This is a genomic window from Paenibacillus nicotianae, from assembly GCF_042681745.1.
Lineage (GTDB): Bacteria > Bacillota > Bacilli > Paenibacillales > Paenibacillaceae > Saccharibacillus > Saccharibacillus nicotianae.
Genome location: NZ_JBHUGF010000011.1, coordinates 1 through 57,671 on the forward strand (window position 1 = coordinate 1; position 57,671 = coordinate 57,671).

Sequence of the window (57,671 nt, forward strand, 5' to 3'; positions counted from 1 at the left end):
AAGTTCTCTATTTTGTAAAGGTCGGCTAAGACCTTTGTTTTACTCACTCGTTGTTCAGTTTTCAAAGATCAAACATTTCGTTTGTTGTTGTCTGTGTTTCTCGGTGACAACTTTTATATCATATCATGTTATCAACCACTTGGCAAGCACTTTTTTTGAAGTGTTTTTTCAAGTTGTTTTCGTATGATGTTTTGCTTGTGTTGTCGTTCGTTCGTGACAACTTTTATAATATATCATGTATCGTATTAGATAGTCAACACTTTTTTTGAGAATATAATAATATTATTTATAAGCTTGTAATATTGGCTTTTTGCTTATGATTTTACTGTGTTTGTTGTCTTTCTTTTATATAGATAAAAGGGTAGTTCATTTGCTTTCTGATTACAGCAAACGAACTACCCTCTTTTTAAAGATATCTTCTATTAAGAAGATATCTTTTATCTATATATGGTATAGATGTTATTTAACTTTTTTGAAGTACTTCTTTTCTTTTAATAATTTCTTGTATAAAGAGTTGGCGCTTTTCTATTAAGTTGTAGATGCTGCCATCTACAGATACAAGCGGACGTGTAGGATGTGAACGATCAGAGAAAATAATTTCTCCTATTAGACCATTACTTAGACGAACCATTGTTCCATTATGGAACTGGGTTACTTTGCTGATAAATGTAGTTACAATTTTGGGATCTAATTTGCCAAATGCTTCAGAATCGATCTGTTCTAGAACAAGATATGGCGATTGAGCTTGACTGTACGTTTTGGAAAGAGTCATCGCATGAAATATATCAGCGACTCCGACAATTTTGGCATAGATATGAATCTGATCAGCCTGTAGACGAAGTGGATACCCTGATCCATCTACTTTCTCGTGATGTTGTAGTGCTGCTAGACGTACTCCTTCACTGATACCTTTAACGTTTTTGAGGAGTTCGTAGCCGTACATCGTGTGTCGACGTATTTCTTCGACTTCTGTAGATGTTAATGTAGAGGGCTTTTGTAAAATATCCAAATCGATTTTGGCATTACCGATATCATGGAAAAGCCCTGCAAAAGCAACTTGCATTCCTTCATTAGCGGGAAGCCCTAACCATTTAGCAATTTTGTACGAAGTGAGTCCTGTTAATACGGCATTGTGGTACCAGTAATCTTGCTTATTCATACCTTTTGGATAAAAGGTCAATACATTATATTCTCTACTATATTGTAATAACTTTTCTAGTTGAACGCGTAATTCTAAAATAGGAATCTCTATAGCTGTGATATTACGAAATACATTTTTGAGTAAATTAATCATCTTTTCATAGTCTTTTTCAAAAGATAATACTTTTTGTAATGCTTTTACTTTTGCTCCTATTTCATTGGATGCATTCGATTCAGCAGCAGAAGCGATCGTGTCTTCTTTTGACGTTTTGCCGTTATTAATTTCTTCTATTAAAAAAGCACGTAAAATTTCTATGTCTTTGGGCATAACAGTTTTGCCTTTAGGAAAAAGCAAATTGCCCTGAGTTGTGAATACATCGTGTGTAATACGTACGCCTGGTGTTACATCATCAATTAATATCGCTGGCATTGGATTAACCTCGCTCTATTCAAGATACTAAAAACTTTTAGATCTTATTTTGCATTTTTCGCTAGTTCTAAAAATTTATGTACAAAATAGGGACTAAAGACTTGATTACTTAGACTTATTATATGCGTTATATGTTATTTCTTCAATCTAATTTAGTAAACTTCTTAACTATTTTTTTTGATCTATACTATAAAAAAGAGAACTTCCTTTTCAGAAAGTTCTCTTTGTATTTCGTAGTACTTACAATATCTTATTCTGCTTCGTCTGTATCGTCGACAGCGAGTTCTTGCTCGGTGCTCGGTTGCACAGCATCTTGCTCTTGTGTACTACCTATAGCATCTTCAGCAAATACTTCATCGTCTGGTGACTCGTCTTCTTCGTTTTTGTCTGTACGACAGATCGTAGCTACAGAGTCTTCATCACGAATATGAATCAGTTTGACACCCTGTGTGTTACGTCCCATTGTAGAGATTCCTTCAATATCCATCCGAATCAATGTTCCGCTTGTTGTGATAATCATTAGGTCTTCCTCGTCTTTAACTACTTTCAGACCTGCTAAGTTACCATTTTTGTCGGTTACATTCATCGTTTTGATTCCTTTACCACCGCGTGTCTGAATACGGTAGTCAGAACCCGGTGTACGTTTACCGTAACCTTTAGATGTAACAATCAATACTTTCTGATCATCATCGACGATATCCATACCAATAACAGCATCGCCTTCATCTAGCGTAATCCCTTTTACCCCTGTTGCACTACGGCCCATCGGACGAACATTGGCTTCAGAGAAACGAATAGACATACCATAAGAAGTCCCCATAATAATTTCTTGTTGTCCATCTGTTAATTTAACTTCAATCAACTCGTCATCTTCACGCATATTGATCGCAATCAGACCGCCTTTACGGATATTGGTGTAATCATCCAGACGCGTTTTTTTCACGACCCCTTGCTTGGTTGCAAAGAATAGATGTTGATCTCCTTCAAATTGCTCTACCGAAATGACTGCGTTCACCGATTCTCCTTGTTCAATCTGAATCAAGTTGATTACCGGTGTTCCGCGAGCTGTACGACCCAACTCAGGAATCTCATAGGCTTTGATGCGGTATACTTTACCTTTATCAGTAAAGAATAGCAGATGATTATGAGAGTTGGTTACAAATAGATGCTGTACAAAGTCAGTATCTTTCATATCCATCCCAATGACACCGCGTCCACCACGTTTTTGGCTACGGAATGTAGTAACTGGTGAGCGTTTGATATAGCCTGTATGAGTTATTGTTACAATAACTTCTTCTTTCGGTATCAAATCTTCATCCAGAATACTTTCTTCGCCAACTGTGATTTCTGTACGGCGCTCATCACCAAAACGTTCTTTGATTTCATTGAGCTCTGTACTGATAATTTCGAGCACCAATTCTTCATTAGCCAAAATTTCGCGATATTCAGCAATTTTAACTAATAATTCATTGTATTCATTCTCGATTTTCTCACGTTCTAGTCCTGTTAAACGTTGTAGACGCATATCCATAATCGCTTGTGCTTGTTCTAGGCTAAGAGAAAAACGCTCTATTAGACTTTCACGAGCTACATCGCTTGTATTGGATGCACGAATCATACGGATAACTTCATCTAGATTATCTAGAGCTACACGCAAACCATCTAAAATATGAGCGCGTGCTTCTGCTTTTTTGAGATCGTATTGTGTACGGCGACGAATCACTTCGATCTGATGTTGAATATAGTGATGTAGCACTTCACGTAAAGTTAGCAATTTAGGTTCATTGTTAACGATAGCTAGCATATTCACACCAAATGTAGATTGCATCGCTGTGTGTTTGTACAAGTTATTCAACACTACGCTTGGATTAACATCACGACGTAGTTCGATAACGACACGCATACCGTTACGGTCAGATTCATCACGTAGATCGGTAATGCCTTCGATTCTTTTTTCACGTACCAGTTCAGCAATTTTCTCTACCAAACGAGCTTTGTTGACCTGGTAAGGCAATTCATTAACAACAATACGTGCTTTGTTGTTATTTTCTTCGATTGTTGCTTTGGCACGCATCGTTACCGATCCACGACCTGTTTGATATGCTTGACGAATACCGGAACGTCCTAAAATATAACCAGAGGTTGGGAAATCAGGCCCCTGAATATAATCCATCAGTTCCATCGAAGTAATCTCTGGATTCTGGATCATCGCTTGTACACCATCTATTACTTCGCCTAAATTATGCGGAGGAATATTGGTAGCCATACCAACAGCGATACCGGATACACCATTGACCAATAAGTTAGGATAACGAGCTGGTAAAACGATAGGCTCTTTTTCTTCACCATCATAGTTAGGTGCAAAGTCGATTGTTTCTTTGTTGATATCACGTAACATTTCCATCGCAATTTTGGATAAACGAGCTTCGGTATAACGCATTGCTGCTGCCATATCGCCATCGATCGATCCAAAGTTACCATGACCATCCACTAACATATAACGCATAGAGAAATCTTGCGCCATCCGTACCATTGTTTCGTATACTGCAGAATCACCATGAGGGTGATACTTACCAATAACTTCACCAACGATTCTTGCTGATTTCTTATACGGTTTATCTGGAGCCATCCCAAGCTCTGACATGGCAAATAATATACGCCGATGCACAGGTTTCAAACCGTCACGTACATCAGGCAAAGCCCGGCTTACAATGATGCTCATTGCATAATCCATAAAGGAGTCACGCATTTCTACACCAATGTCCCGATCTTTAATTTGCGAAATCTTTTCTTCCGCCATGTTAAGCTTAACCTCCCTTATTGCAGCCTTCGTTTTGCTTGCACAAATGCTTGCTTATACAATGTATAAAATAAGTTTCTTGTCGCCAGAATATGGTTAAAAGTTTCTACTCTGTACTGTGTTGTCCGCTCTAGCTATGCTTACGACTACATCACTTTATTATACCATTTTTATTGGATAATGTCCTGTATTTCATCATGATTTTCAAAGCTTTTATAAATATAGTGACTACAAAAATAAAAGAGCATCTGTATATAACAAGATGCTCTTTATCTACTGCATATTTATATCTTTATATCGATAAATAATAAGGATTATACATCAAGGTTGGTCACGTATTTAGCGTGTTCTTGTATAAAGTCACGACGCGGTTCTACGTTATCACCCATCAGCGTATCAAAAATAGTATCTGCCAAAATCGCATCAGGAATACTTACTTGTAACATGATACGACTTTCAGGGTCCATCGTTGTTTCCCAAAGTTGGGTTGCATTCATCTCACCCAAACCTTTGTAACGTTGAACATTGAATTTCGCATTTTCGCCAAAGCCAGCAATAATCGCATCGCGCTCTTTTTCAGAGTTAGCATACACGGCTGTTTTGTTGCGTTCTACTTTGAATAAAGGTGGTTGGGCGATATAAATAAAGCCTGCTTCCAGTAGTTGACGCATATAGCGATAAAAGAAAGTCAATAACAGTGTACGAATATGAGCACCATCGACATCAGCATCTGTCATAATGATTACTTTGTGATAACGTGCTTTGGAAAGATCAAATTCTTCACCGATACCTGTACCTAGTGCAGTAATGATGGCTCTGATCTCAGCATTACCTAGAATACGATCCAAACGTGCTTTTTCAACGTTTAGAATTTTACCACGTAAAGGCAAAATCGCTTGGAAGTGACGATCACGTCCTTGCTTCGCTGATCCACCAGCAGAGTCACCTTCGACAATGTACAATTCGCTGATCGAAGCGTCTTTAGAAGAGCAATCTGCTAGTTTACCTGGCAATGCGCTTACTTCTAGAACACTTTTACGACGAGTTAACTCACGCGCTTTACGAGCAGCTTCACGCGCTCTAGATGCTTGTAAAGACTTTTCAAGCACACGACGAGCAACAGCAGGATTTTCGTTCATAAATTCTTGTAGTTTCTCTGAGAAAAGAGATTCTACAATCCCACGAACTTCACTGTTTCCTAGCTTCGTCTTTGTCTGTCCTTCAAATTGAGGTTCAGGAATTTTGACAGAAATAATCGCTGTTAATCCTTCACGAACATCTTCACCAGTTAGATTACCGTTGTTGTCTTTAAGCAATCCGTTACGACGAGCATAATCATTAATAATACGTGTTAAGGCACTCTTGAATCCAGATTCGTGCGTACCACCTTCATGCGTATTAATATTATTAGCAAAAGAATAAATATTCTCAGCATAGCTCTCGTTATATTGCAAAGCCACTTCAACTTGAATCATATCGCGTGAACCTTCAACATAAATCGGTTGTTCATTCAGCACTTCACGATTTTTGTTCAAATATTGAACATACTCGATAATACCGCCTTCGTATTTAAAGGTGTTAGTTACACCTGTGCGTTCGTCTGTAATCGTCATCGCTATTCCTTTGTTCAGAAAAGCTAATTCACGAATTCTACCCAGCAATGTGTCGTAATCAAATATTGTTGTTTCTGTAAAGATTTCAGAGTCAGGTTTGAATGTAACCGTTGTGCCTGTATCTTCATCTTCTCCCATTTGTCCGATCACTTTGATATCGTACTGAGGAGCTCCACGCATATACTCTTGTTGATGAATTTTGCCTTCTGTTTTGACAACGACTTTTACATGTTCAGACAAGGCGTTAACAACAGAGATACCTACACCATGCAGACCACCTGATACTTTGTATCCTCCGCCACCGAATTTACCACCGGCATGAAGAACAGTCATAACGACTTCTAAAGCAGAACGTTGTGTTTTGGCTTCTATTCCTACAGGAATCCCACGTCCATTATCGACAACAGTTACACTATTGTTCTCGTGAATAGTCACTTCAATATGATCACAATGACCTGCAAGTGCTTCATCGATACTGTTATCTACGACTTCCCAAACCAAGTGATGAAGACCCTTAGAGCTTGTGGATCCAATGTACATACCCGGACGCTTGCGAACCGCTTCTAGTCCTTCAAGTACCTGTATCTGGCTCGCATCATAAGCCGGTTGATTCATAGACATGCGATTTTCACCTACTTCTATAATTTCAGGCAGCTATATCTACAACTGCGTTCATGCATTAACAAAAAAACTATTTGCTCGTTTTTTGAGCGTCGAGGAAGAAATAGGAGAGTAGTACACTTTGTTTTTCGTGACTACGATCGACTTGGGTTCTTCTTCACCAATCGACTCTACTTTTTTATTTTCAAGAGCATTATTTACAAATTGCTTAGAAATTTTGGAAGACTTTTCGATCGATATATCAAAAATCGCGACAAGCTCCGAGGAACGGATAATCTTCTCGCCGCCCAAGTGAATATACATAGTCTGTAGTCCTCCCTACTTCTCAACGTGTCCTTGATGGACATGGAAAATCTGAGCTTCTTTAAGACGCTCTGTATTTAAACTTTCGATTCCGGTTGCTGTAATAAATGTCTGTACTTTACCTTGAAAAGTCTCGATCAGTTGTGTCTGACGATAAGGATCCAGTTCAGATAAAACATCGTCTAGCAAAAGAATAGGGTATTCTCCAATTTCTTCACGTATCAATTCGATCTCTGCTAACTTCAATGACAGGGCGGTTGTACGCTGTTGTCCCTGAGAACCAAAAACAGCTGCTTCATTGCCATTGATATGAAAAGTTAGATCATCACGATGTGGACCTGCAAGTGTTACTCCACGACGATATTCCTGTTCTTTCACTTGTGATAATTTTACCATAAATTGCTCAAATAAGACAGCTTCATCTTCCTCATCAGCCGTGCCAAACGAAGGGACATACGAAAGAATCAAATTCTCTTTGCCACCAGTTATCCCCATGTGGATAGTTTCTGCCCAGCCTTGAAGCTTGTGGATAAACTGTTTTCGTTTTTTGATAATTTTGACGCCATGTTCAACTAACTGCTCATTCCAAATATCCAGCATAGTAGAATCTTTAGATCCGGCGCTCCAAGCTTGTTTTAAATAATTGTTACGCTGGATTAAAATTTTCTGGTATTGCTGCAAATGGAAAAGATAGCTTGGTTGAACTTGACCAATCTCCATATCTAAAAAACGGCGACGTACTCCAGGAGATCCTTTCACAATTTCTAAATCTTCTGGTGCAAACATCACCGCATTGATCGTTCCCACAAATTCACTTAATTTGCGTTGTTCCAGACCGTTGATTTTAGCACGTTTGCCTTTATTCGTAAAGTTTAACTCTAATTTGACTTTACCGTATTTTTTTTCAGCTTCACATGTAATTCGAGCTTGTTCTGCATGAAAAGCAATCAGTTCTTTATCTTTATTGGTTCGATGAGATTTGGAAAGTGCCAGAACGAAAAGAGCTTCGATCAAATTTGTTTTGCCTTGAGCATTTTGCCCGATAAACAAATTGACAGCCGCGAAGGAATCCAGGTGGAGATGATCATAATTGCGATAGTTTTGCAGACTGACTTCGTTAATAAACATGGATGAGCTCCTCCAGATTATTGTTCACTTTGTACTTTGTATGAGCCCTCTCCCTGCACCTGGACTTCATCCCCAGGATACAATTTACGTCCGCGACGTTCTTCTAATTCTCCGTTAACCTGTACCATTTGTTCTTGTAAAAGAGCTTTGGCACTGCCGCCTGTGGATATACAACCTGCTAATTTCAAAAATTGATCAAGCTTAATATATTCTGTGGATATAGTGATATGTTCCATGTGAAAAGTATCGTCCTTTCGTATAGCAAACTAGGTTGTGGATATGAATAGCCAGGTATTTATCAACGGTTCTCATGATTGTAAATGATCAGGAACTTGTTGCAAAATACCTGGCTATTTTATTTGATCCTTTGTTTTAGATGATTGGATTAGTTGGTGGTACGGTATGGCAGGATAATATACAAACTACGGCTATCATCTTGCGGTTTGATAATAATCGGGCTCATTACCCCTGTGAATTGAATCGCTAATTGTTCACTTTCGATTACTTTTAGCACATCCAACATATATTTGGAGTTGAAAGAGATACGCAATGGTTCACCTTCAAAACGAGAGACTTCAAGTTGTTCGGTTACTTTACCAAGCTCGGAAGAACTAGAGGAAATTTCAACTGCTCCATTGTCCAATGTTTGCATACGCACAATATTGGTTTTTTCTTCGCGAGATAACAAGTAAGCACGATCGATTGAATCAGCTAATTTTTTGGTATCGATCACGATTTCTGTTTTGAAGTTGGTCGGGATAATTTTGGATGTATCCGGGTATGTTCCGTCCAGTATACGAGAATAGAAAAGAACACGATCAATTTTAAATAATACCTGATTATCCGCAACAACGATATCTAATAATGTGTTTTGGTCAGGAATAATTTTGCTTAATTCATTTAACGTTTTACCAGCGATAACCACATTGCTAAAACGTACTCCTGTATCTTCGCTCATATGAACAGTACGACTTGCTAACCGATGGCGGTCAGTAGCAACGAACTTGAGTTCACTTTCGTTTAGATTCCAAAGTACCCCTGTCAAAATAGGCGTTGTTTCTTGTGTAGAAATAGAAAAAGCAGTCTGCTTGATCATATTTTTGAGTAGATCGCCTGGAATAGAGATTTGTTGATTTTCTTCGATGCTCGGAAGAACAGGGAATTCTTCAGGATCTAGTCCTACAAGCTGGATATCGGTAGCACCAGAACGAATAAACGTTTGGAAACCATCGCGAACTTCCATTTCGATTTCGGAAGAAGGAAGTTTTTTGATAATTTCTACGAAAAATTTAGCAGGTAAAACAACGCTGCCTGCACGATCGATTTGCACGATAGTTTTGTCATTGTCTTCCGCAGGGATAAACGATTGGATCGAAATATCAGTATCACTTGCAGTTAATGTGACACCTGTATACGAAACATCAAATTTGATACCTGTCAAAATAGGGATTGTTGTACGGCTAGAAATAGCTTTGGAAACATGTTGTATCGATTCATTCAAATAACTTTTGGAAATTTGGATCTTCATGGTTTCACTCCTAATCAGCAAGGTTCATCTTTATCACAAATGTTTGAAGTCATTTGATAAATTTCAGAACGTGTTTTTATAAGAAGAATATATATAAATCTTTATAGTAATCGTAGTAGGGGCAGTGGATATGTGGATAACCCCTTCAAACCCACGTGTAAGTAAGCCTATCCACATGTGTATAGATTGTGTATAGGCTTGTGACTTATTCAGGATGGATTTTTAATCTTTTCCGTTAAGTTATTCACAACTTTGAACAACTCCTGATCAATCTTAAGCGTTCTAGAAATTTTCTCATGCGCATGGATAACGGTAGTGTGATCTCGTCCCCCGAAAGCTTCACCGATCTTAGGCAGAGAATAATCTGTTAATTCTCGCGATAAATACATCGCAATTTGACGTGGATATGCCACTGCTTTGGTTCTTTTACGCGCTTTAAAATCTTCCATTTTCAAATTATAAAATTCGCCAACTTTTTGTTGAATATCCTGAATGGTAATCATTCGTGGACGGCTGGACGGAATAATATCTTTGAGTGCTTCAGCAGCGAGATGAGAAGTAACATCTTGATTGGTTAGTGACGAATAAGCGACAACACGAATCAAAGCACCTTCTAGTTCGCGAATATTCGTATCTATTTGATTAGCAATATAGACCATCGCTTCATTCGGAATATCTAAATTCTCCGCTTTCGCTTTTTTCCGCAAAATAGCGATACGCGTCTCTAGATCTGGAGGTTGAATATCTGTAATCAATCCCCATTCAAACCGAGAACGAAGTCTTTCTTCAAGTGTTGGAATCTCTTTTGGCGGGCGATCACTAGAAATAATGATCTGTTTACGTTCTTCATGCAGTGCATTAAACGTATGGAAAAATTCTTCTTGCGTCTGTTCTTTGCCCGCTAAAAATTGAATATCATCGATCAGCAAAATATCAATATTGCGGTATTTGTTGCGGAAACTTTCCCCGCGGTTGTCACGAATAGCGTTAATAAATTCGTTAGTAAATTTCTCGGAAGAAATGTATACCACTTTGCTGTTTGGATTATGTTCCAAAATATAATGTCCGATTGCGTGCATTAGATGAGTTTTGCCCAGTCCTACGCCACCGTACAAAAATAATGGGTTATATGCTTTGGCAGGTGCTTCGGCTACTGCTAATGAAGCAGCATGCGCAAAGCGATTACCGGCACCAATAACAAACGTATCAAACGTATATTTGGTGTTCAGCATATTAGCAAGTGGTTCTTCTCGCATCGATATAGCAGGTTGCGATTGAGTCTGTGCCGGTAAAAGCGACTCTTCAGGAAGTGCTTCTTCGATCACAAACTTCACATCTACTTGTCTTCCCAAAAATTCAAAAACAGTTGAACTTACCAATTTGGTATACCGGCTTTCCAGCCATTCTACAGCAAAAGTGGTTGGTGCTGAAATTACAATCGAGTTCTCGGTAAAAGTCAGCGCTTTGGTTGCTTTGAACCAGGTGTCAAAGCTAGGCTTACTCAGCTTTGTTTGAATAATGGATAATATTTGCTGCCATAATTCGGAAGTATGGCTGTCCACAGACTGTCACTCCTTTTAAACTTCCAATGTGTGGCTGAAGCCATGCGCGGATATCGGAAATATTGAAAATGATAATTATAATGAATGGCGTAGAATTATCCCCAGAATACCAGAAGGTGGATAAACTAAAAAAAGGATAAGAAGAAATTGTTCACAACTTTATCCACAGGCTGTTGATAATTTTTAGGTTAGAATAATCTATTCACAGTCAAAAACAATATAATAATACCAAAAAGAACCCTTTATTTCAACGAAAACCGATAATTTATCCACAAATTCAATCTGTTGTGTATAAAACTTATGCACACCACTAGATATTGTTTATAAATTGTTTGGAACAAACTTTTTGGTTGTGGAAAAATTTTTGAATTATACACAGGCAGATTTTTAGAAAGTGTATAACTGTGGAAAAAAGAGCAGGAAAAGAACCCTGTGGATAAACCCAAAAACGAGGTGTTTTTTTGTTTGAAAGTAAACGTTGTGAATTAAAAGAATCTTTGTTGTATATTCCCTCTTTCTACATATAGAGAAAAATGTACAAATGTAATAAATGAAATTTCATTGACTTATATAGACATTTCGTGTTTAAATGTATAAGGGAATTTTTATGTGAATAGAACCAATTAAATATGGAATATAGATTTCCTGCAAGGAGGTGCACAATATGAGACCAACATTCAGACCTAACGTAAGAAAACGTAGTAAAGTACACGGATTCCGTAAAAGAATGAGTACTAAAAATGGCCGTAAAGTGCTGGCGGCTCGTCGCCTTAAAGGCAGAAAAGTCCTAAGCGCGTAAATTACTTTAAGACCACTGCGGTGGTCTTTTTTTCTTTACACTCAAAATAATGATAAAAAAATTTTAATTTACTATATATAAAGAAGTCTACTATTCTCGTTTTGAAATTAAGGGGACATTACGGTGCAAAAAAAACTGCGTTTACGGAACCGAGCAGATTTCAGCCGTGTATACCGTCATGGTCGTTCTTTTGCAAACCATCAATTTGTGGTGTATTGGTTTCATAAAAAAGATATTGAACAATTTCGGATGGGTGTGTCTGTCAGTAAAAAGGTAGGGAATGCAGTTGTCCGTAATCGGATGCGTCGTATAGTGAAGGAAATTGTACGTCATCATGCTGCTGAGATTGTACCGCAGATCGATATGGTATTTATCGTACGCAAAGGTGCACTTTCTCTACAATATAAGGAGCTTGAAAAAAGTATCCTCCACGTCCTACGCAAATCTTCTTTAATTAAGCGTTCACAACGGTAGTGCTTTCAGTTTATTTGTGTTGCTAAATATGGTATGATTTGCAGGGAAATGGAATGGCTAAGAGAGGGGTTTTGAAGTGTCGTTATTGAAGATTCGCAGAGGAAGATGGATGCTCCTCATAGCTGCCGGATTGATGATGGCTATTTTAGCAGGTTGTACACCGACTAATATGGCAACGCATTCGACAGAGGATTTACAGAACGGAGGTTGGTGGCAACGTTACGTCGTGTACTGGTTTGCCTACGCTTTAGACACTTTCGCTGATTGGTTTGGCGGAGAATATGGTCTGGCGGTTTTGGTTCTGGTGCTTATCGTACGTACATTAATTTTGCCATTGACGTTAAAACAAGTCAAAAGTTCTAAAGCAATGCAAGCAATTCAACCGCAATTACAGAAATTGCGCGAAGAATACAAAGACGATCCACAAAGACAACAAGCTGAAACAATGAAGTTATTCCAGGAAAATCAGGTTAACCCGGCTGCCGGCTGTTTACCATTGATTATTCAAATGCCTGTTTTTATCGCTTTGTATAATGCGATTATTTATAACACAGGGCTTCGTGAGCATACGTTTTTATGGTTACAATTAGGTGAACCGGATAAATGGTTTATTTTGCCGGTTATCGCTGCAATCACCACATTCCTTCAAACTAAAATGATGATGAGTATGAACCCGGCGCAAATGCAGGGGCCTATGAAAATTATGATGTATATGTATCCAATCATCATTTTCGTCATGTCTTATCAATTCCCATCAGCACTTCCGCTGTACTGGGTATACAGTAATATTTACACAATCGTACAGAATTATTTCTTGTATCGTAACAAAAATACAGTGGTTACTGATCTTGGTGCAGTTACAGATACAACAAGTGCTGCTCGCAAAATTGCTAACAACAAAGCTCGTAACAAGAAAAAGTCGAAAAAGAAACGTCGTTAAAAAATTCTATTGGAGCGCTGTTCCCCGGGGCAGCGTTCTACCTATAGATATAACGTATTATAGATCTATCGTTTTTACATTCTGAGCACCACAAGGGAGGGCCCAATTTCGAAATGACCACAGTCATTACGTCTGGAAAAACCATTGATGATGCTATAGCAGAAGGGCTTACCCGTCTAAACGCGAGTAAGGAACAAGTGCAAGTGCAAATATTGCAACAGCCGTCAAAAGGATTCCTGGGTCTATTTGGAGCGAAACCTGCCAAAGTAGAATTGACACTGTTGTCATCTAAGCCGACTGTGCAGATTCCTTCTAGCCCTGCTGTCCCTGTCTCCCTGGAAGATCGTTCTACTGCCTCTCCATCAACTACAGAGATAGCAGACAAGGAAGGCAGTGCATCTACTCTTTCTCATGATGAAGCGATACAGTTCGTCAAAGAAGTCGGTCAAAGTATAGGTCTTGAATTGGAAGTTGATATTAAGCGCAATCGAGATGGATATACGATGAATATCTCGGGTAGTGATCTGGGGCTATTAATAGGTCGCCGTGGTCAAACTTTAGATGCTCTTCAATATCTAGTAAATATTGTAGCAAATCGCTATTCAGACAAATATGTACGCATTTTGTTAGATGCTGAAAATTTCCGCGAACGTCGCCGGAAAACATTAGAAGATTTAGCAGATCGTTTGGCAGGTAGAGTAATTCGTAGTGGAAAAGAAGTGGTACTGGAACCTATGTCTTCGCAAGAACGCAAAGTGATTCATGCCAAACTTCAAAACCATGCTCGTGTGAAAACGATCAGTAAAGGCGAAGAACCTAATCGCCGTGTAGTGATTACACTTCGATAATGAGTAAACGTCATGCAATGATTTTTTGCCTTTTCGGCAGAAGATCATTGCTTTTTATTTAGTTGGAAGTATATTGATTTTAATTTTGGAGAAAGAAAGGTGAGTAATTATTATGATAAGTGATACTATTGCTGCTATATCTACTGCTGTCGGAGAAGCCGGGATAGCAGTTATTCGTGTCAGTGGACCGCAGTCGATTGGAGAAGTCGATCAACTTTTTCGAGGCAAACAAAAATTAGTGGATGCCGATAGTCATACAGTACATTACGGTTATATTATTGACCCTGATTCCGGCGAAAAAATGGAAGAAGTACTGGTAACGATTATGCGTGCTCCTCGTTCATTTACGACTGAAGATGTTGTTGAAATCAGTTCTCATGGTGGAGTGGTATCTGTACGTCGCCTGATGGAGCTTCTACTGCAACAACAGATTCGTATCGCAGAACCAGGAGAATTTACCAAACGTGCTTTTTTAAATGGGCGGATCGATTTGTCGCAAGCTGAAGGTGTAATCGATTTGATTCGTTCCAAATCAGACAAAGCTTTTTCGGTGGCATTGCGTCAGGTAGAAGGGAAGCTATCACGGCAGATCAAACCATTACAACAAATATTAATCGAAATGGTTGCTCATATCGAAGTGAATATCGATTATCCTGAACATGATGTAGAATCGGTGACTTCTGATTTTATCAAACAAAAATCAATGGAAGTAATCGGTGGTATTGATGAATTGTTACGTACCGCTAATGAAGGTAAGATTCTGCGTGAAGGGATCACTACAGCGATTGTAGGGCGACCGAATGTAGGTAAATCTTCACTGTTAAATACGTTAGCGCAAGATAACCGCGCTATTGTCACTGATATTCCAGGTACGACTCGTGACGTGATCGAAGAATTTGTTACGATCAACAATATTCCTTTGAAATTGCTGGATACCGCAGGGATTCGGGAAACGATTGATGTTGTTGAAAAAATTGGGGTTGAACGTTCCCGCACTGCTGTAAGCGAAGCCGATCTGATCTTACTGGTACTGAATCACAATGAAGCGCTACACGAAGATGAAATTCAGTTATTAGAACAATTGAAAGATCGTCAGGTTATTATTATTGTGAATAAAATGGATCTGTATCGTCAGTTGGATCTGGTGAAGTTGGAAGAGTATTTCCCGAAAGAAAGTATTGTAACGATGTCTGTTAAAGAGCAAAAAGGTATTGATAAGTTAGAAGAAGCGATCTCCACGTTATTTTTTGGAGGTAAATTAGAATCGGCTGATCTGACGTATGTAAGTAATGTGCGACATATTGCGTTGCTCAAACAAGCGAAACGTTCGTTACAAGATGCATATCAAGCGTCTGATGAAATGATTCCGATCGATTTGATTCAAATTGATGTTCGTCTAGCGTGGGAACAATTAGGGGAAATTATCGGGGATTCGGCTCCAGATTCGTTGATTGATCAAATTTTCTCTCAATTTTGTCTTGGAAAATAAGTAGGTATACAGGGTTTTGTGACATAAACATTTAAAAATTGCGTTAAATTTACGATTTTATCACATGAGTGCGGTTGTTTTACGATATACTTGAGTGTAGGCTTGAACATGAACAATAATGACTTGAGCTATAAATAATATAATGTTTAGTTGTGCAGGAAGACTGTACGACTTGAAATATAGAGGAGGTACACTCCATGACATATATGGGTGGAGAATATGATGTTATTGTAATCGGTGCAGGGCATGCAGGTTGTGAATCAGCACTGGCGGCAGCACGTATGGGATGCAGTACATTGATGATTACGATTAATCTGGATATGGTGGCATTTATGCCATGTAATCCTTCAATAGGTGGCCCGGCTAAAGGGCATGTAGTACGTGAAATCGATGCTCTTGGCGGCGAAATGGGACGCAATATCGATAAAACGTTTATCCAAATGCGGATGTTAAATACAGCAAAAGGACCTGCTGTACATGCACTACGTGCACAAGCAGACAAATTTTCTTATCAGCATACGATGAAAGAAACGATGGAAGAAGAACCTAATTTGACACTTCGTCAAGGTATGGTAGAGCGTCTGATCGTAGAAGATGGACATTGTACAGGAGTGATCACTAAGACTGGAACAACGTACAAAGGGAAATCGATCGTATTGACAACAGGCACGTATTTACGTGGTAAAGTGATTATGGGTGAACTGGCTTATGAAAGTGGGCCCAACAATCAACAACCTTCGATCAAATTGTCAGAACATTTGAAAGAGTTAGGTTTTGAATTGGTACGTTTTAAAACAGGTACGCCACCACGTATACATCGTGATAGTATTGATTTTTCCAAAACAGAGATTCAACCAGGTGATGATAAAGTTAAATTTTTCTCTTATGAAACGGAATCGTCAAGCAATGAGCAAATGCCTTGCTGGTTAACATATACTTCTTTAGAAACGCATCAGATTATTAGCGACAATCTTCATCGTGCGCCGATGTTCTCGGGGATGATCGAAGGAACAGGCCCTCGTTATTGTCCGTCTATTGAAGATAAAATTGTTCGCTTTAGCGATAAACCGAAACACCAGATTTTCTTAGAACCTGAAGGTAAAAATACGTCGGAATATTATGTACAAGGTCTGTCTACCAGTCTACCTGAAGAAGTGCAGTTGCAAGTATTGCGCTCGATTCCTGGACTGGAAAAAGTAGAAATGATGCGTAACGGATATGCAATCGAATATGATGCTATGGTGCCTACCCAATTGTGGCCTACACTTGAAACCAAACAAATGCCTGGATTGTTTACAGCCGGACAAATTAACGGTACATCCGGTTATGAAGAAGCAGCAGGTCAAGGGATTATGGCTGGAATTAATGCTGCGCGCAAAGCACAAGGTAAAGAAGGCGTTGTATTAGATCGTTCACAAGGATATATCGGTGTATTGATCGATGATCTAGTGACCAAAGGAACTAACGAACCTTATCGTCTACTTACTTCTCGTGCAGAATATCGCTTATTGCTTCGTCATGATAATGCCGATATGCGTTTGACCGAAATCGGACATGATATTGGTCTAGTAAAAGAAGATCGCTATCAGAAGTTTTTGGATAAAAAAGCGAAAGTAGAACAAGAGATTCAACGTCTAAGCAAAACAAAAGTAAAACCTGTAGAGATCAATGAATTGTTAGCAACAATCGATTCTTCGGCACTACAAAACGGTGTAGATTTATTAACAGTGCTTCGTCGTCCAGAAGTATCATATAGTATTATCGAAGCAGTCTCACCTTCGCCTGAACCATTAACAGAAGATATGAAAGAGCAAGTTGAAATTCAGATCAAATATGCAGGTTATATTGAAAAACAACAATCTCATGTCGAACGTCTGAAAAAAATGGAACAAAAGAAATTGCCTGAAACGATTGTCTATGAAGAAGTTAAAGGATTAGCAACAGAAGCCCAACAAAAAATGGCTAAAATCCGTCCTTTATCGATCGGACAAGCTTCGCGTATTTCAGGAGTAACACCAGCAGATATTTCAGTTCTACTTGTGTATCTGGAACACTATAATCGGGTAACCGCAGCACGGGGGTAAGGAATGGATTCAATTCAACAGCATTTTACCGAAACATTAGCAGCACAAAATATTACAATCAATGAGCAACAATTAGAACAATTTGAAGGTTATTATCAAGAGTTGATTACGTGGAATGAAAAAATGAATTTGACCGGTATTACGGAACGAGATCAAGTGTATAACAAGCATTTTTATGATTCGATTTCCCTTGCTTTTTATATGGATCTGAATGAAATACAGACACTTGCTGATATCGGATCAGGTGCTGGATTTCCAGGTATTCCGCTTAAAATTATGTTTCCACATATCAAGCTTCGAATTATCGATTCGCTCAACAAACGGATTCAATTTTTGCAAAGTGTAGTGAATCGTCTGGGGCTACAAGATGTCGAATTGATTCATGGACGCGCAGAAGAGTGGGGACAAAAGGAAGGGTATCGTGATCATCATGATCTAGTAACAGCTAGAGCGGTTGCTAAGCTTTCTGTGCTGAATGAATTTTGCTTACCATTCGTCAAAACAGGCGGTACATTTGCAGCGATGAAAGGGATTGATCCTGCTGAAGAAATTCAGCATGCTTTTCGCAGTCTAGGATTGTTAAAAGGAAAAGTTCGTGAAGTTCATCATTTCCAATTGCCAGTAGAACAATCAGATCGTCATATTATTTTAATTACTAAAGAAGCGGCTACACCAGCTAAGTATCCACGTAAAGCAGGTACACCGATGAAAGAACCATTAGGTTAAGATATTGATATGAATGATCATCACTAAAATAGTCTGTAGACAAAAGTTGTATAGCATTGTTTCACGTGGAACATGCTGTACAACTTTTTGTTATGTTTGAATATAGATTGCCATAATTTTAGTCACAATTTTTGTTGTTCTATCATAGGATTATGGGTTGAAAAGTGCTAAAATAATATAGATGGAAGTACAAGGAAATAAGTTGTATGTCTTATTAGTATTACCAAGTACACCTGTCATTCAGGTGTTGCTATCACGAGATTAGGTGGTCTTATACCGAATGAAAGAACAATTTTCCAAATTGTTTGGCTTGACTGAACGCGCAAATGGGGAAGAAGTCAAACAGATACCAGTTGCGAATATCACAACTAGCCCGTATCAACCCCGTACTATTTTTGATGATGCTAAAATCGAAGAATTGTGCCAGACGATCAAAACTCATGGTGTAATTCAGCCTATTGTTGTACGTATGCGTAATAATAAATACGAAATTATTGCTGGTGAACGGCGCTATCGGGCGGTTACCAAATTGGGATTGCCAACGATTCCGGCTATTGTTCGTGAGTTCAATGATTCACAAGCGGCTTCAATTGCTTTGATCGAGAATTTGCAACGTGAAGGGTTAACAGCGATAGAAGAAGCAATGGCTTATCAAAAATTAATTGATCTGCATAATCTCACTCAAGAAAGTTTGGCTCAACGGTTAGGCAAAAGCCAGTCTACGATTGCTAACAAAATTCGGCTTTTGAATTTACCTGATGTGATTAAGCAAGCATTAATGGCTCGTCAAGTTACTGAACGACATGCTCGCGCTTTATTATCACTGGCAAATGAAGAGTTACAACTTCGTATATTGAACGAAATTATTGAAAAAGAATTGAATGTAAAACAAACAGAAGCTCGGGTGGCTTTTTATAAAGAAAAAACAAAAATCGTTAAAAAATCTAAACGAATCTCGTATACCAAAGATGTGCGATTAGCACTGAATACGATTCGCCAATCGATTGATCTCGTATCTGGATCAGGGCTCGCGATTAATACCTCTGAACAAGATCATGAAGATCATTATGAAATTGTGATAAAGATACCAAAGCGCTAACAGCGAAGTGCTTATTTTGCATTTAGGCTGTTAGTATAGAACGGAATAAACATTGTTATCATCAAGCGAATTTCATACTATTGGGGTGAATTAGTTGTCGAAAATTATAGCTATAGCGAATCAAAAAGGTGGCGTTGGTAAAACAACCACATCTGTCAATCTGGGAGCTTGTCTGGCAACTTTGGGTAAACGGGTTCTATTAATCGATATTGATCCACAGGGAAATACAACCAGTGGAGTAGGTATTAATAAAGCGGATGTTGAAAATTGTATTTACGATATTATTATCAATGATGTTGCTCCCAAAGATACGATTAAAACGACTGTAATCGAAGGATTGCATATTATTCCGGCTACGATCCAACTTGCAGGAGCAGAAGTTGAATTAGTACCTGCAATATCACGAGAATTGCGTTTGAAAAATGCAATCAGTCAGGTCAAACAAGATTATGATTACATCTTAATTGACTGCCCACCGTCGCTTGGTATTTTGACTATTAATTCATTAACAGCAGCAGATTCTGTATTGATTCCGATTCAGTGTGAATATTATGCGCTTGAAGGTCTAAGCCAGCTATTAAATACAGTGCGCTTGGTACAAAAACATTTGAATACTGATCTTCAGATTGAAGGCGTATTATTAACAATGCTAGATGCACGTACCAATCTTGGTATTCAGGTGATCGAAGAAGTTAAAAAATATTTCCAAGATAAAGTATACCGGACTATTATTCCGCGTAATGTTCGCTTGAGTGAAGCACCTTCACATGGTAAAGCGATTATTACTTATGATCCTCGTTCTAAAGGAGCAGAAGTTTACTTAGAGCTGGCAAAGGAAGTGGTTTCTTATGAGTAAACGTCTTGGTAAGGGGCTAGATGCACTGATTCCTTCATTATCTGTAAATGATGACGATAAAATTGTAGAAATTAGTTTAAAAGAATTACGTCCTAATCCATATCAACCACGCAAAAATTTCGACCATGAATCGATTCAAGAATTAGCAGAATCTATCAGTCAGCATGGTGTGATTCAACCCATTATTGTACGTAAAGTGCTTAAAGGATACGAAATTATTGCAGGAGAGCGTCGCTACCGTGCTTCAGAAGTAGCTGGCAAAAAAACGATTCCTACAGTGATTCGTAGCTTTACAGATCAACAAGTGATGGAAATAGCATTAATCGAAAATGTACAGCGTGAGAACTTAAATGCACTTGAAGTAGCTACAGCTTATCAAGCTCTGATGGAAGAGTTCAAAATGACTCAAGAAGAATTAGCGACAAAAGTAGGCAAATCTCGCTCTCATATCGCTAACTTTTTACGATTATTATCACTGCCTGATGCTGTAAAAGAACATGTTTCACGTGGAACATTATCGATGGGACATGCGCGTTCATTAGTAAGTGTGAAAAAAGAAGAAGTTATTATTGCTTTAGCTAATAAAGCGATTGAACAAGAATGGAATGTACGTCAATTAGAAGAAGCAGTCCAGAATCTAGACAAAAAGAAAGAAGATTCGACTAAAAGTAAAACAAAAAAAACAGATCCTTATCTAGTAGATGTTGAAGAAACATTACGTGATCGTTTTCAAACGACGGTTAAAATCAAACATAGCAACAAAGACAAAGGAAAAATTGAATTAAATTATTACAGCAAACAAGATCTAGAACGATTGTTAGAAATGTTAAATCAGATGTAAGCAGGAGGATGCTACATTGTCAGCTCAATATCATGAGGGTCAAAATGTAATCTATCTAGATCATGCAGCCACATCTTTTCCTAAGCCGCCCGAAGTGAGTCAAGCATTGTTATATGCGTTAGAACAAGCTTCTGCTAATCCTGGTCGTGGTAGCCATCGTATGGCTGTTCAAGCGAGTCGTGAATTATTTAACTGTCGCAAAACATTATCCAAACTTCTGGATGTACATAACCCTGTAGATATTGCTTTTACAGCTAATACTACAGTAGCTTTGAATATGGCTATTCAAGGGTATCTAGAAGCAGGCGATCATGTAATATCGACGATGACAGAACACAATTCAGTACGTCGACCTTTAGAAGCGCTAAGACGCAGTATCGGAATAGAAATAACATATATTCCTGTAAATGCTCAAGGAGATATTAATTTAGCTGAAGTCGATCAAGCTTTTAGGCCGCGAACGCGGCTTTTGGTATGTAATCATAGCTCTAATCTATTAGGTAGCATATTACCTGTGGCTGAATTGTCTAGTATAGCTCACGATCATGGAGCCAAAATTTTGGTTGATATCGCTCAAAGTGCCGGGCATATACCGGTATCTTTATCAACATGGCAAATCGATATGGCTGCTTTTCCAGGTCATAAAGGATTGTTAGGTCCGCAAGGAACAGGTGGGTTATATATAGCGCCTGATCTGGATCTTCATCCTTGGATCTATGGAGGCACTGGAAGCCAATCAGAAGAGATTCATCAACCAACAGTAAGACCGGATCGTTATGAAGCAGGAACGCCTAATACACCCGGTATAGCAGGTCTACATGCAGGTGCTCGACATGTGTTAGAGCGTTCTGTAACCACTATTGCGGAAGAAGAGCAACACTTGTCGCAAATGATGATAGAACAGTTACTGCATATCCCCGGGGTGTCTGTTTTGGGACCAGAACTTGGCAAAGAACGTACAGGTATTGTATCTTTTATAATGGAGCATAAAGACAGTGCAGAGATCGCTTTTCGTTTAGATCGAGAATTCGATATAGCAGTAAGAGCAGGAATGCATTGTACTCCACTTGCTCATCTATCTGCCGGAACTTTAAATACAGGCGCTGTACGTGCTAGCGTTGGATACCGATCTACTGTAGATGATATAGATCGACTGATCGAAGCTATTGGATATATCCATCGTACGTAAAATCAGAGCGGAATCAATCAATAAATACGATATTCTAACTAAGCTGATTAGAAAATATAAATAGCAATAAAAGAAGGAAAGAGGAGAGCAGACAACGATGGCGGAATTGAATGGACTGATAGCAGAACAGTTGTATTTGTTTGTAGGAGGTATAGCTGTAATCATGATTATTTTATTGATTATTGCTATCGTACAAGCAGTCAAATTAAGCAAAATGCGTAAACGATACAATCAGATGATGGCAGGCAGCGGAGTCGAAAACTTAGAAACTCTATTGCTAGATTTGAAATTACAAATGGATTCGATCGAAGATGATGAACAAAATAAACGCGATCGTTTTCAAGCGATCGAAAATCGTTTACGCCAAGTACCAGCACATATCGGAATGAAACGATACAATGCGTTTTCTGATCATGGTAGTGATCTTAGCTTTTCATTAGCGATTCTAAATGATGAATCAGACGGTGTTATTCTTACAGGGCTTCATAACCGAGATAGCTCTTATATGTATGCTAAGCCAATCGTCAAAAGCGAATCTACCTACAACTTATCTCCTGAAGAAAAAGAAGCCATTCAACTTGCAAAATCGCCAACACTAACCAAATCATAAATAAGGTTTAAATGCCTTATCATCGCCGTCGTAATCGCAAAGATGCTAATACAGCTCTTATGTGTGCGGCGGCGATTTTGTATCTATGCACAGATACGTGTAAGCTTTAAGAAAGAGAAAGTACTATTTGTAGGGACATCAATTGTAAAAGGGGGTAAAGAAAAAGGTGGATGATATACTGATAATTGCGTTTGATTCTACACAACAGGCTTTGCGAGCAGAGATGTTACTCGAATATGCAGATATTGAAAATGATATGTTCCCTACACCGAAAGAGATTACTGCTGGTTGCGCGTTGTGTATACAATTCCCAGCAACAGATTTGCAGGAAGTGGATCATATTATCAAAGCAGAACAAGTGGAAATCCGGGGTATTTTTAAACAAAAACAACAGACATATGAGCAAGTTGTGTTATAGGAGGGTGAATAAATGAAAGGCTTTTTAAATCAAGAAATAGGTGGACAAGATATTCAGCAATTAACAGAAACAGCGACAGATCAAGTGAGTGGATTTACAAGCAGTTTGTGGAAATGGGCAAGCGATACCGATATGTGGTGGCAATTTTTATTTTCTAGTATTCGGATCATACTGATTTTTATACTGACTCAAATCGCTATTAAGGTGATAAGCAAAGTAATTGAGCGTTCTTTGCAAGGGAAAGACAAAAGCAGACTCAGAACGAATCCAAGACGATTTATTACGATAGGCGAACTATTAAAAAATGTCGTTTCGAGTGTATTTAATTTTATTATGATTATGTTAGTTTTGAATGAATTTGGATTTAATTTGACGCCATTATTAACAGGAGCCGGAGTAGCAGGTCTAGCGATCAGTTTTGGTGCACAAAGTATAGTGAAGGATATTATTACAGGATTCTTTATTATTTTTGAAGACCAATTTGCTGTAGGTGATGTGATTCAGGTCGGAACGTATAAAGGAACTGTACAGATGGTAGGATTACGTACAACCCGTCTGGTAAGCTGGAATGGTGAAGTGAATATTATTCCGAACGGTTCGATTATCAGTGTAACCAACTTCTCGCTTTCTAATTCGTTAGCTGTAGTCGATGTTCCATTGAAATTAGAACGAAGTATGGATGATGCGCTGAAATTAGTCAAACAAGCGGTAGAAGAATTGAAAGACGACCATCCAGAAATGTTGAAAATGCCAGAAGTATTAGGGATTCAATCCTTAACCACAGCAGAGTATGCGATTCGGATTGTTGCCGAGTGTCAGCCTAACTCAAGAGCAGGTGTAGAACGTGCTGTACAAACGGCTGTCAAAAAAGCACTCGATCATGAAGAAGAGCAACGTTTACTGTTAGAAGCGCAACAACAAGAGGAAGAAGATCAAAAACAAAAAGAAGTAGAATCAGCAAATTCTCCATTGCAAGGTGAAGGAGAACTGGAATCAAAAGCGAAAGATAAACGAGATGAAAATATATCCAACGATCAATAAAAGTTTTGATAATCATTAATATAAACATGTGGATAAGTATGCTAAATTATAAGATTATAGTAGGATAGAGAAAGTGAAGTTGATTAGGAACGGTGGAGGGTGAAAAAATGGAACGTAAGGTTTTTCAATTGGGCGATATTGTGCAAATGAAAAAGCCACATCCTTGTGGAAGTAATGAGATGGAAATTATTCGAATGGGGATGGATATTCGAATAAAATGTGTAGGTTGTAAGCATAGTATATTAGTGCCTAGAGCCAAATTTGAGAAAAATATGAAAAAAGTATTACGATCGGCTGATAGTGAAGTTCAACCAATGAGTGAGTAAGCGAGCAAAAAAGAAATAAAGTTATCAACAGAATAGAGCTAGAAAAGAGTTAAATGAAAGGTTATCCACTGTGGATAACCTTTTTTATTTGCTTTTGATTAGGATTGTGCATAACTACAGCAACAATCGCATTAATATAAACAATGAATTAGTAGAATATAACAGGAGAGGAGTGAAAGCAAGTTTTATAATAGATAGATGCTTCAATACAGGCATTAATCAGAGGATAAAGTACAGATCGTAAGCAATTTTACACAATTTCAAGCCAAAATATGCTGAAAAAGGTGTAAGAAGATTGGTAGAACAGAAATGATGGATATAGAGATAAAATCTATCAAAATAAGCATTATTCATCAAAATTTATAAAAATGCATAGAGTGTATAATGCTTTGCCTAATGGCAACAACTATACTAAAACTGTTATAGTACAGATAGATACAGCTTAGATTGGAACACCATATGTATAGTTGATCTTCATTATGACCAGGTACCAATATAGGCGGAAAATGCTGTTCTGTAAAGGGAAATCTATTCTTGCCAACCCTAATACAATGCAGTATAATCAATTTTGTTGTCAACTCAGACAAGGAGAGGTACCCAAGAGGTTATAAGGGGACTGACTCGAAATCAGTTAGGCGCTTCAGGGCGTGCGAGGGTTCGAATCCCTCTCTCTCCGCCACTTCGATTTCCACATGATTTTTACCACTTACATATTGTTTACTAAGCTCTGTCGCAGAATTGCGATGGAGCTTTTTTAATTTATATGTATCGTAAAAAGAGGATGAGGTTATAGTAAGCTAAAATAAATTTCATTTTCATCAAAATAAAGCTTGTATTCATATCTTGCATTTTGGTATAATCATATAGTTCGAGTCTGTGCTCGTTCCTTGCTCCTGACATTGATTAGGGGCCTTAGTCCAAGAGGAGGTGAAAACTATGCGCAATTATGAAGTGATGTACATTCTTCGTCCTGAACTGGAACAAGAAGCTGTAGATGCAGCTGTTGAGAAGTTCAAAGGCATCATCACAAACGGCGGCGAAATTACAAAGCATGATGTAATGGGTAAACGTCGTCTTGCGTATGAGATCAAGAAAATTCGTGACGGTATCTATGTATTGGTAAACTTCCAATCAGCACCAGAAGTTGTTGCTGAACTAGAACGTCTTATGAAGATTTCTGACGATGTTATTCGTTATCTCATTACTGTTGACGTTACTAAATAATCTGCTTAAATTGTAAGAACCGTTCGAGGAGGGGATTGGATTGCTAAACCGTGTCATTTTGATCGGCCGGTTAACCAAAGACCCGGAGCTTCGCTATACACCCGCTGGTGTAGCTGTAACCCAGTTTACATTAGCAGTGGATCGTCCTTTTACGAGCCAAGGTGGAGAGCGCGAAGCGGACTTTATCCCGGTCGTCACTTGGAGACAACTGGCTGAAACTTGTGCTAACTATTTACGAAAAGGTCGCTTAACTGCGGTTGAAGGCCGAATTCAAGTACGTAATTATGAGAATAATGAAGGAAAACGTGTATACGTGACTGAAGTTATTGCTGATAATGTTCGTTTCCTTGAATCTAATCGTGATGGTGGTGGCAGTGGAGGATCATCCCGTGAAGAGTCTTCCAATTATTCTAATAATAGCGGTGGCGGTAATAACCGTAGCAACTATAATAGTAATAATGGAAACAACAACTCACGAGATAACCAGGACCCATTCTCTGATGACGGTAAACCGATAGATATTTCCGATGATGATTTGCCATTTTAATGAAAGAAAGGACTGAATGATATGAGCTTCAATAGACGCGAAAGCGGCGATGGAGAAGGCAGACGTCCAGGTGGACGCCGTGGCCGTAACAAACGTCGTAAAGTATGTTTTTTCACTGTAAACAAAATTAAGCACATCGATTATAAAGATACGGACTTGCTTCGTAAATTTATCAGCGAACGTGGTAAAATTTTGCCACGCCGTGTAACAGGTACAAGTGCAAAATACCAACGTATGTTGACAATCGCGATTAAACGTTCTCGTCAAATCGCATTGCTACCTTACACAACTGAGTAGTATATATTTATTACTATTATAAATATATGCAGATAAATCGTTGATTTGTCTGTTTCCATAGCGCACAGAATCATGTCTGGATTTCGAAGATGTGATCCTGTGCGCTTTTTATGTTGTAAATATGCTTTTTGAAGTATAATGAGCAAAACCATCAACCTGTGTCATAGTCGTTATCAAACGTTTAATGAAGATAATACGGGTCTGTCTGAAAAGAGGAATGGATGAATGGCGAGAAAACGTAAAATAGCTATTGGAGCTGCAATTGCATTAGTTGTCGTAGCTGGAAGCCTTTTTCTGTTGCGGAAACCGATCTCTGCATTGATGTTCGATTGGTTTGTAGCAGGGAGTATTGAAGATCAATTAGAACAGACATATCAACCTGTACGTCAAATCGGGGGCGAGCAAGAAGCTACCGAAGAACTTCCTGTGCTGACAGAGCCGTTTTCAATGTTATTGGTTGGAAGTGATCAACGTGATAACGAAACTGCACGTTCAGATACCCTTATCTATGCGGTTATGCGTCCTCTGGAATCTAAAGTGTTACTGATCTCGATTCCACGTGATACGTATACTGAGATTGTAGGTAAAAACAAAAAAGATAAAATCAATCATGCGTTTGCATTTGGTGGTATTGAGATGACGATGGATACGGTTGAGAATTTGATGGATGAAAAGCTACAATATTACGCTACGATTAATTTTCAAGGTCTTATTGATTCTGTAGATGCCTTAGGAGGCATAAAATTACCGATAGAAGAAGATATCGTAAATAAAGATCCTAATCATGAGCAGTTTACTATCAAAGGCGGTAAGCCTATTTATTCTGGGCAAGAAGCGCTCTATTATGTGCGCTATCGTGAAGATAGTGATTTTAGACGTACCAAACGTCAACAGATTTTTTTGCAAGCTTTAGCAGACCAGGCGATACAGCTTAATCAGGTCGAAAAAATTCCTCAATTGTTAAATATTATGGGCACTAATTTCAAAACAGATATGCGTCCACAAACAATTACAGGCTTAGCAAGTCAAATTTTACGTACCGGCAAGCCTGCTGTGACTTCATTTACGATTGCTGGTGATGGAGAATATGTAGATGGTGTCTATTATGAAGTGCCGCGTGAAAGTGAAATTAAAGAAGCGAGAGATTTGATCAATGAATGGATGAAATCAGACGCTTCTGATTCCGATATAAATAATAGAGATTCAGCCGATGGGGCTACCGACACTGCGGGTTCTCTGATTCACTAGCTTGCTTTATTGTCTCGTCAATATCGCTTAGAATAAAAAGAGAATCCTGAAACGAAGTATGAGTTGAAACGTACTGTACAGGATTGAGCATAAGCCTATTCATACCCAAACAATGATTCAGGATAAGATCATGTTCGTGGTCTTGAGATTATGAGAGGAAGGATTTTTCATGAATATTGCGTTTTTTCTGCTACCGAAGCAGGAGGTCGTTTGTGTCACCCTTAATTCGACACTACGTCAGACGCTTGAAAGAATGGAATACCATCGCTATACGTCAGTACCGATGTTGAATAAAGATGGAGGATACGCAGGTACAGTTACAGAAGGCGATCTATTATGGTTTATGAAAAATTCCGAAGGCAAAGTGACTTTTGAGAACGCTTCTAAATTTTTAATGTCGGATGTACCTTTGCAAAAAGATAATAAGCCTGTATCCATAGATGCTAATATGGAGGATTTGATCAATCTAGCAAAAGTACAGAACTTTGTACCTGTTGTCGATGATATGAATCGTTTTATTGGTATTGTAAGACGTAGTCAGATTATAGAATATTGTGAGCAATTTGTACGTAGCGGGGAGTATAACCCTGAAAAATCAAGAATGGCTAAGAATATGAAAGTTACGTAAGCGGTATCGATAAATCGATGTGTGTTTATTAGCGTTTATGCTATAATTATGAGTAAATCTTTTTTAGCTAATTGCTGAATAACATGTAGGTAAGAGGTGAATGTTTTGAAATTGCGCTGGACATCGGTGGCATGGAGTATAGCTTATTTGCTTCTGTTGCTGTCTTTATTAACGTCATTATCCATTATAACGATATTTTTTCTGATTGTGCCTGTAGTCGTGCTGTACTCGACACTATCCTTGCGCCAATTCATTATGCACCTGGTTCCAGTCTGGTTGATTACGTTGATCGTAGCCATTCAGCTAGAAGGTAGGTTAGGCATTTATGTAGCGATACTGGGCATATTCTTTATGGTTCCAGGTATTGTGATGGGACGATTGTACAAAAAGAATGCATCTGCGCTTCGAGTGATATTTACAACCGGGATTACAACTCTGGTTGAAATGTTATTGTTATTAATTTTTGCTACAGTAGTATATAAGTTTAATCTAGCTATCTATGTAAAAGACATTGTAGAGCTATCTGTTGCTCCGATGCGAGCTATGGCAGATATCAATCCAGATATCGCTGATATCTTCTCGCCTGAATTTGTACGCGGACTATGGAATTATACGTTACAGATGATTCCATTTGCTCTGATTATCAGTTCATTTACGATGGCTGTGATTACACATGCGATTTGTCGTCCGATTTTGGAAGGCATGAATTATTCTGTTCCTAGATTAAGACCTGCGCGTGATTGGAGATTACCGCGATCATTGATCTGGTATTATTTACTTGCTGTGTTTTTAGAATATTTTGTAGCTACGAACATAACAGGTGTATTGGCAGCTTTCGTGCTTAATTTTATGCCGCTGATACATATTGCTTTTACAATTCAAACGATTGGCTTTGTATTTTTCTTAGGCCATCATCGGAAATGGAATTCGTTTCTTCCGTTTCTGTTAGCTTTAGTCGTGGTATTGATTCCGCCACTTCGTATTGTTGGTATTATTGATCTAGCGTTCCCGCTCCGCGAATATATTACGAGACCGAAACGGTAAGGTGATGAATGATGCCTAATTTTTTATTAAACCGCTGGCATGGTTATCGGACAGTATGGGCTTCATTGCTGATGCTGGTTCTGGTCATTTTGCTGTCTTGGTTCAATTGGATGATCGGACTGGCTGCACTTTGTGGTGTTATTTTGTTCGGTGTATCTTTACTTCGTGCAGAGCTTACGTTTCGCAGAGAATTAGACGAATATATTGCGGGATTATCTTTTCGGATTAGACGGGTAGAAGAGGAAGCGGTCAGTACGCTTCCTTTTGGTCTTATTTTATATGACAATCAGTATACGATCGAATGGCATAATCGTTATATTGGGAGTATGTTTGGACGCAAAACATTAGTAGGCACTTCGCTTGAAGAATGCTTCCCTCGATTTGGTGATACGTATCAACAAGCAAAAGAAGAAGCACGTAAAGAGTCTTCAAAAGAAGTACGCTTTGAATTGCCACATGGACATTTAACGATCGAATTTATTATTTTACCTGATGAACGCTTGATTTATTTGCAAGATGTAACGACATTTGCAGACTTGCGTGATCGTCATGAAGAAGAACGTCTTGCACTGGGTATTGTATTTTTGGATAACTTTGATGAAGCTTCGCAAGGAATGGACGATCAGCAACGTACCAGTCTGATTGCGCGTGTGGCTACACGTATTACCGATTGGGCCAAAAACTACGGTATTTATGTAAGACGATTATCCTCTGAGCGTTATTTATTGCTACTGAATCAAAAATCTTTGCGCGAATTGGAACAAAGTCGATTTGTGATTTTGGATGAGATTCGAGAAATGACAGCCGATCTTAAAGTGCCGTTAACGCTTAGCGTTGGAGTAGGATTCGGTGCAGGTAGTATCAGTGAGCTTGGCGAGCTGGCGCAATCCAGTCTGGATATGGCTCTGGGACGCGGTGGAGATCAAGCAGCAGTCAAAGCAGATCAGCGTCTATCTTTTTACGGCGGTAAGTCTAATGCAGTAGAGAAGCGTACAAGAGTGCGTGCACGTGTGATTGCTCATGCACTGCGTGATCTAATGCTAGATAGTGATCAGGTTATGATTATGGGTCACAAAATACCAGATATGGATGTAATCGGTGCAGCGATTGGGATGCTCAAAGCTGCTGATATGTATGATGTAGATGCTTATATCGTACTTGATAAAGTGAATCCGTCGATTGAGAAAATGATGGAACGCATCGAGCTAGACGAACGATTATCGGTACGTTTTATTACACCGGACGAAGCGCTGAATGCGATGACTGAACAAACCTTGTTAGTCGTGGTGGATACACACAAATCGTCGATGACGATTGAGCCGAAGTTAGTGGATCGAGCGAAGCGTGTCGTAGTTGTAGATCATCATCGTCGCGGAGAAGAATTTATCAATGATGCTGTTCTGGTATATTTAGAGCCATATGCTTCTTCTACTTGTGAACTTGTTACTGAACTATTGCAATATATTCATGATAAAGTACAATTTACAACACTGGAAGCGACATCGCTTCTGGCTGGAATTATTGTAGACACCAAGCATTTTGCACTACATACCGGTTCACGTACATTTGAAGCGGCAGGATTTTTGCGCCGCAATGGTGCGGATACCGTATTGGTACAACGAATGCTCAAAGAAGAATTAGGCGATTATATCGCCAAAGCTGAAATTATTAAGCACGCCAAAATTATTCATAATCATGTTGCTCTGGCTGTAACTGAGCCAGGTCATCAGGTTCCACAGTTACTGATTGCACAGGTAGCAGATTCGCTACTTAATATGAATAATGTACATGCTTCATTTGTGATTAGTGAGCGAATGGATGGGTTGATTGGAATTAGTGCCCGTTCTCTTGGTAAAATGAATGTACAGGTCGTGATGGAACGATTAGGCGGTGGCGGTCATTTGACCAATGCAGCAGTTCAGCTTGAAGGAAGTATTGAATATGCGGAGTCACGACTTCGTGAAGTACTAGATCAAATGGAAAAGGAAGAGGGGTTATTTGAATGAAAGTTATTTTTCTTAAAGACGTAAAAGGCAGCGGTAAAAAAGGTGAAGTAAAAGAGGTGGCAGACGGTTACGCACAAAACTTCTTGATCAAAAACGGTCATGCTAAACCAGCAACAGGCGGTAATGTAAAAATTCTTGAAAATCAAGCAGCCGCTGTAGAAAGACAAAAACAAGAAGAAAAAGAAGAAGCGGAAGTTCTTGCAAAACAACTCGAAGCATTAACAGTGGATTTAAAAGCTAAATCCGGTGAAGGTGGACGTCTATTCGGAGCGATTACAAGCAAACAAATCGCTGAAGCTTTGAGCAAACAAGGACATAAAGTCGACAAACGTAAAATTGAATTGGATGAGCCTATCCGTACACTTGGTGTAACACAAGTTGCTGTAAAATTACATCATGATGTGAAAGCAACGCTCAAAGTCCAAGTTACTGAGGAGTAAAAATGGGCGGCGAAATGTTTTACGATCGGGTTCCGCCACAGAATCTAGAAGCGGAACAGGCGGCACTCGGAGCGATCTTGCTTCAGTCAGAAGCGTTAATTACAGTGATGGAACGGGTAGACAGCGAAGATTTTTACGATAAATCACACCAACTGATCTATGAAGCAATGGTTAATCTCGGTGAAGAAAATCAGCCGATAGATCTGATTACATTAACTTCTTTATTGCAAGACCGGGGACAGCTAGAAGATATCGGTGGCGTTAGTTATCTGGCGAAGCTTGCTCATGCGGTTCCAACAGCAGCTAACGTTGATTATTACGCTCAAATTATCGAAGAAAAGTCGATGTTACGTCGCTTGATTCGAACAGCAACACAGATTGTGAGCGAAGGGTATGGTGGCGGCGAAGATGTCGGCAGTATGCTGGGCGATGCCGAACGACGGATTTTGGAAATTTCGAATCGTCGTACAGGTAGTGGCTTTATCGCGATTCGTGATGTGTTGATGGAAGTATTTGAACGGGTTGAAATTTTGCATCAAAATAGTGGAAATACGACAGGTATTCCGTCTGGATTCGTTGATTTGGATAAAATGACGGCTGGATTTCAGCGAAGTGATCTGATTATTGTAGCTGCTCGTCCTTCGGTAGGTAAAACAGCATTTGCACTGAATATTGCGCAAAATGTAGCTGTACGTGCCAAAGAAACCGTCGCTATTTTCAGTCTGGAGATGTCAGCGGCGCAGCTTGTACAACGTATGATCTGTGCCGAAGCGAATCTGGATGCGAATGTGATGCGTACCGGTGAATTTAAAGGTGATGAAGATTGGGCGAAGCTGACGATGGGGATTTCTTCTTTGTCTGAAGCAGAAATCTATATCGACGATACACCGGGAATCACCGTTTCAGAGATTCGTGCCAAATGCCGTCGTTTGAAAAAAGAAAAAGGTCTGGGTATGATCGTAATCGATTATCTTCAGCTTATTTCTGGACGCGGTAAAGCTGGCGAGAACCGTCAGCAAGAAGTCTCTGAAATCTCGCGTACCTTAAAGCAGATTGCTCGTGAATTGTCTGTACCGGTTATCGCACTGTCTCAGCTCAGTCGTGGTGTAGAGCAACGTCAGGATAAACGCCCGATGATGTCTGACTTGCGGGAATCTGGTTCGATTGAGCAGGATGCGGATATCGTTTCTTTCTTGTATCGGGATGATTATTATAATGCAGATACAGAAAAGAAAAATATTATCGAGATTATTATCGCCAAACAGCGTAATGGTCCGGTAGGTACTGTAGAATTGGTATTTTTGAAAAACTTTAATAAATTCGTAAACTACGAACGTGTACAATCGGATATGTTCGCAGGATAGCGATAAATTATATTATTTTAATTTCAATAGTAAGTAATAGATATAGAGGAGTGTAGAGAGTGCCTTGGATTCTTGAGGATACAGCGGGCGTTATTTCATTTGCTGATTTTTTTCCTTTAACTACATCAGATCTGCCACACATCTCTGCTAAATTAGGTTGGGAAGCTTCATTTGATTGGAATATTTACTTACAATCTAACTCTACATTTACTGCTTTGAAGTTAGTCGACAGCCATGGAATGATTCATGGCTGTTTGGCATATCGAAAAGATCAGAATAATTTATTTGTAGAGCTTGCTTTAGTGGAAAAATCACCACAACATCGACGAACCATTTCTTATATTAATATTGGAAAAGTGTTGTTCGCCTGTGCTTACAAGATTAGTTTTGATGCTGGATTTGATGGGTTTGTAGTGCTTACACCCAAAACAAACTTAATTGATTATTATGAACGTGTATATCGAGCTCAGTTTATTGGAAATATAGATCATTACCCCCGTTATTTGCTTGATCCAGCTATAGGGAAATCTTTGATTATGTTATACTATAGAGAGAGGATGTGACGCCAATGACAAACAAAATAAGACGTGGAACGTATGGATATTTTGCTTTGCACAAGGCAAGATCATCTATGCCTCGTAGACACTCACGCCTATATAGTAAATCCGAGCAAGAAATGAATACTGTTCACACACTTACTTTGCATGCTCCTTTATCTGAAGATGGAGCCAAACAGATTGGTTCTAAAATAGCAGAATTACGTAAACAAATGAACATCAATATATAAAAAGAACTGCTCAGGCGGTTCTTTTCTTTTGTAGATTTACTATTTACATACTGACATCTTTTTGAAGGAGTGTCATACATGAAAAAATCAATACAAATCAATCTACCGATACAACCTTATGAAGTACCTGATCTGCGTGAAGCGGTAGGATGGGAACGACAAGAGCAAGATTATCCTGCTTTATTAGAGCGGTGTCAGTTTTATGCAGGAGCACGAGATGAAGAACAGCGATTGATTGCATTTGGTTATATCTCCGGTATGGGCTTGCAACATGGTTATTTAGAAGACATTCTGGTTCATCCTCACTATCGTTATCAACAGTTAGGAACCAAGCTGGTACATAGTCTATTGCAACAAGCCAAGCACCATCATATCGAAATTGTAACCTGTACGTTTACAGAAGAACACGCTTCTTTTTACCAAAAATGTGGTTTGACGTTAAGTAAAGGTGGAGTATGGAGAAGTTAAGTGATCATTTCCGAACGATAATATTTTTAATTGAATGTATTGTTCGCTTTTCATTTGACTTTAAAAAAGCAGCCTGTTACACTGATAATGGTGTTGTAAAGCTTACATTGCTTTAGTAAGTCTTTGCGTTACAGCACTGCTATGCCCTTCCACTGCGAAACGGATCATTATGATTTGCGCACGTCTGACCGTTCCTCGCAAGGAAGTTTTCATGCTGTCTGGCTGTTTGCAATATATTCGCTGTTGATCAGTTGTTTTTTGCAACGGACAGCTCAAATTCACGGTGTATAAAAACACCTACGGAGGAATGATTTCATGTCAACTGTAGTCGTTGTGGGAACGCAATGGGGAGACGAAGGAAAAGGTAAAATTACAGACTATCTTTCGGAGAGTGCTGATCTTGTTGCACGTTATCAAGGTGGTAACAATGCAGGTCATACTATCCTAATTAATGAAAAAAAATTCAAATTAACGATGATTCCTTCTGGAATATTTTACGAAGATAAAGCTTGTGTGATTGGTAACGGTATGGTTATTAACCCTTCCGCATTGATCGATGAAATTAACTATGTGCACGATAATGGCTTTACTACTAAGAACTTAACGATTAGCGATCGCGCGCACGTGATTATGCCGTACCATATGGTATTGGATATTTTGGAAGAAGATCGTAAAGGTCCTAACAAAATTGGTACAACACGTAAAGGGATTGGCCCTTGTTATATGGATAAAACAGCTCGTTCTGGTATTCGTATCGCTGATTTGATGGATGCAGAAGAATTTGAAATCAAATTGCGTCATCAAGTCAAAGAAAAAAATCAGGTAATTACTCAAGTCTATGGTGGCGAGCCTGTAGATGTAGAAGAAATTTTGAAAGATTACTTAGGTTATGCGGAAATTCTTCGTCAGTATGTACAAGATACTTCTGTTGTTTTGAATGATGCTATCGATGCTGGCAAACGTGTTCTGTTTGAAGGTGCACAAGGCGTGATGTTGGATATCGACCAGGGTACATATCCATTTGTTACTTCGTCTAACCCTTCTGCTGGTGGGGTATGTATCGGTTCTGGTGTAGGCCCTTCCAAAATTCAACAAGTGATTGGTGTAGCGAAAGCATACACAACTCGTGTTGGTGATGGCCCTTTCCCTACTGAATTGTTAGATGCAACAGGCGATACTATTCGCGAAAAAGGTCATGAATACGGTACAGTAACCGGTCGTCCACGTCGTGTAGGCTGGTTCGATAGTGTTGTTGTTCGTCATGCTCGTCGTGTAAGTGGTATTACAGGATTGTCTTTGAACTCTTTAGATGTATTAACAGGTCTGGATACAGTGAAAATCTGTACAGGCTACAAATACAAAGGCGAGTTTATTACTCACTATCCTGCAAGTCTTAAAATGCTTGCTGAATGTGAAGCAGTTTATGAAGAAATGCCAGGTTGGAGCGAAGATATTACAGGCGTGAAGACATTGGAAGAATTACCAGAAACGACACGTAATTATGTAAATCGTGTCTCTGAATTAACAGGTATTCCGATTGCGATCTTCTCTGTAGGACGTAACCGCGAGCAGACGAATCAAGTAGCACCGATTTATCTGTAATTCGTCGCTATTATAGTAAGTAACGTATAGAAATGTATGATCAAATAGAAACAAACGAGAAGAGGCATCCGCGAGGGTGTCTTTTTTTGTTATACAGCGATTCCTATTCATATGAAGAGAAATGTTAATGAACAGTAAAGTTGAAAATTTTATCGAGATTATGGTAAAGTAAACGGGGAGTAGAAAAGGTTAATTTTTTGACACTTTTAGATGACAATTTTTAATAATTAGCACTTATAATACTAACAATTAACTGAACTTCACTAATAACGTATCTAACCATGAATAGGGATAAGGATAAAAGGAGACGGTCATGAAAGGGTTTAGAAGCAAACTGGGGATGGGGAACACGCCTAAGCAAGATCAATCGCGTGATCCACAGTTAGAAGTGCAGAACGAACAGCAATCAACCGATCAATCAGAAACGCCATCAGCATGGTATACCATTACAGTTGATTCGATTCGCAAGGGGAAAAATAAAATGCGTCGTCGTCTAATGATAGCGGCTGGAGGTCTGGTCGTTGTTGGCGGGCTTATTTGGGCAGGCAATCATTATGTCACAGCCAATACGATTCCGTATTATGTAGTATCTGTTAAAGGACAGGCTATCGGTACGATTTTGCATAAAGAAGAATTACAGCAGTTATTCACCACGAAGCGTGCAGCATATCAGAAGAAATATCCAAAAGCGACGATGGTGTTAAACACTAACGGTATCACTACGACAGAAGAACGTGCCTATAAAGCACAGGTCAATTCTGCAAACACACTCAAAACACTTGATGGCATGCTTACTGCTTACGCTAAAAGTGTAGAAGTTAATGTGGATGGCAAAGTAATCGGCATTGTTAAAGATCAAAAAGTGATCGATGCCGCACTGGAACAAGTGAAAGAAAAGTATACGAAAAAAGCAGAATCTGCTAAAGCTTCTACCAAAACATCCACGAAAGCTTATCCAAAACAAGTCACAGGCTTAGAATCGGTAACATTGAAGCAAAAAGTATCGACAAGCGAAATCAAAGCCAATCCTAATAAATTGTTAAGCAGTACACAGTTAGCAAAAGTCATGACAACAGGTGTAGAATCACCAACTACTTATGTGGTACGTGAAGGTGATACGATCAGCTCTATCGCGGCAGATCATGATATTACACAAGAAGAGATTTTTGCGAATAATCCCAAAATCGATGAAATGGCGATGCAGATCGGTGACGAACTAACATTAACTGTTCCGCAACCTCCGATTACTGTAACGACATTTGAAGACTACTCTGAACAAATTGTAACAGAACCTGCTGTAGAGATTCGCAAAAGTGATAGTATGCGCGAAGGTGAGTCTAAAGTTGTCGCTCAAGGCAGTAAAGGACTCAAACGAATCGATTACCGGGTGACCAAGCAAAATGGTCAAATGCTTCGCGAGGAATGGTTAGGTCAAGAAGTGACCAAGAAATCATCGCCTAAAGTTATTATTAAAGGAACAAAAGTAGTACAAGGAGAAGGATCAGGTAATTTGATCTGGCCGGTATCTGGAGCAAGTGTAACCAGTCCTTTTGGACAGCGTTGGGGTAAAACGCATAAAGGCATTGATCTTGTCGGTAGTTCTTCGGTGATGGCAGCAGATGATGGTGTAGTCAGCTATGCAGGAACGATGACGGGTTATGGTAATGTGATTATTATTAACCATAATAACGGCTATGAGACGTTATACGGACATTTAAGCCAGATCGATACCAGTACAGGTGCGATTGTCGAACAAGGACAACATATCGGTGTGATGGGTAATACAGGACATTCTACAGGAACTCATTTACACTTTGAAGTACATAGTGGTGGTGTGATTCAGAATCCACTAGGGTACTTGCCATAAATCGAATAGGAATGATTTGATACAGCTTCTATATACTTTTGATATAGAAGCTGTATTTTTTGTATATATCTATTGAAATTGCATCGTACTGATGATGTCGTGGAGTAAAGGGATATGTTAAAATAAAACCATAACAGGCAGGCATGGGGTGAATAATACAGATGCAAGGAAAAATTCTGGTTGTCGATGATGAACAACCAATCGCAGATATACTGAAATTTAATTTGGAAAAAGAAGGTTATGAAGTCATCTGTGCATTTGATGGAATAACCGCTGTTGAATTAGCATTTGCAGAAGAACCGGACTTGATCTTATTGGATCTGATGTTACCAGGAAAAGATGGAATGGATGTATGCCGCGAAATACGCACACGTATGCATATGCCTATTATTATGTTGACTGCTAAAGATGCTGAAATCGATAAAGTGTTAGGATTGGAACTCGGTGCAGATGATTATGTCACCAAGCCGTTTAGCACACGCGAATTGTTAGCACGTGTCAAAGCACAGATTCGTCGTCAGCAGAAATTAACAGCAGTACCAACTGCACCAGCCGCCAAAGAAGAAGAGAAAAAAGGGCTTCGTTTGCTAGAGCTATTTATTGATACGGATATGTATATGGTCTATAAAGAAAATCAACCGCTTGATCTTACCCATCGAGAATACGAATTGGTATATTATATGGCGAAAAATGCAGGTCGCGTGATGACACGTGAGCATTTGCTTCAAGCTGTCTGGGGATTTGAATATTTTGGCGATGTCCGTACAGTCGATGTAACGATTCGTCGATTGCGTGAAAAGATCGAAGACGATCCTAGTAAGCCCGAATATATTTTAACGCGTCGTGGTCTTGGTTATATGATGCGTAGTCCAAAATCAGGAGGACTATAACGTGAAGCGCAGATTTCCGTTGCTTCCAGGGTTCAGCCGTACGATTCAAGCGCGGCTGATTATTATTTATGTACTGCTTATTTTGATTGCGATGCAGTTGATTGGCGTGTATTTCGTGAGCGCTATGAAAAATTCGTTAACCAGCAATTTTACACAGGATCTGCAAGAACGCGCTGAGTTGCTGTCTGTTCTGGCAGCAGATAAATGGTCGGGTAGCGGTGAAGCAGGTTCTAATGCGATCAACGATCTAAAGTTGATGGTTGATAATTTATACAATATGAGTGGAACAGAGATTCAAGAAATCCAGGTGTTAGATATCAGCGGTCGGGTTGTTATTTCCTCGCTACAATCAGGTACCGATCTGGAAGGTCGTCGCAATACACAAACAGTAGTCAGTCGTGCGTTACAAGGAATAAGCGACAACGAAGAATATATTATTGATGAGACAGGAGAGCGCAAGCGTGTTGTTGCCAAGCCCGTAATTAGCGGTGGCAAAACAGTAGGTGCTGTCTATATTGTTGCTTCTATGAAAGAATTGTACAGCACGATGAAGCGTATCAATGGTATTTTCTTGTCCGGTATTTTGATTGCACTCGCTTTAACGGCTGTACTAGGCGTGATTCTGGCGCATACGATAACACAACCGATCAAAGAAATGACCCGAAGAGCCAAAGAAGTGGCAGAAGGGAATTTTGATCATCAAATGACGGTCTATAGTGATGATGAGATTGGACAGCTTAGTGAAGCATTTAATTATATGACCAGTCGGTTGCGTGACGCCCTTGCTCAGAATGAAGAAGAAAAAGATAAACTGGCTTCGATTTTGAAAAATATGAGTGATGGCGTTGTCGCTACCGATGAACAAGGTCGCGTTATTTTACTTAATCGTGTCGCCGGCACAATGATGAATGTCAGTGAAGAAGCGATTGTAGGTAAAGAATTAGCAGACCTTTTGCATTTGCCTGAAAATGAACGTACCAAATTGTTAAACGGAACACTTCGCCGTACAGTGCTCAAATTAGGTGAAGAATATGAAGGTAATTCTTCGATTGTCCGGGTTACATTTAGTCCGATACATCGTCGTAAAGAAAGTATCACCGGTATTATTGCAGTACTACAAGATGTAACAGAGCAAGAAAAGTTAGAAGGAGCTCGGCGTGAATTTGTCGCCAATGTATCGCATGAATTACGCACTCCACTAACTACTATTAAGAGTTATACCGAAGCGTTAGAAGATGGAGCGCTCGAAGAACGTGCGCTTGCTGAACGATTTATCGGTGTGATCCAAAATGAAACGCAGCGTATGATTCGGCTAGTTACCGATTTGCTTCATTTATCACGCTTAGATTCCAGTGAAGCGATGTTACGCAAACAGCGTACCGATGTGCGAGAGTTATTAGAAGATACGATTGATCGCTTTTCTGTACAAATGCAGCAAAAAGATATCCAGTCTGCTACCGATCTGGATATTGATGTAGGCAGTGTGTGGATCGATCGAGATCACATGGATCAAGTACTCGATAATCTAGTCTCTAATTCGTTAAAATACACACCGGATGGTGGTAAAGTGACACTGGGTGCTTATAGTACAGAAGATGGAATGGTTGCGATAACCGTAACCGATACAGGAATCGGGATTCCCAAGCAAGACTTGGATCGGATATTTGAACGCTTCTATCGGGTAGACAAAGCGCGTTCTCGCAATATGGGAGGAACCGGATTAGGGCTTTCTATTGCCCGGGAAATGGTGCTTGCGCACGAAGGTCATATTTCTCTTGAATCAGAGTTTGGACAATGGACTAAAGTGACAGTTACGCTACCTTTGCATGAAGAAGGAGATGGAGTACATTGAGAGAAAATATCAAATCCATCTTACTTGTGGGCTTAATTGTAGTCAGTCTGGTGCAAAGTTATTATCTGATTTACCGGATGCCTGGAGCAGATTCAGTTGCTAATTCGGAAGCTAGTTATGTGCAGACTGAAGATATGGGTCCACGGACTACGATTGAAAATACTATTTTTCCAGATCAGATGATTGTGCATCTCAAAAATAATAAGCATACGGTATTCTACCCGGCATCATCGAATTACAATGCTATTTATAGTCGTCTCAAAAGCAGTAATTTTAGCCAGTTCAGACGATTATCTGTTCAAACTATCAATTGGAATGAAATTCGTAATGATGCAGGGCTAGAAATGACATTCAGTAGCGGTATCCCTGTAAGTCTGTTAGAACGAACACTGGATATTAGTCCAGACTCGTTATTTGAAGGCGATACAGTGAACCGAATCTGGATCTATAACACAACCAACAGTACCAAGCCACGTGCTTTCTTTTTTAGTGCAAGTGGAGATGTAGTGTATGAAGCAACAGATATGGCATGGACAAATACAGATATTCAGCAAATGACGATCATGAGTACAGATTCGATCAATTACCTTTATCAAACAGACGGTTATTATATTCCGCAGACAGCGCTAAATATTCAATCACTAACCCTCAAGCTTGAAATGTATACAACAGAACAAATGCAGCGTAATCTGTTTTTTGATCCAGGAGCCACACGTAATATTAATGAAGAAAATGGCACCGAGATTTATACAGATAGCAAACGCAGTCTACAAGTCGATACGAAGCAGAAATGGATGACATACACCGATCCGACAGCACCAACAACCGGAACGAACAATGTATCGGATAATGTATTATCTGCGATTGATTTTGTGAACCAACATGGTGGATGGCCGGGATCGTATATGCTGATGATGGATAATAACTCCAATGATGATAAAGAGTTTATTTTCCGCCAGTATATTCAGTCCTATCCGATTGTAGATACAGAAAAATTAAAATTCGGTTATATGAAGCTTGTGATGGAACATGGTACAGTATCTTCTTATGAGCGTTCGATGTTGTATACAGGTGCTAACAATCCGCCAATGAACGAATCGAATATTACACGAGCAAAAGTAATCTCACTGCCAGGTGGGAAAGCATTAGAGAACTTGATCAAAGCACAGATTCCTGCTGATCAGATGATTCGTAATATCTATCCAGCCTATCGTCCGACACTTGGTAATGGCGTGATTGTGCTGAATCCGGTATGGATGGTCAAATTGCAAGATGGCAAAAATATTGTACTGAACTCAAGCAATACCACTATAAGTATGAAAAAATGAACATGATTTGGGAGGTCCACGATGGATTGGGGAAGAGCCAAAAGCGTACTGATCTGTGCTTTTTTATTGCTGAACGGTTTACTGGGATACCAGTTGTGGGTGGATGTACGTGATCAAGCCCAATCCAATCTGGACTTTACCTCATTAAGCGATAATGCGCAGCAAGCGATGGAAGAAAAACATATTCAAGTGACTGCACAGATTCCAAGAGACACACCTATTTTGTCCAAAGTCATTTACCAGTATACCGGGCAAGATGTTATTGAGACACCGATTAAGCTGAAAAGCTCTGTCGATAGTCAATTGATCTTTAACGAAGATGAATTACGTAATCAATTAGCAGATGAAATTCCTGATATCGAAAATTATCGGTATGATCCATTAGTGAGCGAAGAAAGTGTATTTATGCTACATCCGCTTATTAATAGTGATCTTCCTCTATTTAATATGAATCTACAGTTGTATTATAGTAATCAGAAGATTACTTCGTATACAGAGCCTCAATGGACAGTAAGTGCTAATCAAGATCAACCGAAGCAGGAAATTATCTCTGCATCGAATGCTCTTGGAAGCTTAATTGAAAAAGAAATACCTGAAAGTTCGGTCATCAAAGATATCGCGCTTGGCTTTTACGGGCAGACACTGGATAGTACTCATCAGCTAGCTGTACCGGTATGGCGCATTGCGCTAGATAGTGGAGCTTTCTATTATGTACAAGCAATAAATGGAGAAGTGATTGTTCCTCCAGCGGCAGAAAATAAGGAGTAGAGTAGACACATGGGAATACAGTTTACAGTCTTATCAAGTGGATCGACAGGCAATGCGACCATTGTTCAAAATAAAGATGCAACTATCCTTATCGATGCTGGATTGAGTGCACGTCGAATCGGTGAATTATTACAAGAACGTGATCTTACCGGTGAACAGATTCATGGGATTCTGATTACGCATGAACATTCCGATCATATTAAAGGATTAGGCGCAGTTGCTCGCAAATATGAATTACCGATCTATGCAAATGAAAAAACATGGGGCGCGATGGAGCGCTCAATCGGCAAATTATCTCCCGAGCAAAAACAAATTATGCAAACAGGCGATCATCTTACATTTGGTTCAATGCGAATTGAATCGTTCGGTATCTCGCATGATGCGGCAGAGCCTGTAGGGTACTTTTTTACAGATGGAGATGAAAAGTTAAGTCTGGCTACCGATCTAGGATATGTAAGCGATAAAGTGATGCAAAGTATTGCAGGTTCGGATGTGTTAGTACTTGAAGCGAATCACGATATTGAAATGCTACGTATGGGCAGATATCCGTGGAATACCAAACGACGGATTTTGAGCGATATCGGTCATTTATCGAACGATGCAGCAGGTGAAGCGTTAAGTGAACTGCTTACACGCAAAACTAAACGTACGTATCTGGCTCACTTGAGTCGGGATCACAATATGATGGAACTTGCCAAGCTAACAGTACGGGATGCGATGGAGAGTAGAGGCTGCTTTTACAAAGATCATGAATTTAAGCTATGTGAAACGTATTATGATCGTCCTACACCATGGGATATTATAAGCGATAAATAAATTCAGTTTCAGAAAATGGTTATTTTTGGTAAAATTGAAATCATGTATTTGATCTGATTAGCATAGACAAGCAAAGGGGCGATCAGCATGGGCTTATTTGATGATGATTTCTACAACACCAAAGTATCGCGGCGATCCAAACGAAAAATGTCTGTGCCATTTTCATCTTATCGCAATCGTTCTTTAGGAGGACGTTCCAGATCTGCATCTACGATCAAAGTAATAGCAGTTAGCTCGATTAGTAGTGCTGTAACAGTGCTAGCAATCATCAGCTTATTCGGATGGTATAGCAACAACTCTTCTTCTTCTGTTGTCGCTAGCAGTATCGTTCCTACGATGACTCAACAAACAGACGGTAATCCGTATGAACAGTTAATTCATGTCGCTAACGAAGTGCGTCCAGCGATGGTGAGTATTGTGAATTATCAAGATGAGTCGTCTACACTCAATGAGTCTGCACTTGGATCAGGGGTTATTTTCCGCAAAGAAGGCAGTAAAGCCTATATTGTCACCAATAATCATGTTATCCAAGATGCTGATCAAGTCAAAACAGTGCTAAGTGATGGAACGACACTCGCAGCGACTGTCGTTGGAACAGACTTTATCAGCGATATTGCAGTCTTATCGATCAGCAGTAAAAATATCGATACTGTCGCTCAATTAGGCAACTCGGATCAGCTTCAATTGGGCGAGACAGTCATGGCTATTGGCAATCCACTAGGATTTAATGGTACGATGACATCAGGAATTATTAGCTACAACAATCGCTTAATTCCTGTATCGCTGAATCAAGATGGTACGTATGATTGGGAACAAAATGTGATTCAGACCGATGCTGCGATCAATGAAGGTAATAGTGGCGGAGCTTTGGTGAATTTGAATGGACAAGTGATCGGTATCAATACGATGAAAATCTCAGATACCGGTGTTGAAGGACTGGGATTTGCGATTCCAATCAATGAAGTGATGAAGAATGTCGATCTACTGATTAAAAATGGTAAAATTAGCCGTCCGTACTTGGGCGTATATACAACAGACTTTGATAATAAAAATGCGTATCGTCTTTTCGATGAACAAGAAAAAGATTACAAAAAGCCAGAGTTACCGAAAGGGGTAACCGATGGCATTATTGTGGTCGAAGCGAGTGGACCTGCCAAAGAAGCAGGGATTCTTGCAGACGATATTATTGTGCAGTTGGATCAACAAAAAATCACTTCTACACTTGATTTACGCAAGTATTTGTATAATCATAAGAAGGTCGGTGATTCGCTTGAGATCACCTATTATCGGGATGGCGTGAAGAAGGACATTACTCTTCAACTTCAGTCCAAGCCTGATTGATCCACTTGCCGATATAGATATTGAACCAGTAAAGGAGCTTGACCCTATTGATGTATGTCGTATGTAAAGAACACATTGAAAAAGCATTGGAAGAATTCGTAGATGAATTGGAAGAAGCACCGGATGTTGTCGATCTAAAAGAGACCGAATTTTCGGACTGGGACCCGCCTGCAAAATGTAGTTATTGCGAACAACATGCTGAATTTTTGGTGGTCTAATCAGATCAGGTAACAAGATCGCAACTATTATACAGTGACTTAGGTATTCATGAAATGGCGTTGTATAGAGAGAAATCAAGTGAATGTAATCATGAATTTATAACTAATAGGCATTCTAATCAGCACGTACAGATCATGAGCGGATCAACAGGGGTAGGAACCGTAAGCGCGGTTCCTTATTTCCTTTTGCCCGAACAGGGTGTAGGTGCTTTTTATATGAGCTTTATATCTTGACGTTACTGTCATTATTTTTTAACTTTGCTGAGATTCTCTGAATAGAGTGCTTCTATATAATAAAAGAATAGAAAAATGGGTAAATAAATCAGGAACATGTACAGAAAGGGTAGAAGAAATGAATAACATCTGGGCACTTTTACATAAGGGGCGGGTAAGTCATGTCTAAACCGCTTCAACAGCACCGTTACATGTCAGGACTGGATGGGTTACGTGCTTTTGCTGTAATGGCAGTAGTATTGTATCACCTCAATATAGATTGGGCACCCGGTGGATTGCTAGGTGTCGGTATATTTTTTGTATTATCCGGTTATCTCATTACAGATATTCTTGCAGGACAATGGGAACGTCATCATCGATTTGATCTGGTCGACTTCTGGATAAGACGTGCTAGACGTTTATTGCCTGCGATGTTCGCGATGGTCATTGTGGTCGTGTTGTGGTGTCTGGTCGTAGATCATTCCCGTCTGCCTGCACTGGTCGGAGATGTACCTGCGGCATTGTTCTATGTCAGCAACTGGTGGTTTATTTTCCATAAAGTATCGTATTTTGAAAGCTTCGGGCCAGCTTCGCCACTCGGTCATCTCTGGTCGCTTGCTGTCGAAGAGCAATTTTATCTGATCTGGCCATTGCTACTTGCATTAGGGCTGAAATTCCTACCAAAACGTGTCAATCTAGCCGGTTGGATTCTGAGTCTAGCTGCAATCTCAGCACTGTTAATGGCTGTATTATATGAACCAGGTAGCGATCCAAGTCGTGTCTACTATGGAACAGATACACGTATCTTTGCATTGTTGATCGGAGCAGCGCTTGCGATTGTATGGCCAAGTGCCAAGCTCAAATCTCGCGTCTCCAGTCAAGCACGTACCGTATTGGATATTGTCGGTGTCGTAACGTTATTCGTACTGGGATGGATGATCTGGCATACGAATGAATATCAGCCATTTTTATATCGTGGTGGAATGGTGCTGATTGCGATTATCACAGCACTGCTGATTGCTACGTTAGCGCATCCAGCCAGTCGCCTTGCGATTGTACTCGGTTGCAAGCCTTTGCGCTGGTTAGGCAAAAGATCATATGGTCTGTATCTGTGGCATTTTCCAGTCATCACCCTTTCAACTTCACAGGTTAGCACGACAGAACCTTCGATTATAAAAAGTATTGTACAGGTTGCTGTCAGTCTGCTACTGGCAGAGTTATCCTGGCGATATGTAGAACAACCGATTCGGTATAATGGATTCCGCAGTATTCGCTTAAAATATCGGTTACAGCATATGACATCTCGGGCATGGTTGCATAGCGCTGTGATCGTCGTCGTGTTCGTATTAGCTTCAACAGCAATTAGTCATCTGATTACCACAGATCAAGAAGAGACAGCAGTAGCGCAAAATGCAGGCAATCAAGCTCAAGTGATTACACCTGCACCTAAAAATATATCGTCTCACGCAGCAACAACGGATCATACCCATTCAGAATCATCCAATACAGAAGATTCAACCGATCCGTCCAAAGCAGATTCAACAGCAACTACAGAAGATTCACCAGAAAGTAAGCAACCTACAACAGAAACCAGTAAAACAGGTACCGAAGAAAAAAAATCAAATGCTACGCATAAAGAACCGGCTAAAACAACAGAAATCGATACAATTTCAGGCAAAGGGATCAGCGCCATCGGGGATTCTGTGATGTTAGATGTAGCTCCTTATCTAAGTGAAGCCATGCCAGGTATTGTGATCGATGGCAAAATTGGCAGACAGTTAACTGAAGCATCAGGCGTTGTTCAACAGCTTTCACGTAACGGACAACTGGGTCACAAAGTGATCTTAGAACTTGGAACGAATGGATCATTTACCAAAGAGCAATTAGACGATCTTCTATCCGACCTGAAAAGCGATAGTGTGAAGAAAATTATTGTAGTGAATACACGTGTTCCGCGCCCATGGGAAAGTGTAGTCAATCAGGCACTCAGCGATGCCGCCGCAGAAGATTCACGTATTACGATTATCGACTGGTATTCAGCAAGTGCCGGACAAGATTCGTACTTTGCTCCAGACGGTGTCCATTTGAATCCATCGGGCGCGCGTGCGTATGCAGCATTGGTGGTCAAAGCATTAAAATAGTTATTTGGGATATAAAGGAAAATAAACCAATATTATTTTAAAAAGGTATTAAAAAACTATTAACAATTGTCGATAATAATAAAGATGGCTTCATAAGTGCTCCCTGCATGCCGACTGAGATACAGTTAGCGTGCGGGGAGTTTTCAATTTATGTGAGTATTTATAGAGTGGAATCATGAGCATATACATATAAGTAGGAAAAGGATATTGAAAGGAAAACATTATGCCTATACAAATGGTTCATGATTATAAGTATTGTTTCTTGTATTAGAAAGTTCAAGCACGACATTTTGTATAGAGTCCACATGCCCAATGAAGATGATTACCAGTACAACCTTAACTAAAATAAATTAAATTTGCTAATATCAGAAACATGAATCCATTTTTACAGATTGAAATCTTCGATTTGTATCATCAACAGACTATACAGCTCTGAAATGTTCGAAATTAGAAGCCCTATTCCTTGCGGAATAGGCTTTTTTTGTTTCTGATATGAATTGAAGGTGCTCTAGATGAATTTACTTACGTTTATACTTCATTTTTCAAAATAAAGACTACCAGCTACCATACTAGATCGCTAGCTGTGATTACGGTAGTGCGAAAGCATCTAGTCATTTTTTTGTATATATTGTTACAAAATACGAGTAAGCAGCGTCTTACTTGTGGCAAAACGTATTATCATTCATACAGCCAAATGAAGGGAGTACACACATGGATATTCAAGGGATACTTGGTACGCTATTAACACTTCTACCAAAAGTAATCATTATAGCGTTAGTGCTTTTAGGCGTTATCTTCCTTTTTTATGTTCTATATCGAAAAAGGGGTGGCAAAAGAAAGTTCTCGGTCATACAGTTTATAGCAGGTTATTTGCTTATCATGTGGTTTGGGATAGTTATGATGTTAACTACATTCAGCAGAGGGGCAAACTTTGAGGGATGGGTGAATTTTCGACTGTTTAGCGGCTATCTGAGTGCGTGGAATCAATGGTCTCTCAGCGAGCTTCAACTTATTATTTTTAATATGATGATGTTTATGCCACTTGGCTTTTTGATGCCATTGCTGGGCATTCGAACGCGGCGCTTTACTTTTGTGCTAATGATTTCTCTAATCGTAACTATTAGTATTGAGCTGACTCAGATGCTTAGCAGAAGGGGTATTTTTGAGTTAGACGATATTTTTCACAACACACTAGGCAGTATAGCAGGCTACTTGATCATGCAGGCTATTCTAAACAGTATGAATCAGCGAAAGCTAGACTTCAAATCGACAGAGCTTGCGCTGTGTATTCCCATAGCGTTTGTTCTATTGTTTACCGGTGCATTAGCTGTCTATCAGGCAAAAGAGCTGGGTAATCTCTCAATTCGACCAGCAATCAAACAGAATATGGATGGGGTCGAAGTTAATATGACTGCCAAGCTTCCAGAGAAGGCGGAGCCAGTTTCACTCTATGTTAATCATAGGATTTATAATCTGGAGTATGGCAAGCATATAGCTGCGCTTATTCAACCATCTTTCCATCTTCAGCAGAAGCAAGGAAAACGAGTGGATAGAATGAATCGAATATGGTCATTTACCGATAGTAGCGGCAACTCGTATACGTTCAACTATAACGTGCAGGATGGTGTATGGCAGTTGTATAATGCGAGTGGTGAAGAGATTAAGCTCACTAAGGAAGAACTAACAACGCAAAGAGAGTTCTACGAAAAATGGATGCTGGACAATGATATTTTGCCTGCTGATACCGTATTTAGCATACAGAATGAGGATACGCTGAGATGGGATATCCAAAAATCAGTGGATGCTGTTGCAAAGGACGAAAAGGATTTTGCTAACGGAATGATTATGATTATACCTTCTGCTGATGATCAGCAGGCGCCTCGTGATTTATTTGATGCGATGAATAAGAATGAGTATGTACGTAAAGTAGACGTAATAAGTCCAGCACAAGCATATGCGTACATCCTTCAGGGGGATTTCTACATGTATAATGATCTGAAGAAAGGCGACGTGCTAACCGTTGAGAAATATGAGCTTGCATATAACTATGATTCGAAAGGATATTACCAACCGGTGTATCGCTTCACTGGAAAGGTGAACAAAGAACAGTGGGAAACGCTTGTACCAGCAATGTCTATTTCTTAAAGGGGATGCTTGCCCAAGGCTAGATAGTGTACACTTAACAGTAAACAGGCTCACGATCAGCCAAAGGATATTTAAAGGAGAACGTTTATGCATATACAGATTATTGGGGTCGGCAAATTAAAAGAAAAATATCTAGTACAAGGAATCGCAGAATATAGTAAACGTCTTACACCTTATATCAAATTTCAGACGATTGAAGTGAACGACGAAAAAGCACCGGATACGTTAAGCGATGCCGAAGTACGGATTGTGAAGGACAAAGAAGGCGAACGGATACTGGCTCAGATCAAGCCAGATGCGCATGTGATTGCGTTGACACTAGACGGGAAGCTATGGAGTTCGGAAGATCTAGCGAGTGAACTGGATCGGTTAGGGACGTATGGTAGCAGTCATGTGGTGTTTGTGATCGGTGGGAGTCACGGGCTAGGGGATGAAGTGTTGAAGCGTGCGCAACAGAAGTTATGCTTTGGACGCATGACCTTACCGCATCAGTTGATGAGGTTGGTGCTGGTAGAGCAGGTGTATCGGGCGGTGAAGATTAATCGCGGGGAGCCGTATCATAAGTAGAGCGAACTCTTGAGGATTGCAATGCAGATATCGACTGCAAAACAGGCTAGCACTATTATTCTGACAACAAATAGCCCCTCTAACTAGAAATATCACAAGGTGGCGCCAGGAACAGCAACAGTTGAAGTGAAACGCATACGTAAACTTATTTTCAATTTCCGCGGGCATAGAGCCTAGCGGATTTTTCTTTATAAAGTGATGGAATCTGTTGAATTAGGCAAAGACTCCGACAGAAAAGGCAAAGACCGCAGTATTCAATCCCCTATACTTAGAGTAAACATCCTACCGATAGAAAAGAAGCTTTTTGAAAATGCATGACTTGGTTACAGGAGCGACAGGCTTGATTGGCATACAACAACAGAGGAGGGTCATTCATATGAGAAATAAAATAATTAGGGGAATTGTGTTCGTTCTCGCATTTGCGATTGCTGGATACGCCATTGTTCAGTATGGCTTTCTTAACGCTAGTAATGCTGGATTGGTTTCTTTCAAATTGCAAAAGCCGAATTTTGAACTCAAACCATGGATATATGTGCTATACACCCATATTTTCATCGCGATATTTGCTTTGATTATAGGACCCTTTCAACTATTTATAAAGCCAACTAATGGCAGGAAACGTTGGCATCGCTTATTTGGATACGGATATGTTTTTTCGATTATAGTTAGTGGAATCGTGAATGTGTATCTATCTATTTTTGCGACAGGAGGTTGGATTTCCGGGCTTGGGTTCATATCACTCGATGTACTGTGGGTTACGACTACGCTTATTGCAACGAGAAAAATTCTGGTCAAAGACATGCAAGCTCATAAAACATGGATGCTTCGCAGTTATGCGCTTACTTTTTCGGCTGTCACGCTTCGAATCTTATTAGCGCCATTGATTTTTCTGCTTGGCGATTTCGAGGCAGCGTTTCGGGCTGTTGCTTGGCTTTGTTGGATTCCTAATCTGATCGTCATAGAAGCCGTGATTTACAGAATGAGGTTGCGGCGGGAACAAGGATTTACAACTGCCACGCCAAAATGATCCATAAAACTGCGCATCCATAGCGCAGTTTTTTTGCGTACGGTGGAATAGGTATGAGGATGGAATTGATTCATATTTGCTATTTATAGACTACGAGAAAATTTAAATTTCGCTATTTCCTATAAAGCTACTAATAGTTATAAAGCTTTTTTTCCTTGAGAAATTCCAACATGTATATCCACCCCATTAATCCAAATAAAACAAATCCAAATGCATACAGTGATCCGTAAACGGGAATGAAATCAAGTATGGTTAAAGCAAATCTCTTTTTTAGCAGCGGATAGAACATCGAAACGATAATAACGATGTAGAAGGCAAGGCAAGAAAGAACTAAAAAGAAGGTTGCTTTTTTATATAATGTTTTTCGCTTCAAGTAAGTAAGGAGATATGTGGTGTAAAGCACAATATTGCAAGCAAACAAAGTGACACCAATGTACTCGATGGGCTTGGAAAAAATCATACCGATCGCGATCAAGATGGGTCCTATAATATCGATAGCAACGACCCATGGATACCAGTTTTTCTTCGTCATGATCCGTCCGAGCATACCAATAAAAATTGGAACAATAGCAGACGAAAAATGAAAGTGAACCGAACTTAATGCATGGGTGTCAGGATTAGCTTGAAAGATGTTCAATTGATACTGATAAAGGGTGAACCAAATACCTCCGATAAAAAAGTAAATAAGTCCCGCGCCAATCGCCGTTTCTGCTATTTTTCCCTTATGTATCACTATATTGATTATCCCGTACATACAAAGCAGCCCTGTGAGCAATAGCCAACCAAGAGAAAGTGCGCCCGGTATAGATGTACCTTGTAACTCCCAAACTCTACTGCTCATCATAGAGGCTAGAACAAAAAGCGCGGCAGGGAATTGAAACAGCTTCATAGTAGTAAATATGATCTGTTGATAGGTATTCTTTTCGTCATATTTCAATAATAAAATAACTAGAGGTACAATAATAAAAGCGGCAAACAGTAGAAATTTTTCAACGAGTTCAAATTGGAAATAATCAAGAGAAAATATTACAATAATGATCATTGCACCTGGAATTATGGGTACGAATAATGATGTCATCTGTTGTTTCTGGAAACGACGCATGGAAGCTCCTTTCTAACTAGGCTCAGCGTTATACTTACCTCTATTTGGTTGTAAAGTATTCTTTGTAATAGCTGGAAGATGCTTTTTTAATAGTTTAACATAGTTATTCGCCGATAGATCTGTCCTACCGAGTCGTACTGTAAGTAAGGATAAAGCCATTGTTAATCAGAACATTACAATTTTGTACGATATAAATTCTAGAGAATTAATCAAAGAATGGGAGATAACCATGAGCATAAGATACACCGACTATGTACGTATGAAAACAGGTCAATACCAGTCTGTAGGGAAATTTGGTGATGATATTTATGTATTTGAGATGTTAACAGGTATAACAGACACAGCAGAGTATCATCAGATTTCGAAACAAGAATTCGATTCATTTGAAGTCTGGTCTGAAGAAGCACCAGAGTATCCAAAAACATATGAAATCCTTGCACGTCCTGTGCTTTGTAGTGGTTATTTGGGAAAAGCGTATTTAGATCCTTCGTTGCTTCGCGATATGTAAATGGGTAAAATGATGTTTAATCCTAAGCAATAAAAAATGATCTCGAAAGGATATGTACGTTATGAAAAATTTTATTATTTTTGGAGCCAGCAAAGGATTAGGTGAAGCATTTGTTAAAGGATTACCTGAAAAAGGTGATCGTGTGTGGGTGGTTTCTAGAACGTACCCTAATAGTTTAGATGTTGAAGATGGTATAGAAAAATATTGGATTGAAGCGGATTTGGCGAAACCTGATGCAAGTCATCTGATTGCGAATGCATTGAATGACGTTACCATCGATGTATTGATATACAATGTAGGCATATGGGAGAGCAAAGGGTTCAGAGACGACTATGATTTTGAGCAAGATGATCCCGCTGAAGTTGCGAACATTATCAATATTAATGTTACTTCTACAATCACCTGTATCCAGAAGCTTTTACCGAATTTGAAAAAGTCAGATAACGGCAAGATTTTCTTGATCGGTTCTACAGCAGGTCTGGAACATAATGATTTTACACAAGTCTCATTTACAGCTTCCAAATTTGGCTTGCGTGGTATTGGAAATTCGATAAGAGAGCATGTGAAGAAATACGGAATTGGTGTCACTTGTATAAATCCGGGTGAGATTGCAACCCAAATTCCTTTAGAAGATGGAATCGAAAAAGTATTGTCTACATACGGTGGAACCCAGATTCCACTTCAAGATTTGATTTCTTTAGTCAAATGCGTGATGAATCTGTCCAAAGCTTCTTGTGTCAAAGAAATCAACATGCCAGCAATGTTAGATACAAACGGGTAATTGATTCCAACAAGAACGATTTTAAGATAAAAGTGAAATTCTTTTCAAAAAAGCCACTCTATATTTATGAGTGGTTTTTATTTTGTATGCGGATATGTATGTTATAGTCGGATGTTACTTTGGCTTGGATGTATAGCAGTAAACCGTATTAAGTGATGTAGAAGTAAGGATTGTGAAGGACAAAGAGACGAATGAACACTGTGTCAGATCAAGCCAGCTGTGCATGTGATTAATAGAAAGCTACAGATTTCGGAAGAGTTAGCAAATAACTGGATCGCTTAGGTGCGTATGGTAGCAGTCACGTGGTATTTGTGATTGGGTAAGTCTCGGGCTTGGGGATGAGGTGTTGAAGAGGGCACAGCAGAAGTTATGTTTTGGACGGATGACGTTACCGCATCAGTTAATGAGGTTGGTGCTGGTGGAACAGGTGTATCGGACGGTGAAGATTAATTGTGGGGAGCCTTATCATAAATAGGACAATGAACGTTATAAGTGTTAATTGATATATTAACGTATGCGATTTTACTTTAAAAAATTCTAAAATCTAATAATTTTAGAAATATTGTAGATGAACGAGTTCTTTTCTATCTCTCTTTACTGTATAACAAAGTTTTGCAGTATTTCTCGTTTATTGTCTCTTGTTAGGTTTTTTATAGGTATAATTTTATCCTTCTAAATTAGGAAATAACATGTATTTTTAGAATAAAATACATGTTATAATGTCTTAAGACCTATGAAAATTATGTAAAGAGAGGGATTTTAATGTCAGTTAGTGAACAGTTCTCTACCTTTTGTTCTAATTTAAGAATGAGCGACGATACAGTAAGTACGATTAGAAGCAGATATAAGCAAATCACTAAAAGGATTAACTTAGACTATTGGGATACGACTTCTGATTCTTCACACAGCCTTTATGTAGGCTCGTATGGAAGAGGGACAGAAATATGGACAAGTGATATAGATATGATAGTTCAACTTCCGTATGAAACTTATAAAAAATACAACGATTATACAGGTAATGGTCAATCAGCACTTCTGCAAGAGGTTAAAAAAGTCTTACAAAAAACTTATAGTACTTCTCATTTAAAAGGCGACGGACAAGTTATAGGTATTGATTTTACAGACGGAATTAACTTCGAAATTGTTCCTGCTTTTATAAATAAAGATAATAGTTATACATACCCCGACACAAATAATGGTGGTTCGTGGAAAACCACCGATCCTAGAAAAGAAATAGATGCAATAAATATTCGCAATATCTCTACCAACAAGAATTTAAAACGACTTTGTAGAATGACAAGAGCTTGGAAAGATAAATGTGCTGTGCCCATGAGTGGGATATTGATTGATACCTTAGCTTATAAATTCATAGGAGATTGGGAGCATAGAGATAAATCTTATCTTTATTACGATTTTATGAGTAGAGATTTTTTTAAGTATCTAAAAGATATTGATAAGGAACAACTCTTTTGGAAAGCGCCCGGTAGTGGACGTTATGTATGGAAAGGTGGCAATTTTCAAAACAAAGCATCTACAGCGTACAACATTTCTTTAGAAGCTATTCAAAAACAAACAGATGAGTTGCCTTATTCGTCCAAGCAAAAATGGAGGGAGATTTATGGATCGAAATTCCCAAGCTAGTCAAGGATATAAAATAGAATCTCAGCTTAGAGAAGCATATGGACGTATAGTCTATACATCAACTTCCCACAACAAAATTGTTCAGCGTATGTTATCTCAGAATAATAAGATTAAAGTATGGCAAATTATACTTTCAGCGTTAACAACAGGAGGCTTTTTAGCAACAATTCTTACTAGTGAAGTAATAGCAGGAATATTTGGTGCTATAGTTTCTATAGCTTTATTAATATTAAATGCTTACACTAAAAACTTTGATTTGGTTGAAACTTCTCAATCACACCAAAAAGCTGCTGATGCTCTATGGATCATAAGAGAGGAATATGTTTCCTTGCTTACAGATTTTGAACTGTTGAATGACGAAAACATTAGAAAACAGAGAGATGAACTTCAAAATAGGACTGCTGAAATATATGCCCAATCACCTAGGACAGATGCTAAAAGTTACAAGCAGGCTCAAAAAGCATTGAAAACAGAAGAGGAACAAACATTTTCTGATAAAGAAATTGATGTAATGTTGCCAACTGCTATAAGGAGAGAAAATAGAAAAATGATTGAATAAGGAGTGAGTGAGATGAGTAAAGATTTTGGTTCTATTCCAGAAATTCATTATCCTAAAAAAGGATGTAAGTTATTTCAAAAAACAAATGACTATTATGGTTTTGCTCATTATGGTTGGAGAACAAAATCTGATTTTTATGGATATATTAAAGGATATAAGGAAGCTGGGGATCTCGTTGTAGAAGTTGCTGTCACTTCAAATGATATTGTTAAGTTGGATGCTTACATTTTTCCGATTGTATTTAACTATAGGCAGTTTCTTGAACTCTCTTTAAAATCCTTGTATTTGGAATATTCAGAAGAAGATAAGGATTCAAAAACTACTAGCATAAATCATGCTAGTCATAACTTAATACGAATGTGGAATAAGCTAGAACCCATCTTTATTAGTATAAATACTTCAGAAGTGCATAAGCAAATGATTGAGGATGTTAAAAGTTATGTATTTCAATTTCAGGAATTCGATAACAATTCTTTTACTTTTAGATATCCCCTTACGAAAAACCTTGATCCAACATTAAAAGAAGAAAATCGACTAGACTTGAGAAATCTAAGAGCAAGAATAAGCGAGTTAAGTAATTTTTTTGATGGTATCGATGGTTCTTTAGACCATATAAAGAGCACGAAAGAAGATGTTCAGGAATATCAAAGAGAAGTTGAAGCTGATATCCGTGCTGAATATGAAGCTGAGATGCGGCAAATGTGGGCTGAGGAAATGAGAACTAATATAGAATGGGAATAGAGCAATCATAATTTTTTATAAAAAGCTGGCAGGGATATGTAACAATTCTTGCCAGCAATGACTTAACCTTATGTATCAAAATTATTAAAATCTTAGTCATATCATAGGAGGTAAGAAAATAATTAGAAAAGTGCGTAGTGATTGCCAAGTAGGTACATTTGAGAAAAAGAATGGTCTTCCTTCAGGTACAATAAGAAATGAAAATGGTAGAGATACAAGAAGTGATAAACTTATTGGTACAATCAGAAAAGAAGCTGAAAAACGCTTGAAATAATTGTAATTAGAAAGAATCTCATGTGAAAAATTAACTCATGAGGTTCTTTTTTTTGTTTGAAAAAACGATGAAAGAATTAAAATGTAAGTAATTAAAAAAGTATCTATAATCTAAATTCTATTCGAAAAACTAATCTATAGTCAAAAGTGCATATGACTTTATATATAAATACCACAAATCAATTGTACTTACCCGTAAACCGTGTTACTCTGAGGAGTGGCACACTTGATACTCCTATTCGGCAAGACTTCTTATACAATCATCACCATTTTAGCTATACAGAAAGGTAACACTATGATAAAAGTTGAAGATTTATCCTTCTCGTTTCCACAGAAAGAGCTTTACAATCATATTTCATTTACGCTTGAAGAA

The 57,671-nt window shown here is 39.0% G+C and carries 55 protein-coding genes, 1 tRNA gene and 1 pseudogene (1 of these 57 running past the window's edge); 48 read left to right on the forward strand and 9 right to left on the reverse strand.

Annotation, left to right across the window (positions count from 1 at the left end):
- Positions 1 to 463: 463 nt before the first annotated feature.
- The 8 genes from ACFSGI_RS18700 to dnaA form a co-directional block, all read right to left on the reverse strand.
- Positions 464 to 1,570 (reverse strand): HD-GYP domain-containing protein, encoded by a 1,107-nt coding sequence (locus tag ACFSGI_RS18700; RefSeq protein ID WP_204825734.1) that lies wholly within the window; start codon positions 1,568 to 1,570, stop codon positions 464 to 466.
- 250 nt (positions 1,571 to 1,820) lie between these two features.
- Positions 1,821 to 4,370 carry a DNA gyrase subunit A gene (gene gyrA / locus ACFSGI_RS18705; RefSeq protein WP_204825735.1) on the reverse strand — a complete coding sequence of 850 codons (2,550 nt, stop codon included), beginning with the start codon at positions 4,368 to 4,370 and terminating at the stop codon, positions 1,821 to 1,823.
- Positions 4,371 to 4,684: 314 nt separating this feature from the next.
- Positions 4,685 to 6,604 carry a DNA topoisomerase (ATP-hydrolyzing) subunit B gene (gene gyrB / locus ACFSGI_RS18710; RefSeq protein WP_204825736.1) on the reverse strand — a complete coding sequence of 640 codons (1,920 nt, stop codon included), beginning with the start codon at positions 6,602 to 6,604 and terminating at the stop codon, positions 4,685 to 4,687.
- A gap of 51 nt (positions 6,605 to 6,655) precedes the next feature.
- Positions 6,656 to 6,907, reverse strand: a complete 252-nt coding sequence (gene remB / locus ACFSGI_RS18715; RefSeq protein ID WP_069326373.1) for an extracellular matrix regulator RemB — start codon at positions 6,905 to 6,907, stop codon at positions 6,656 to 6,658.
- A gap of 15 nt (positions 6,908 to 6,922) precedes the next feature.
- The gene (gene recF / locus ACFSGI_RS18720) at positions 6,923 to 8,035 is read right to left on the reverse strand and encodes a DNA replication/repair protein RecF (RefSeq protein ID WP_204825737.1); all 1,113 of its coding nucleotides are present in this window, start codon (positions 8,033 to 8,035) and stop codon (positions 6,923 to 6,925) included.
- Positions 8,036 to 8,052: 17 nt separating this feature from the next.
- Positions 8,053 to 8,271, reverse strand: coding sequence for a S4 domain-containing protein YaaA (gene yaaA, locus ACFSGI_RS18725; RefSeq protein WP_204825738.1), 219 nt, complete (start codon positions 8,269 to 8,271; stop codon positions 8,053 to 8,055).
- A gap of 149 nt (positions 8,272 to 8,420) precedes the next feature.
- Positions 8,421 to 9,563: a DNA polymerase III subunit beta gene (dnaN, locus tag ACFSGI_RS18730; RefSeq protein WP_069326376.1), complete on the reverse strand. Its 1,143-nt coding sequence runs from the start codon at positions 9,561 to 9,563 to the stop codon at positions 8,421 to 8,423.
- A 209-nt stretch (positions 9,564 to 9,772) separates the two neighbouring features.
- Entirely contained in the window at positions 9,773 to 11,125 is a 1,353-nt protein-coding gene (dnaA, locus tag ACFSGI_RS18735) for a chromosomal replication initiator protein DnaA (protein ID WP_069326377.1), read from the reverse strand.
- 664 nt (positions 11,126 to 11,789) lie between these two features.
- Here dnaA and rpmH point away from each other — a divergent pair.
- The 41 genes from rpmH (at position 11,790) to ACFSGI_RS18940 (ending at position 51,693) form a co-directional block, all read left to right on the forward strand.
- The gene (gene rpmH / locus ACFSGI_RS18740; protein WP_069326378.1) at positions 11,790 to 11,924 is read left to right on the forward strand and encodes a 50S ribosomal protein L34; all 135 of its coding nucleotides are present in this window, start codon (positions 11,790 to 11,792) and stop codon (positions 11,922 to 11,924) included.
- A 123-nt stretch (positions 11,925 to 12,047) separates the two neighbouring features.
- Positions 12,048 to 12,398, forward strand: a complete 351-nt coding sequence (gene rnpA / locus ACFSGI_RS18745) for a ribonuclease P protein component (RefSeq protein WP_204825739.1) — start codon at positions 12,048 to 12,050, stop codon at positions 12,396 to 12,398.
- A 76-nt stretch (positions 12,399 to 12,474) separates the two neighbouring features.
- Positions 12,475 to 13,338, forward strand: a complete 864-nt coding sequence (locus ACFSGI_RS18750) for a YidC/Oxa1 family membrane protein insertase (RefSeq protein ID WP_204825740.1) — start codon at positions 12,475 to 12,477, stop codon at positions 13,336 to 13,338.
- Positions 13,339 to 13,451: 113 nt separating this feature from the next.
- On the forward strand, positions 13,452 to 14,186 hold the full coding sequence (gene jag, locus ACFSGI_RS18755) for an RNA-binding cell elongation regulator Jag/EloR (protein ID WP_204825741.1): 735 nt from the start codon (positions 13,452 to 13,454) through the stop codon (positions 14,184 to 14,186).
- 112 nt (positions 14,187 to 14,298) lie between these two features.
- Entirely contained in the window at positions 14,299 to 15,675 is a 1,377-nt protein-coding gene (gene mnmE / locus ACFSGI_RS18760) for a tRNA uridine-5-carboxymethylaminomethyl(34) synthesis GTPase MnmE (RefSeq protein ID WP_204825742.1), read from the forward strand.
- A gap of 197 nt (positions 15,676 to 15,872) precedes the next feature.
- Complete coding sequence (gene mnmG, locus ACFSGI_RS18765; protein ID WP_204825743.1) at positions 15,873 to 17,759, forward strand: tRNA uridine-5-carboxymethylaminomethyl(34) synthesis enzyme MnmG; 1,887 nt, start codon at positions 15,873 to 15,875, stop codon at positions 17,757 to 17,759.
- 3 nt (positions 17,760 to 17,762) lie between these two features.
- Positions 17,763 to 18,485, forward strand: a complete 723-nt coding sequence (rsmG, locus tag ACFSGI_RS18770; RefSeq protein WP_204825744.1) for a 16S rRNA (guanine(527)-N(7))-methyltransferase RsmG — start codon at positions 17,763 to 17,765, stop codon at positions 18,483 to 18,485.
- Between the two features lie 280 nt (positions 18,486 to 18,765).
- Positions 18,766 to 19,584 carry a nucleoid occlusion protein gene (gene noc / locus ACFSGI_RS18775; RefSeq protein WP_204825745.1) on the forward strand — a complete coding sequence of 273 codons (819 nt, stop codon included), beginning with the start codon at positions 18,766 to 18,768 and terminating at the stop codon, positions 19,582 to 19,584.
- A 94-nt stretch (positions 19,585 to 19,678) separates the two neighbouring features.
- Positions 19,679 to 20,440, forward strand: coding sequence for a ParA family protein (locus tag ACFSGI_RS18780; RefSeq protein WP_204825746.1), 762 nt, complete (start codon positions 19,679 to 19,681; stop codon positions 20,438 to 20,440).
- Positions 20,433 to 21,281, forward strand: coding sequence for a ParB/RepB/Spo0J family partition protein (locus tag ACFSGI_RS18785; protein ID WP_204825747.1), 849 nt, complete (start codon positions 20,433 to 20,435; stop codon positions 21,279 to 21,281). Before ACFSGI_RS18780 ends, ACFSGI_RS18785 begins: the two co-directional genes overlap by 8 nt.
- A gap of 16 nt (positions 21,282 to 21,297) precedes the next feature.
- Entirely contained in the window at positions 21,298 to 22,470 is a 1,173-nt protein-coding gene (locus ACFSGI_RS18790) for an aminotransferase class V-fold PLP-dependent enzyme (protein ID WP_204825748.1), read from the forward strand.
- Between the two features lie 97 nt (positions 22,471 to 22,567).
- Entirely contained in the window at positions 22,568 to 23,080 is a 513-nt protein-coding gene (locus tag ACFSGI_RS18795; protein ID WP_204825749.1) for a DUF4446 family protein, read from the forward strand.
- A 175-nt stretch (positions 23,081 to 23,255) separates the two neighbouring features.
- A complete protein-coding gene (locus ACFSGI_RS18800) occupies positions 23,256 to 23,498 on the forward strand; it encodes a putative Se/S carrier protein (RefSeq protein ID WP_379284421.1) in 243 nt (80 codons plus the stop codon).
- A gap of 12 nt (positions 23,499 to 23,510) precedes the next feature.
- A complete protein-coding gene (locus ACFSGI_RS18805) occupies positions 23,511 to 24,539 on the forward strand; it encodes a mechanosensitive ion channel family protein (RefSeq protein WP_204825751.1) in 1,029 nt (342 codons plus the stop codon).
- A 107-nt stretch (positions 24,540 to 24,646) separates the two neighbouring features.
- Complete coding sequence (locus ACFSGI_RS18810; RefSeq protein WP_204825752.1) at positions 24,647 to 24,865, forward strand: DUF951 domain-containing protein; 219 nt, start codon at positions 24,647 to 24,649, stop codon at positions 24,863 to 24,865.
- Between the two features lie 587 nt (positions 24,866 to 25,452).
- A tRNA-Ser gene (locus ACFSGI_RS18815) sits at positions 25,453 to 25,544 on the forward strand.
- Positions 25,545 to 25,801: 257 nt separating this feature from the next.
- A complete protein-coding gene (gene rpsF / locus ACFSGI_RS18820; RefSeq protein WP_204825753.1) occupies positions 25,802 to 26,089 on the forward strand; it encodes a 30S ribosomal protein S6 in 288 nt (95 codons plus the stop codon).
- Positions 26,090 to 26,129: 40 nt separating this feature from the next.
- On the forward strand, positions 26,130 to 26,636 hold the full coding sequence (gene ssb / locus ACFSGI_RS18825) for a single-stranded DNA-binding protein (RefSeq protein WP_204825754.1): 507 nt from the start codon (positions 26,130 to 26,132) through the stop codon (positions 26,634 to 26,636).
- Positions 26,637 to 26,657: 21 nt separating this feature from the next.
- On the forward strand, positions 26,658 to 26,933 hold the full coding sequence (gene rpsR / locus ACFSGI_RS18830) for a 30S ribosomal protein S18 (RefSeq protein WP_069326395.1): 276 nt from the start codon (positions 26,658 to 26,660) through the stop codon (positions 26,931 to 26,933).
- Between the two features lie 225 nt (positions 26,934 to 27,158).
- Positions 27,159 to 28,181 (forward strand): LCP family protein, encoded by a 1,023-nt coding sequence (locus ACFSGI_RS18835; RefSeq protein ID WP_204825755.1) that lies wholly within the window; start codon positions 27,159 to 27,161, stop codon positions 28,179 to 28,181.
- Between the two features lie 169 nt (positions 28,182 to 28,350).
- Positions 28,351 to 28,809 (forward strand): CBS domain-containing protein, encoded by a 459-nt coding sequence (locus ACFSGI_RS18840; protein WP_204825756.1) that lies wholly within the window; start codon positions 28,351 to 28,353, stop codon positions 28,807 to 28,809.
- 96 nt (positions 28,810 to 28,905) lie between these two features.
- Entirely contained in the window at positions 28,906 to 29,853 is a 948-nt protein-coding gene (locus tag ACFSGI_RS18845) for a DUF2232 domain-containing protein (protein ID WP_379284063.1), read from the forward strand.
- An 11-nt stretch (positions 29,854 to 29,864) separates the two neighbouring features.
- Positions 29,865 to 31,859, forward strand: coding sequence for a DHH family phosphoesterase (locus ACFSGI_RS18850; RefSeq protein ID WP_204825758.1), 1,995 nt, complete (start codon positions 29,865 to 29,867; stop codon positions 31,857 to 31,859).
- Positions 31,856 to 32,299, forward strand: coding sequence for a 50S ribosomal protein L9 (rplI, locus tag ACFSGI_RS18855; protein ID WP_204825759.1), 444 nt, complete (start codon positions 31,856 to 31,858; stop codon positions 32,297 to 32,299). The genes ACFSGI_RS18850 and rplI overlap by 4 nt, the downstream gene beginning before the upstream one ends.
- A gap of 2 nt (positions 32,300 to 32,301) precedes the next feature.
- Entirely contained in the window at positions 32,302 to 33,663 is a 1,362-nt protein-coding gene (gene dnaB / locus ACFSGI_RS18860) for a replicative DNA helicase (RefSeq protein WP_204825760.1), read from the forward strand.
- A 59-nt stretch (positions 33,664 to 33,722) separates the two neighbouring features.
- On the forward strand, positions 33,723 to 34,226 hold the full coding sequence (locus ACFSGI_RS18865) for a hypothetical protein (RefSeq protein WP_204825761.1): 504 nt from the start codon (positions 33,723 to 33,725) through the stop codon (positions 34,224 to 34,226).
- 5 nt (positions 34,227 to 34,231) lie between these two features.
- Positions 34,232 to 34,450: a hypothetical protein gene (locus ACFSGI_RS18870; RefSeq protein WP_204825762.1), complete on the forward strand. Its 219-nt coding sequence runs from the start codon at positions 34,232 to 34,234 to the stop codon at positions 34,448 to 34,450.
- Between the two features lie 78 nt (positions 34,451 to 34,528).
- Positions 34,529 to 34,918 carry a GNAT family N-acetyltransferase gene (locus ACFSGI_RS18875; RefSeq protein ID WP_204825763.1) on the forward strand — a complete coding sequence of 130 codons (390 nt, stop codon included), beginning with the start codon at positions 34,529 to 34,531 and terminating at the stop codon, positions 34,916 to 34,918.
- Positions 34,919 to 35,233: 315 nt separating this feature from the next.
- A complete protein-coding gene (locus ACFSGI_RS18880) occupies positions 35,234 to 36,520 on the forward strand; it encodes an adenylosuccinate synthase (RefSeq protein ID WP_204825764.1) in 1,287 nt (428 codons plus the stop codon).
- 313 nt (positions 36,521 to 36,833) lie between these two features.
- The gene (locus ACFSGI_RS18885; protein WP_204825765.1) at positions 36,834 to 38,387 is read left to right on the forward strand and encodes a peptidoglycan DD-metalloendopeptidase family protein; all 1,554 of its coding nucleotides are present in this window, start codon (positions 36,834 to 36,836) and stop codon (positions 38,385 to 38,387) included.
- 161 nt (positions 38,388 to 38,548) lie between these two features.
- Complete coding sequence (gene yycF, locus ACFSGI_RS18890; RefSeq protein ID WP_204825766.1) at positions 38,549 to 39,277, forward strand: response regulator YycF; 729 nt, start codon at positions 38,549 to 38,551, stop codon at positions 39,275 to 39,277.
- A gap of 1 nt (position 39,278) precedes the next feature.
- A complete protein-coding gene (gene walK, locus ACFSGI_RS18895) occupies positions 39,279 to 41,129 on the forward strand; it encodes a cell wall metabolism sensor histidine kinase WalK (protein ID WP_204825767.1) in 1,851 nt (616 codons plus the stop codon).
- A complete protein-coding gene (locus ACFSGI_RS18900; RefSeq protein WP_204825768.1) occupies positions 41,126 to 42,457 on the forward strand; it encodes a YycH family regulatory protein in 1,332 nt (443 codons plus the stop codon). Before walK ends, ACFSGI_RS18900 begins: the two co-directional genes overlap by 4 nt.
- Before the next feature lie 21 nt (positions 42,458 to 42,478).
- On the forward strand, positions 42,479 to 43,225 hold the full coding sequence (gene yycI / locus ACFSGI_RS18905; protein ID WP_204825769.1) for a two-component system regulatory protein YycI: 747 nt from the start codon (positions 42,479 to 42,481) through the stop codon (positions 43,223 to 43,225).
- 9 nt (positions 43,226 to 43,234) lie between these two features.
- Positions 43,235 to 44,041 carry an MBL fold metallo-hydrolase gene (locus ACFSGI_RS18910; protein ID WP_204825770.1) on the forward strand — a complete coding sequence of 269 codons (807 nt, stop codon included), beginning with the start codon at positions 43,235 to 43,237 and terminating at the stop codon, positions 44,039 to 44,041.
- A gap of 87 nt (positions 44,042 to 44,128) precedes the next feature.
- On the forward strand, positions 44,129 to 45,382 hold the full coding sequence (locus tag ACFSGI_RS18915) for a S1C family serine protease (RefSeq protein ID WP_204825771.1): 1,254 nt from the start codon (positions 44,129 to 44,131) through the stop codon (positions 45,380 to 45,382).
- Between the two features lie 50 nt (positions 45,383 to 45,432).
- Positions 45,433 to 45,600 carry a CxxH/CxxC protein gene (locus tag ACFSGI_RS18920; protein ID WP_069326412.1) on the forward strand — a complete coding sequence of 56 codons (168 nt, stop codon included), beginning with the start codon at positions 45,433 to 45,435 and terminating at the stop codon, positions 45,598 to 45,600.
- Between the two features lie 395 nt (positions 45,601 to 45,995).
- On the forward strand, positions 45,996 to 47,954 hold the full coding sequence (locus tag ACFSGI_RS18925) for an acyltransferase family protein (protein WP_204825772.1): 1,959 nt from the start codon (positions 45,996 to 45,998) through the stop codon (positions 47,952 to 47,954).
- Between the two features lie 711 nt (positions 47,955 to 48,665).
- Positions 48,666 to 50,099 carry a VanZ family protein gene (locus ACFSGI_RS18930; protein ID WP_204825773.1) on the forward strand — a complete coding sequence of 478 codons (1,434 nt, stop codon included), beginning with the start codon at positions 48,666 to 48,668 and terminating at the stop codon, positions 50,097 to 50,099.
- An 87-nt stretch (positions 50,100 to 50,186) separates the two neighbouring features.
- Complete coding sequence (gene rlmH, locus ACFSGI_RS18935; RefSeq protein ID WP_204825774.1) at positions 50,187 to 50,666, forward strand: 23S rRNA (pseudouridine(1915)-N(3))-methyltransferase RlmH; 480 nt, start codon at positions 50,187 to 50,189, stop codon at positions 50,664 to 50,666.
- A gap of 376 nt (positions 50,667 to 51,042) precedes the next feature.
- On the forward strand, positions 51,043 to 51,693 hold the full coding sequence (locus tag ACFSGI_RS18940) for a DUF2306 domain-containing protein (RefSeq protein ID WP_204825775.1): 651 nt from the start codon (positions 51,043 to 51,045) through the stop codon (positions 51,691 to 51,693).
- 130 nt (positions 51,694 to 51,823) lie between these two features.
- On the opposite strand, the gene ACFSGI_RS18945 is transcribed toward ACFSGI_RS18940, so the two are convergent.
- A complete protein-coding gene (locus ACFSGI_RS18945) occupies positions 51,824 to 52,795 on the reverse strand; it encodes a YndJ family transporter (RefSeq protein ID WP_204825776.1) in 972 nt (323 codons plus the stop codon).
- Positions 52,796 to 53,024: 229 nt separating this feature from the next.
- Between ACFSGI_RS18945 and ACFSGI_RS18950 the strand changes: the two genes are divergently transcribed.
- The 7 genes and pseudogenes from ACFSGI_RS18950 to ACFSGI_RS18980 all read left to right on the forward strand — a co-directional run.
- Positions 53,025 to 53,303, forward strand: a complete 279-nt coding sequence (locus ACFSGI_RS18950; RefSeq protein ID WP_204825777.1) for a hypothetical protein — start codon at positions 53,025 to 53,027, stop codon at positions 53,301 to 53,303.
- 61 nt (positions 53,304 to 53,364) lie between these two features.
- Entirely contained in the window at positions 53,365 to 54,084 is a 720-nt protein-coding gene (locus tag ACFSGI_RS18955) for an SDR family NAD(P)-dependent oxidoreductase (RefSeq protein WP_204825778.1), read from the forward strand.
- Positions 54,085 to 54,324: 240 nt separating this feature from the next.
- Positions 54,325 to 54,559 (forward strand): annotated as a pseudogene (locus ACFSGI_RS18960) (23S rRNA (pseudouridine(1915)-N(3))-methyltransferase RlmH); the annotation flags it as partial.
- Between the two features lie 287 nt (positions 54,560 to 54,846).
- Positions 54,847 to 55,725, forward strand: coding sequence for an SMODS domain-containing nucleotidyltransferase (locus ACFSGI_RS18965; RefSeq protein ID WP_204825779.1), 879 nt, complete (start codon positions 54,847 to 54,849; stop codon positions 55,723 to 55,725).
- The gene (locus ACFSGI_RS18970; protein ID WP_204825780.1) at positions 55,703 to 56,284 is read left to right on the forward strand and encodes an SLATT domain-containing protein; all 582 of its coding nucleotides are present in this window, start codon (positions 55,703 to 55,705) and stop codon (positions 56,282 to 56,284) included. The genes ACFSGI_RS18965 and ACFSGI_RS18970 overlap by 23 nt, the downstream gene beginning before the upstream one ends.
- 12 nt (positions 56,285 to 56,296) lie before the next feature.
- Entirely contained in the window at positions 56,297 to 57,025 is a 729-nt protein-coding gene (locus tag ACFSGI_RS18975) for a hypothetical protein (protein ID WP_204825781.1), read from the forward strand.
- Positions 57,026 to 57,593: 568 nt separating this feature from the next.
- Positions 57,594 to 57,671, forward strand: the start of a protein-coding gene (locus ACFSGI_RS18980; protein ID WP_204825782.1) for an ABC-F family ATP-binding cassette domain-containing protein. 1,662 nt of this gene lie beyond the right edge of the window; only the first 78 of its 1,740 coding nucleotides appear in the window; the start codon lies at positions 57,594 to 57,596; its stop codon lies off the right edge, out of view.

Coding starts and splice junctions, on each gene's coding strand:
- ACFSGI_RS18700 (WP_204825734.1), bottom strand. CDS start 1,570: ATGCCAGCGATATTAATTGATGATGTAACACCAGGCGTACGTATTACA.
- gyrA (WP_204825735.1), bottom strand. CDS start 4,370: ATGGCGGAAGAAAAGATTTCGCAAATTAAAGATCGGGACATTGGTGTA.
- gyrB (WP_204825736.1), bottom strand. CDS start 6,604: ATGTCTATGAATCAACCGGCTTATGATGCGAGCCAGATACAGGTACTT.
- remB (WP_069326373.1), bottom strand. CDS start 6,907: ATGTATATTCACTTGGGCGGCGAGAAGATTATCCGTTCCTCGGAGCTT.
- recF (WP_204825737.1), bottom strand. CDS start 8,035: ATGTTTATTAACGAAGTCAGTCTGCAAAACTATCGCAATTATGATCAT.
- yaaA (WP_204825738.1), bottom strand. CDS start 8,271: ATGGAACATATCACTATATCCACAGAATATATTAAGCTTGATCAATTT.
- dnaN (WP_069326376.1), bottom strand. CDS start 9,563: ATGAAGATCCAAATTTCCAAAAGTTATTTGAATGAATCGATACAACAT.
- rpmH (WP_069326378.1), top strand. CDS start 11,790: ATGAGACCAACATTCAGACCTAACGTAAGAAAACGTAGTAAAGTACAC.
- jag (WP_204825741.1), top strand. CDS start 13,452: ATGACCACAGTCATTACGTCTGGAAAAACCATTGATGATGCTATAGCA.
- mnmE (WP_204825742.1), top strand. CDS start 14,299: ATGATAAGTGATACTATTGCTGCTATATCTACTGCTGTCGGAGAAGCC.
- mnmG (WP_204825743.1), top strand. CDS start 15,873: ATGACATATATGGGTGGAGAATATGATGTTATTGTAATCGGTGCAGGG.
- rsmG (WP_204825744.1), top strand. CDS start 17,763: ATGGATTCAATTCAACAGCATTTTACCGAAACATTAGCAGCACAAAAT.
- noc (WP_204825745.1), top strand. CDS start 18,766: ATGAAAGAACAATTTTCCAAATTGTTTGGCTTGACTGAACGCGCAAAT.
- ACFSGI_RS18785 (WP_204825747.1), top strand. CDS start 20,433: ATGAGTAAACGTCTTGGTAAGGGGCTAGATGCACTGATTCCTTCATTA.
- ACFSGI_RS18795 (WP_204825749.1), top strand. CDS start 22,568: ATGGCGGAATTGAATGGACTGATAGCAGAACAGTTGTATTTGTTTGTA.
- ACFSGI_RS18805 (WP_204825751.1), top strand. CDS start 23,511: ATGAAAGGCTTTTTAAATCAAGAAATAGGTGGACAAGATATTCAGCAA.
- ACFSGI_RS18810 (WP_204825752.1), top strand. CDS start 24,647: ATGGAACGTAAGGTTTTTCAATTGGGCGATATTGTGCAAATGAAAAAG.
- rpsF (WP_204825753.1), top strand. CDS start 25,802: ATGCGCAATTATGAAGTGATGTACATTCTTCGTCCTGAACTGGAACAA.
- rpsR (WP_069326395.1), top strand. CDS start 26,658: ATGAGCTTCAATAGACGCGAAAGCGGCGATGGAGAAGGCAGACGTCCA.
- ACFSGI_RS18835 (WP_204825755.1), top strand. CDS start 27,159: ATGGCGAGAAAACGTAAAATAGCTATTGGAGCTGCAATTGCATTAGTT.
- ACFSGI_RS18840 (WP_204825756.1), top strand. CDS start 28,351: ATGAATATTGCGTTTTTTCTGCTACCGAAGCAGGAGGTCGTTTGTGTC.
- ACFSGI_RS18850 (WP_204825758.1), top strand. CDS start 29,865: ATGCCTAATTTTTTATTAAACCGCTGGCATGGTTATCGGACAGTATGG.
- rplI (WP_204825759.1), top strand. CDS start 31,856: ATGAAAGTTATTTTTCTTAAAGACGTAAAAGGCAGCGGTAAAAAAGGT.
- dnaB (WP_204825760.1), top strand. CDS start 32,302: ATGGGCGGCGAAATGTTTTACGATCGGGTTCCGCCACAGAATCTAGAA.
- ACFSGI_RS18870 (WP_204825762.1), top strand. CDS start 34,232: ATGACAAACAAAATAAGACGTGGAACGTATGGATATTTTGCTTTGCAC.
- ACFSGI_RS18875 (WP_204825763.1), top strand. CDS start 34,529: ATGAAAAAATCAATACAAATCAATCTACCGATACAACCTTATGAAGTA.
- ACFSGI_RS18880 (WP_204825764.1), top strand. CDS start 35,234: ATGTCAACTGTAGTCGTTGTGGGAACGCAATGGGGAGACGAAGGAAAA.
- ACFSGI_RS18885 (WP_204825765.1), top strand. CDS start 36,834: ATGAAAGGGTTTAGAAGCAAACTGGGGATGGGGAACACGCCTAAGCAA.
- yycF (WP_204825766.1), top strand. CDS start 38,549: ATGCAAGGAAAAATTCTGGTTGTCGATGATGAACAACCAATCGCAGAT.
- yycI (WP_204825769.1), top strand. CDS start 42,479: ATGGATTGGGGAAGAGCCAAAAGCGTACTGATCTGTGCTTTTTTATTG.
- ACFSGI_RS18910 (WP_204825770.1), top strand. CDS start 43,235: ATGGGAATACAGTTTACAGTCTTATCAAGTGGATCGACAGGCAATGCG.
- ACFSGI_RS18915 (WP_204825771.1), top strand. CDS start 44,129: ATGGGCTTATTTGATGATGATTTCTACAACACCAAAGTATCGCGGCGA.
- ACFSGI_RS18920 (WP_069326412.1), top strand. CDS start 45,433: ATGTATGTCGTATGTAAAGAACACATTGAAAAAGCATTGGAAGAATTC.
- ACFSGI_RS18925 (WP_204825772.1), top strand. CDS start 45,996: ATGTCTAAACCGCTTCAACAGCACCGTTACATGTCAGGACTGGATGGG.
- ACFSGI_RS18930 (WP_204825773.1), top strand. CDS start 48,666: ATGGATATTCAAGGGATACTTGGTACGCTATTAACACTTCTACCAAAA.
- rlmH (WP_204825774.1), top strand. CDS start 50,187: ATGCATATACAGATTATTGGGGTCGGCAAATTAAAAGAAAAATATCTA.
- ACFSGI_RS18940 (WP_204825775.1), top strand. CDS start 51,043: ATGAGAAATAAAATAATTAGGGGAATTGTGTTCGTTCTCGCATTTGCG.
- ACFSGI_RS18945 (WP_204825776.1), bottom strand. CDS start 52,795: ATGCGTCGTTTCCAGAAACAACAGATGACATCATTATTCGTACCCATA.
- ACFSGI_RS18950 (WP_204825777.1), top strand. CDS start 53,025: ATGAGCATAAGATACACCGACTATGTACGTATGAAAACAGGTCAATAC.
- ACFSGI_RS18955 (WP_204825778.1), top strand. CDS start 53,365: ATGAAAAATTTTATTATTTTTGGAGCCAGCAAAGGATTAGGTGAAGCA.
- ACFSGI_RS18965 (WP_204825779.1), top strand. CDS start 54,847: ATGTCAGTTAGTGAACAGTTCTCTACCTTTTGTTCTAATTTAAGAATG.
- ACFSGI_RS18970 (WP_204825780.1), top strand. CDS start 55,703: ATGGATCGAAATTCCCAAGCTAGTCAAGGATATAAAATAGAATCTCAG.
- ACFSGI_RS18975 (WP_204825781.1), top strand. CDS start 56,297: ATGAGTAAAGATTTTGGTTCTATTCCAGAAATTCATTATCCTAAAAAA.